General features: G+C 69.3%; 57 protein-coding genes and 2 tRNA genes. 22 read left to right on the top strand and 37 right to left on the bottom strand.

The genetic code is table 11. The features are described from left to right. Positions 1-205: 205 nt before the first annotated feature. From ASD79_RS14435 to infC, 18 genes are all read right to left on the bottom strand, one after another. A complete protein-coding gene (locus ASD79_RS14435; protein ID WP_235524452.1) occupies positions 206-1,699 on the bottom strand; it encodes a DUF4139 domain-containing protein in 1,494 nt (497 codons plus the stop codon). Positions 1,700-1,920: 221 nt separating this feature from the next. Beyond that, positions 1,921-3,303, bottom strand: a complete 1,383-nt coding sequence (locus ASD79_RS14430) for a DUF4139 domain-containing protein (RefSeq protein ID WP_056722807.1) — start codon at positions 3,301-3,303, stop codon at positions 1,921-1,923. A 62-nt stretch (positions 3,304-3,365) separates the two neighbouring features. Continuing rightward, entirely contained in the window at positions 3,366-3,770 is a 405-nt protein-coding gene (locus ASD79_RS14425) for a hypothetical protein (protein ID WP_056722804.1), read from the bottom strand. Then, positions 3,767-4,300, bottom strand: a complete 534-nt coding sequence (locus ASD79_RS14420; RefSeq protein WP_056722802.1) for a hypothetical protein — start codon at positions 4,298-4,300, stop codon at positions 3,767-3,769. Before ASD79_RS14420 ends, ASD79_RS14425 begins: the two co-directional genes overlap by 4 nt. Continuing rightward, entirely contained in the window at positions 4,297-4,803 is a 507-nt protein-coding gene (locus tag ASD79_RS14415) for a hypothetical protein (RefSeq protein WP_056722800.1), read from the bottom strand. The genes ASD79_RS14420 and ASD79_RS14415 overlap by 4 nt, the downstream gene beginning before the upstream one ends. Before the next feature lie 172 nt (positions 4,804-4,975). Continuing rightward, positions 4,976-5,563 carry a peptide-methionine (S)-S-oxide reductase MsrA gene (gene msrA / locus ASD79_RS14410; RefSeq protein WP_056723035.1) on the bottom strand — a complete coding sequence of 196 codons (588 nt, stop codon included), beginning with the start codon at positions 5,561-5,563 and terminating at the stop codon, positions 4,976-4,978. Between the two features lie 61 nt (positions 5,564-5,624). Further along, positions 5,625-5,912 (bottom strand): hypothetical protein, encoded by a 288-nt coding sequence (locus tag ASD79_RS14405; protein ID WP_056722798.1) that lies wholly within the window; start codon positions 5,910-5,912, stop codon positions 5,625-5,627. Further along, complete coding sequence (locus ASD79_RS14400; RefSeq protein WP_007672158.1) at positions 5,909-6,205, bottom strand: hypothetical protein; 297 nt, start codon at positions 6,203-6,205, stop codon at positions 5,909-5,911. Before ASD79_RS14400 ends, ASD79_RS14405 begins: the two co-directional genes overlap by 4 nt. Positions 6,206-6,318: 113 nt before the next feature. Then, positions 6,319-6,444: a hypothetical protein gene (locus tag ASD79_RS25150; protein WP_235524451.1), complete on the bottom strand. Its 126-nt coding sequence runs from the start codon at positions 6,442-6,444 to the stop codon at positions 6,319-6,321. A gap of 262 nt (positions 6,445-6,706) precedes the next feature. Then, entirely contained in the window at positions 6,707-9,181 is a 2,475-nt protein-coding gene (pheT, locus tag ASD79_RS14395; RefSeq protein ID WP_056722796.1) for a phenylalanine--tRNA ligase subunit beta, read from the bottom strand. 3 nt (positions 9,182-9,184) lie between these two features. After that, positions 9,185-9,517, bottom strand: coding sequence for a DHCW motif cupin fold protein (locus tag ASD79_RS14390; protein ID WP_056722795.1), 333 nt, complete (start codon positions 9,515-9,517; stop codon positions 9,185-9,187). Then, on the bottom strand, positions 9,517-10,590 hold the full coding sequence (gene pheS / locus ASD79_RS14385; RefSeq protein WP_056722793.1) for a phenylalanine--tRNA ligase subunit alpha: 1,074 nt from the start codon (positions 10,588-10,590) through the stop codon (positions 9,517-9,519). The genes ASD79_RS14390 and pheS overlap by 1 nt, the downstream gene beginning before the upstream one ends. A gap of 172 nt (positions 10,591-10,762) precedes the next feature. Further along, positions 10,763-11,122: a 50S ribosomal protein L20 gene (gene rplT / locus ASD79_RS14380; protein ID WP_007672150.1), complete on the bottom strand. Its 360-nt coding sequence runs from the start codon at positions 11,120-11,122 to the stop codon at positions 10,763-10,765. Between the two features lie 15 nt (positions 11,123-11,137). Next, positions 11,138-11,338: a 50S ribosomal protein L35 gene (gene rpmI / locus ASD79_RS14375; protein ID WP_056722791.1), complete on the bottom strand. Its 201-nt coding sequence runs from the start codon at positions 11,336-11,338 to the stop codon at positions 11,138-11,140. A 126-nt stretch (positions 11,339-11,464) separates the two neighbouring features. Continuing rightward, positions 11,465-12,715 carry an MFS transporter gene (locus ASD79_RS14370; protein WP_056722788.1) on the bottom strand — a complete coding sequence of 417 codons (1,251 nt, stop codon included), beginning with the start codon at positions 12,713-12,715 and terminating at the stop codon, positions 11,465-11,467. A 152-nt stretch (positions 12,716-12,867) separates the two neighbouring features. Next, positions 12,868-14,835, bottom strand: coding sequence for a S9 family peptidase (locus ASD79_RS14365; RefSeq protein ID WP_235524450.1), 1,968 nt, complete (start codon positions 14,833-14,835; stop codon positions 12,868-12,870). Between the two features lie 55 nt (positions 14,836-14,890). Next, positions 14,891-16,804, bottom strand: coding sequence for a S9 family peptidase (locus tag ASD79_RS14360; protein ID WP_056722785.1), 1,914 nt, complete (start codon positions 16,802-16,804; stop codon positions 14,891-14,893). Between the two features lie 203 nt (positions 16,805-17,007). After that, positions 17,008-17,529, bottom strand: a complete 522-nt coding sequence (gene infC / locus ASD79_RS14355) for a translation initiation factor IF-3 (protein WP_007672122.1) — start codon at positions 17,527-17,529, stop codon at positions 17,008-17,010. A 275-nt stretch (positions 17,530-17,804) separates the two neighbouring features. On the opposite strand from infC, the gene ASD79_RS14350 reads away from it, so the two are divergent. After that, complete coding sequence (locus ASD79_RS14350; RefSeq protein ID WP_056722783.1) at positions 17,805-18,416, top strand: YitT family protein; 612 nt, start codon at positions 17,805-17,807, stop codon at positions 18,414-18,416. Positions 18,417-18,558: 142 nt separating this feature from the next. On the opposite strand, the gene ASD79_RS14345 is transcribed toward ASD79_RS14350, so the two are convergent. Together ASD79_RS14345 and ASD79_RS14340 are read right to left on the bottom strand one after the other, a co-directional pair. Next, a complete protein-coding gene (locus ASD79_RS14345) occupies positions 18,559-19,530 on the bottom strand; it encodes a glycosyltransferase family 9 protein (RefSeq protein WP_056722781.1) in 972 nt (323 codons plus the stop codon). Next, complete coding sequence (locus tag ASD79_RS14340) at positions 19,527-20,693, bottom strand: glycosyltransferase family 4 protein (protein WP_056722779.1); 1,167 nt, start codon at positions 20,691-20,693, stop codon at positions 19,527-19,529. The genes ASD79_RS14345 and ASD79_RS14340 overlap by 4 nt, the downstream gene beginning before the upstream one ends. Before the next feature lie 56 nt (positions 20,694-20,749). Here ASD79_RS14340 and ASD79_RS14335 point away from each other — a divergent pair, with 56 nt between their 5' ends. Continuing rightward, complete coding sequence (locus ASD79_RS14335) at positions 20,750-21,622, top strand: carboxylesterase (protein ID WP_056722778.1); 873 nt, start codon at positions 20,750-20,752, stop codon at positions 21,620-21,622. 422 nt (positions 21,623-22,044) lie between these two features. Here the strand turns inward: ASD79_RS14335 and ASD79_RS14330 are convergent, their stop codons facing one another. Then, a complete protein-coding gene (locus ASD79_RS14330) occupies positions 22,045-22,905 on the bottom strand; it encodes an SDR family oxidoreductase (protein WP_056722776.1) in 861 nt (286 codons plus the stop codon). 282 nt (positions 22,906-23,187) lie between these two features. On the opposite strand from ASD79_RS14330, the gene ASD79_RS14325 reads away from it, so the two are divergent. From ASD79_RS14325 to ASD79_RS14290, 9 genes are all read left to right on the top strand, one after another. Further along, positions 23,188-23,262: transfer RNA gene (locus ASD79_RS14325), tRNA-Gly, on the top strand. 46 nt (positions 23,263-23,308) lie between these two features. Beyond that, positions 23,309-23,383: transfer RNA gene (locus tag ASD79_RS14320), tRNA-Gly, on the top strand. 154 nt (positions 23,384-23,537) lie between these two features. Further along, positions 23,538-24,113 (top strand): hypothetical protein, encoded by a 576-nt coding sequence (locus ASD79_RS14315; protein WP_235524449.1) that lies wholly within the window; start codon positions 23,538-23,540, stop codon positions 24,111-24,113. A gap of 142 nt (positions 24,114-24,255) precedes the next feature. Next, the gene (locus ASD79_RS23935; protein ID WP_156400508.1) at positions 24,256-24,870 is read left to right on the top strand and encodes a hypothetical protein; all 615 of its coding nucleotides are present in this window, start codon (positions 24,256-24,258) and stop codon (positions 24,868-24,870) included. Positions 24,871-25,006: 136 nt separating this feature from the next. Beyond that, positions 25,007-26,761, top strand: a complete 1,755-nt coding sequence (locus ASD79_RS14310) for a DUF885 family protein (RefSeq protein WP_056722772.1) — start codon at positions 25,007-25,009, stop codon at positions 26,759-26,761. 60 nt (positions 26,762-26,821) lie between these two features. Then, positions 26,822-27,994 carry an alginate lyase family protein gene (locus ASD79_RS14305; protein WP_056722770.1) on the top strand — a complete coding sequence of 391 codons (1,173 nt, stop codon included), beginning with the start codon at positions 26,822-26,824 and terminating at the stop codon, positions 27,992-27,994. Positions 27,995-28,046: 52 nt separating this feature from the next. After that, a complete protein-coding gene (locus ASD79_RS14300; RefSeq protein WP_056722769.1) occupies positions 28,047-28,979 on the top strand; it encodes a sugar kinase in 933 nt (310 codons plus the stop codon). Between the two features lie 138 nt (positions 28,980-29,117). After that, positions 29,118-29,504, top strand: a complete 387-nt coding sequence (locus ASD79_RS14295; RefSeq protein WP_056722767.1) for a helix-turn-helix domain-containing protein — start codon at positions 29,118-29,120, stop codon at positions 29,502-29,504. Next, positions 29,501-30,211 carry a DUF6456 domain-containing protein gene (locus tag ASD79_RS14290; protein WP_056722764.1) on the top strand — a complete coding sequence of 237 codons (711 nt, stop codon included), beginning with the start codon at positions 29,501-29,503 and terminating at the stop codon, positions 30,209-30,211. The genes ASD79_RS14295 and ASD79_RS14290 overlap by 4 nt, the downstream gene beginning before the upstream one ends. A gap of 160 nt (positions 30,212-30,371) precedes the next feature. Here the strand turns inward: ASD79_RS14290 and ASD79_RS14285 are convergent, their stop codons facing one another. The 5 genes from ASD79_RS14285 to ASD79_RS14265 form a co-directional block, all read right to left on the bottom strand. Beyond that, complete coding sequence (locus tag ASD79_RS14285; protein WP_056722762.1) at positions 30,372-30,824, bottom strand: PA2169 family four-helix-bundle protein; 453 nt, start codon at positions 30,822-30,824, stop codon at positions 30,372-30,374. Between the two features lie 63 nt (positions 30,825-30,887). Beyond that, positions 30,888-31,214, bottom strand: a complete 327-nt coding sequence (locus ASD79_RS14280; protein ID WP_056722760.1) for a hypothetical protein — start codon at positions 31,212-31,214, stop codon at positions 30,888-30,890. A gap of 114 nt (positions 31,215-31,328) precedes the next feature. Beyond that, the gene (locus ASD79_RS14275; RefSeq protein ID WP_056722758.1) at positions 31,329-32,078 is read right to left on the bottom strand and encodes a glucose 1-dehydrogenase; all 750 of its coding nucleotides are present in this window, start codon (positions 32,076-32,078) and stop codon (positions 31,329-31,331) included. Positions 32,079-32,191: 113 nt separating this feature from the next. Further along, positions 32,192-32,482 carry a helix-turn-helix transcriptional regulator gene (locus ASD79_RS14270; RefSeq protein ID WP_200952309.1) on the bottom strand — a complete coding sequence of 97 codons (291 nt, stop codon included), beginning with the start codon at positions 32,480-32,482 and terminating at the stop codon, positions 32,192-32,194. A gap of 58 nt (positions 32,483-32,540) precedes the next feature. Then, positions 32,541-33,482, bottom strand: coding sequence for a rhodanese-related sulfurtransferase (locus ASD79_RS14265; protein ID WP_056722755.1), 942 nt, complete (start codon positions 33,480-33,482; stop codon positions 32,541-32,543). 77 nt (positions 33,483-33,559) lie between these two features. On the opposite strand from ASD79_RS14265, the gene ASD79_RS24690 reads away from it, so the two are divergent. Next, positions 33,560-33,721: a hypothetical protein gene (locus ASD79_RS24690; RefSeq protein WP_007672068.1), complete on the top strand. Its 162-nt coding sequence runs from the start codon at positions 33,560-33,562 to the stop codon at positions 33,719-33,721. Positions 33,722-33,862: 141 nt separating this feature from the next. On the opposite strand, the gene ASD79_RS14260 is transcribed toward ASD79_RS24690, so the two are convergent. Together ASD79_RS14260 and ASD79_RS14255 are read right to left on the bottom strand one after the other, a co-directional pair. After that, a complete protein-coding gene (locus tag ASD79_RS14260; RefSeq protein WP_056722754.1) occupies positions 33,863-34,288 on the bottom strand; it encodes a SufE family protein in 426 nt (141 codons plus the stop codon). 67 nt (positions 34,289-34,355) lie between these two features. Beyond that, entirely contained in the window at positions 34,356-35,219 is an 864-nt protein-coding gene (locus tag ASD79_RS14255) for a sensor histidine kinase KdpD (RefSeq protein WP_156400507.1), read from the bottom strand. Positions 35,220-35,407: 188 nt separating this feature from the next. Between ASD79_RS14255 and ASD79_RS14250 the strand changes: the two genes are divergently transcribed. After that, complete coding sequence (locus tag ASD79_RS14250) at positions 35,408-37,144, top strand: sensor histidine kinase KdpD (RefSeq protein ID WP_082584943.1); 1,737 nt, start codon at positions 35,408-35,410, stop codon at positions 37,142-37,144. 135 nt (positions 37,145-37,279) lie between these two features. Here the strand turns inward: ASD79_RS14250 and ASD79_RS14245 are convergent, their stop codons facing one another. Further along, positions 37,280-38,173, bottom strand: coding sequence for a hypothetical protein (locus ASD79_RS14245; RefSeq protein ID WP_082584942.1), 894 nt, complete (start codon positions 38,171-38,173; stop codon positions 37,280-37,282). Positions 38,174-38,243: 70 nt separating this feature from the next. On the opposite strand from ASD79_RS14245, the gene ASD79_RS14240 reads away from it, so the two are divergent. Continuing rightward, complete coding sequence (locus ASD79_RS14240) at positions 38,244-38,582, top strand: DUF1491 family protein (protein ID WP_056722750.1); 339 nt, start codon at positions 38,244-38,246, stop codon at positions 38,580-38,582. A gap of 126 nt (positions 38,583-38,708) precedes the next feature. Here ASD79_RS14240 and ASD79_RS14235 read toward each other — a convergent pair whose 3' ends face one another. The 3 genes from ASD79_RS14235 to ASD79_RS14225 form a co-directional block, all read right to left on the bottom strand. After that, positions 38,709-40,676: an HWE histidine kinase domain-containing protein gene (locus ASD79_RS14235; RefSeq protein WP_056722749.1), complete on the bottom strand. Its 1,968-nt coding sequence runs from the start codon at positions 40,674-40,676 to the stop codon at positions 38,709-38,711. A gap of 93 nt (positions 40,677-40,769) precedes the next feature. Beyond that, positions 40,770-41,480, bottom strand: a complete 711-nt coding sequence (locus ASD79_RS14230; RefSeq protein ID WP_056722747.1) for a 2OG-Fe dioxygenase family protein — start codon at positions 41,478-41,480, stop codon at positions 40,770-40,772. Further along, on the bottom strand, positions 41,477-41,875 hold the full coding sequence (locus ASD79_RS14225; protein WP_056722745.1) for a group III truncated hemoglobin: 399 nt from the start codon (positions 41,873-41,875) through the stop codon (positions 41,477-41,479). Before ASD79_RS14225 ends, ASD79_RS14230 begins: the two co-directional genes overlap by 4 nt. Positions 41,876-42,117: 242 nt before the next feature. On the opposite strand from ASD79_RS14225, the gene ASD79_RS14220 reads away from it, so the two are divergent. Further along, positions 42,118-42,498, top strand: a complete 381-nt coding sequence (locus tag ASD79_RS14220; protein ID WP_056723027.1) for a hypothetical protein — start codon at positions 42,118-42,120, stop codon at positions 42,496-42,498. Between the two features lie 37 nt (positions 42,499-42,535). Here ASD79_RS14220 and ASD79_RS24685 read toward each other — a convergent pair whose 3' ends face one another. Continuing rightward, positions 42,536-42,682: a hypothetical protein gene (locus ASD79_RS24685; RefSeq protein ID WP_200952308.1), complete on the bottom strand. Its 147-nt coding sequence runs from the start codon at positions 42,680-42,682 to the stop codon at positions 42,536-42,538. 255 nt (positions 42,683-42,937) lie between these two features. Between ASD79_RS24685 and ASD79_RS14215 the strand changes: the two genes are divergently transcribed. Both ASD79_RS14215 and ASD79_RS14210 read left to right on the top strand, forming a co-directional pair. After that, positions 42,938-45,340: a TonB-dependent receptor gene (locus tag ASD79_RS14215; RefSeq protein ID WP_082584941.1), complete on the top strand. Its 2,403-nt coding sequence runs from the start codon at positions 42,938-42,940 to the stop codon at positions 45,338-45,340. A 274-nt stretch (positions 45,341-45,614) separates the two neighbouring features. Next, positions 45,615-47,216: a peptide chain release factor 3 gene (locus tag ASD79_RS14210; protein ID WP_056722741.1), complete on the top strand. Its 1,602-nt coding sequence runs from the start codon at positions 45,615-45,617 to the stop codon at positions 47,214-47,216. Between the two features lie 90 nt (positions 47,217-47,306). Here ASD79_RS14210 and ASD79_RS14205 read toward each other — a convergent pair whose 3' ends face one another. The 3 genes from ASD79_RS14205 to ASD79_RS14195 all read right to left on the bottom strand — a co-directional run bounded on the left by ASD79_RS14205 (position 47,307) and on the right by ASD79_RS14195 (position 50,607). Then, entirely contained in the window at positions 47,307-47,861 is a 555-nt protein-coding gene (locus tag ASD79_RS14205; RefSeq protein ID WP_056722739.1) for a DUF2846 domain-containing protein, read from the bottom strand. Then, positions 47,858-48,457: a hypothetical protein gene (locus ASD79_RS14200; protein WP_156400506.1), complete on the bottom strand. Its 600-nt coding sequence runs from the start codon at positions 48,455-48,457 to the stop codon at positions 47,858-47,860. Before ASD79_RS14200 ends, ASD79_RS14205 begins: the two co-directional genes overlap by 4 nt. An 890-nt stretch (positions 48,458-49,347) precedes the next feature. After that, a complete protein-coding gene (locus ASD79_RS14195; protein ID WP_056722735.1) occupies positions 49,348-50,607 on the bottom strand; it encodes a pyridoxal phosphate-dependent aminotransferase in 1,260 nt (419 codons plus the stop codon). Between the two features lie 241 nt (positions 50,608-50,848). Here ASD79_RS14195 and ASD79_RS14190 point away from each other — a divergent pair, with 241 nt between their 5' ends. After that, a complete protein-coding gene (locus ASD79_RS14190) occupies positions 50,849-51,241 on the top strand; it encodes a methylglyoxal synthase (RefSeq protein WP_056722733.1) in 393 nt (130 codons plus the stop codon). Positions 51,242-51,246: 5 nt separating this feature from the next. On the opposite strand, the gene ASD79_RS14185 is transcribed toward ASD79_RS14190, so the two are convergent. Further along, positions 51,247-51,717: a hypothetical protein gene (locus ASD79_RS14185; RefSeq protein ID WP_056722731.1), complete on the bottom strand. Its 471-nt coding sequence runs from the start codon at positions 51,715-51,717 to the stop codon at positions 51,247-51,249. A gap of 113 nt (positions 51,718-51,830) precedes the next feature. Between ASD79_RS14185 and ASD79_RS14180 the strand changes: the two genes are divergently transcribed. From ASD79_RS14180 to ASD79_RS14165, 4 genes are all read left to right on the top strand, one after another. Continuing rightward, on the top strand, positions 51,831-52,280 hold the full coding sequence (locus ASD79_RS14180) for a DUF2214 family protein (RefSeq protein ID WP_056722730.1): 450 nt from the start codon (positions 51,831-51,833) through the stop codon (positions 52,278-52,280). Between the two features lie 355 nt (positions 52,281-52,635). Beyond that, entirely contained in the window at positions 52,636-54,012 is a 1,377-nt protein-coding gene (locus tag ASD79_RS23930; RefSeq protein WP_056722728.1) for a hypothetical protein, read from the top strand. Between the two features lie 60 nt (positions 54,013-54,072). After that, positions 54,073-54,381 carry a hypothetical protein gene (locus ASD79_RS14170; protein WP_056723026.1) on the top strand — a complete coding sequence of 103 codons (309 nt, stop codon included), beginning with the start codon at positions 54,073-54,075 and terminating at the stop codon, positions 54,379-54,381. Positions 54,382-54,636: 255 nt separating this feature from the next. Next, positions 54,637-54,969: a hypothetical protein gene (locus ASD79_RS14165; protein WP_156400505.1), complete on the top strand. Its 333-nt coding sequence runs from the start codon at positions 54,637-54,639 to the stop codon at positions 54,967-54,969. The last annotated feature ends 64 nt before the right edge of the window (positions 54,970-55,033 follow it).

Below are 55,033 nucleotides of genomic sequence, written 5' to 3'. Positions count from 1 at the left end.
TCTCCACCCTGCTGTGGATGAAGTCCATCGCGGCGTTCTAGAGCGTGATTTCTCGCCTCTGAATCGCCGCCCCCTTCCTCCACTTCCCCGGCGAAGGCCGGGGCCCAGGTGAAGCCCACGAGCCGCTCCTGATGAATCTGGGTCCCGGCCTTCGCCGGGAAAACGGCGGTGGGGTTAGCGCGCTTCAACGAGAAGAAAACACATCCTAACCGCCGTATTCCACCACGTAGCGCACGGTCTTGCGGCCACCGGATGGCAGCGCGAAGCGCCAGGCCAGGGCGCCCTCTCGGACGTCGTGCCGGCCGGGTTCGGAAACCAGCTTGAAGCTGTCCAGGTCGGACGGCAGGCGCAGCTCGACGGTGATCGGCGCGGTCTTGGCGTTGGTCAGGTCGACCTCGTAGGTGCGGCGGGTCCTGCCCTTGCGGCGGTCCTGCTCGGAGACCAGGCGCGGCCGGACCTGGACGTCCATCGCCTCGCCGATCGCCAAGTCGAAGGGCTGACCGACGGCGACATCGCGCATGGCCTGCTCGCCGGCGAAGGCCGGCCGACCGCCGGCCGTCTCCATCACCGCCAGGGCGCCGGACGGCAGCGGCTTGCCCAAGCCGTCGCCGGGCTTGTTCTCCAGGCGCAACGTCACCTGGGCGGCTTCCAGGCCATCGAGGGGGCCATAGTCGGCCGAGGCGTCGAGCGTGAACACGTAGAGCCGCTGGAAGGACACGGCCTTCTGGTCGAGGAAGGCCACCTGCTTGGTCTGGCGCGCCCCCACCGTGACCGGCTCGGGCAGGGTGTAGAGCTTGTAGTCGCCCAGGTCCGACTGCTCGGCCAGCTTGGACCGGCGCTGGGCGGTAACCGAGATCTCCTCGACGAAGCCGTCGGCCATCGCGCCGGCCCTGGCCATCATGGGCGCGGGCGGCGGAGGCGGGGCTGGCGGAGGGGGCGATGACCGGCCATGGGTGGTGGTGTCCATCGGCCAGCATTGGCGCGAGATCGCCTTGGCCTCGCCGTGGTTGGCCTCGACCGCCTCGCGCGCCAGCTTGCCGGCCACGGCCTGGGTCGGGGCGTCGGCGAAGCTGGTTCCACCGCTGTTGACCAGGGTCAGCCAGCCGGTCAGGTCCAGGGTGCGGCCGTCCAGATTGATCCGCGCCACATAGTCGGCCTGCCAGTTCACGCCGATCGCCAGGTAGGACAGGGTCAGGGTGGCCTGCGTCGGCGCCGGCACGTCGATCAGGGTCGACAAGGCCGGCTTGTCGGAGAGGCCGGCCGGCACGCTATCGAAGACCAGTCGCTCGACGCCGCCCGAGCAGCCCAGGGCCTCGACGCCGGTCGCGGTCTGCAGCACCACGCCGTCCGGCCCCTGGCGAAGAACGGCCTCTTCCTGGCTCTGGCGGCCGGTCTTGCGGTTGGTGCGGACGATCCTCACCGACTGGTCCAGCGAGCGTTCCAGCAGGGTGCCGGGGCTGAGCAGGGCGTAGTCGTAATTGCGCTCGACCGCCTCGCCCGGCAGGCCTTCGACCGCCGCGCTCGCGGCGATCAGCCCGTCGGCGACCCCGTCAAAGCGCAGGGTGTGGCGGCCGGCCGGCAGGAAGACCGCCCGGGTCTCGGTGACCAGGATCAGACCCTTGGCCATCGCCTCTTCGCGCTCCCAGTCGTTCAGCGCCTGGAACGGGCCGGAGTCGCCGCGATAGAGGGTGACGGCCACCTTGTCGGGGGCCGGCGAGGCGATGGTGTCGGCAAGGACGGGAGGCGCGAGGAGCAGAGCGGCGGCGAGCGCTAGGAAGGTCCTCCCCCTTTGGGGGAGGTGTCGTCCCGGACTTGATCCGGGACGACGGAGGGGGGAGTGGGCGGGCGTCGAAAGACTCCCCCCACCGGTCGCTTCGCGACCGCCTCCCCCACAGGGGGAGGACCTCGGGTCTCGGATGATCACCACCCCGTCTCGACCGTGAAGGTCAGCGTCGTCTCGCCGTTAGCAGGCACCGGCACGCTCCAGCCCAGGGTGCGGGCGTCGATGCGGCGGCTGGCCAGGCTCTCGGCCTTGACCGCGCCGTCGCGCCACAGGCCGCCCTGGCGCAGCTCCACCGTCACCGGCTGGGGCCGGGCGTTGCGGACCAGGTACTTCATCTCGTAGCGCGAGCGGGTCTTGGAGACCTTGGTGTCGCTGACCAGGGTGGCCTGGCTGGTGACGTCGAAGGCGTCGCCGGTCCTGATCGACAGCTCCGAACCGGCCGGGGTGTGGCCCACGGCGTTCTCGCCGATGAACTTCGGGTCGCCGGCCTTGTCGCGCATGTAGACCCGCATGACGCCGGCCGGCAGCTGGTCGCCCAGACCGGCCAGCTTGGCGTTGCTGAACTGGATGGCCACGGTGGCCGCCTTCGGCTCGGCCTGGCTGGCGAACCAGCCCTCGCGGATCTCGTAGACCTTCCTGGCCGCCACGCCCTGGGCGCTGAGGAAGCCGACCTGCTTGTTCTGGTTGGCGGCGATCGTGGTGCGATGGGGCAGGGGGTAGAGGTAGTAGTCGGCGATCCGCTCGCGATCGCTGCTCTCGGTTCCGGCCTGCTGCATGGCGCGGTTGGGCTGCTGGTAGCCGCCGTTGGCCAGGGTGTTGACCCGTCCGGCCACCAGCTGGGTCTCGGCGTCGACGAAGGCCGTGCCCGACTGGTTGCCCAGGGTGATCCAGCCCTGCAGGTCCAGCGCCCCCTTGGCCTCGTCGAACATCGCCACGTAATCGGCCTTCCACGACAGGCCGGTGGTCAGGTAGCTCAGCGTCGCCGGGGCGGGGCCGGCCTTGTCGGCCTCGACGGTCACCGACAGGGTCGGGCGGGCGCGCAGGGTCTCGGGCACCTTGTCGAAGATCACCCGGGTGGGCACGCCGTCGTCGCGCAGCACCTCGATGCGGTCGCCGATCTTCAGCACCACGCCCTCGTTGGCGGCCAGGACGGTGGCGGTCTCGGTGGTTTCCTTGCCGTCGCCGGGATTGGTGCGGACGATCTTCACCTGCTGGCCGACCGCCTTCTCCATCAGCTTGTCGGGGGTCAGCAGGTCGTAGTCGAAGTTCTGCTCGACCACCGACAGGCCCGGCGCCGACAGGCTGACGGTCTCGGGGCGGATGGCGGCCGAGACATCCTTGAACTCCAGCTTCTGGCGACCGGCGGCGAGGTTGATGTCGCGCTGGTCCTGCACCAGGGCCAGGTTGTCGTTGTAGATGGTTACCGACAGCCGTGGGGCGGTCTGGGCCCAAACCTGACCTTGGGGGGCCGCGCCAGCGACGACAAGGGCGGCCGTGGCCAGCAACGCGTGACGGAACATGAAGAGCGCCTCCCGAGGTTGCGCTCAAGGTTTCATGCGTTCAGCCGGAAGTCGAGTGGGCGTCAGTAGGGTTCGTGCTGTTCGATGGAGAGGCCATTTCTCCAGCGCACCTGATAGACGCCGTTCTGGGCGGCGACGACGTGCGAATCCGGGGTCGGGACGCCTCGCCCGACGACGAAGAGGTCGGTTTCGCGGCCGCAGACAGGCGCCCGTCCACGGTTGCCGGCCGCCACCTTTACCGTGCCGCAGAGCCGGCCGTCGTCCGTCGTGGCGTGGATGACGACGCTGTTGCGGGTGCGGTTGTCCACCAGCACATAGCCGCCGTTCGTGCGCATGGCGGCGATCCGGCCGGGCGTGGCGGTGATCGTGACGACCGCCACGGCGACGACCGCCGTCCCGACCAGCACGCTCCAGATCGTGAGAGACTCCAGGTTCGGCGGCGCGGGGTTCGGGCGCTCGTCGCTCATGACGAGCAGGCGTCCAGCGCCCAGCGCGGCGGACCGTCCCAGCGGCCCAGCGCGTAGCAGTTTCTCGCCTGGAGCCATCCGGCGGCGATCGTCGGGTCGTTGTCGACGATCCTGACCCGGGCGATCTTCAGGCAAAGCGTGGTCGACACCTTGCCCCTGGCCGGAACGACCAGCGTCGCGGCGCCGCAATCCGGGCTGGCGTAGTACAGCGAAAGCGTCAGGGGCTGGTCGGTCGGATTGCGGATCTCGACCCGGCGCGCCATCGGAAGCCAGGACGGAAAGGGGGCCGGCACGATGGCCGGAGCCATGGCCTGATAGCCCCGGGGGGTGGGGAGGATCGCCTCCCGCTCGGCCTTGGGCAGTTTCCGCGCAGCCAGCATGGCGTTCTGAAGGCTCATCAACTCTTCGAACGTCTTTGGCTCCGGTTGCATCTCGACGTGTTCCGGGGTCGCGCCGGGAGAGTGGAACGGCGCGCAGCCGGCCAGGACGCCCAGGGCCAGCAGGCCGGTCGGAGCGATCCGGCGGGTCACGGCTGGGGCTCCCGCGGCTCCGGATCCCTTGGCCTGGTTTCCTTGGCCCCGGCCTTGCCGAGCAGATAGCCGATGATGGTGCCGAACAGCCCGAAGGCGGGCGCCACCTGCTGGCTGCTGTAGCCCGAGACGAGAAGGGCGACCGACGCCACCACGACCAGGGTGATGGCGCAGTTGCGGGCGATCTCGTCGGCGGTGATGTTCGGGATCCGGCGCATGGCCGCCAGTTGCAGCAGGATCACCACCAGGCCGAACGCCATGAACAGGGCGGTCAGGTAGAAGGAGTAGGTGTCGAGCGGGTTGTAGGGCGCCGGTTCGTCGGTCGGCGCGGCCTGCTCGGTCGGCGGTTGCTCGGAAGATGGCCCCTGTCCGGACGACGGGGCCGGCGACGGCGGGCGCTCCGACGACGGGCCTGGCGTCGCCGTCGGGGCCGGGACGGTCGCCGGCGGCCGCGATGGCGCGCGGTGCGTCGGGGATGGCGGCGCTCCAGCGGCGGGCGCCATCTGCGCGTGGCTCGAAACAGCGGAAAACGCCAACGCGACGCACAGCAGCGCCGGAACCAGACGTGCCCATGGACCGCCCATGCGAACCCTCCCCCCTGGAGATACGCGCTAAGGAAAAGGGGAGATTACGCCTTGCCCATAGGTTGTCCAGTCACGCGCGGCGCGTGTGGGATCAGTTTCCCCACACCTGCTTCAGCCGCAGGTCGCGGCCGCAGCCCATGCGGTAGGCGTGGTACTCGATCGAATGGTTCTTGGCGTAGTCGCGGTGATAGGCCTCGGCCGGCCAGAAGGTCTTCAGGTCCAGGATCTGGGCCCTCATCATGCCGGTTTTCAGCCGCTTGGCGGCCTCGGCGCGGGACTTCTCGGCGACCGGCCGTTGGGCGGGGGTGACGAACACGGCCGGGCGGTAGGATGGGCCGCGGTCGCAGAACTGCCCGCCGTCGTCGGTGGGGTCGACCAGCTTCCAATATTTGTAGAGCAGGAAGCCGTAGTCGAGCTTGCCAGGGTCATAGGTGACGCGCACCGCCTCGTAGTGGCCGCTGGTCTCGCTGGTGACGTCGCGATAGCTGGGGCGATCGACGTGGCCGCCGGTGTAGCCGGACTCGACCTTCAGCACGCCGGGGATGCCGCGCATGTCGTTCTCCATGCACCAGAAGCAGCCGCCGGCGAACACGGCGCTCTGGGGCGCCGGCTTGGGCGCGGCCGCGAGCGCGGCGGCGGGCAGGAACAGGACGGCGATCAGGACGAACAGGCGGCGGATCATCGGAGACTCCTAAGGGCGTACCCCTGGATACGGACGGCGTCGGCAAAAGGTTACATCCCTATCGCCAACCGAACCCCACGCTGCGCACCGACGGGGCCGCCGCCAGCCGCGCGGCCAGGAACTGGGCGCGGTCGTCGCCCTGGTCGTCGATCTCCATGCGGATGCTCAGGCCGGCCCCGTCCGGCCGGGCGGTCAGCGAGCGCAGGCGGGTCTGCTGCACGCTGGCCACGCCCAGCACCCGCATCAGGGCGTCGGGCGTGTCGTCGGCGATCACCAGGAACAGCCGCAGTTTCTCGGCCTCTTCCGGTTTGAGCGGTTCGAGGTCTTCGCTCGTGCCGGGGCTCATGGCCGCACCCACTGATGCTCGACGCTGGCCGAGGTGACGCCCGGCCAGGCGGCCAGGTCGCGAGCCAGCAGACGGGCGGCCTGGTCGCTCAGGTGGCGGACGCGCAAGGACCCCTCGACGATCTGGCCGACCGGCTTCATCGACAGGGCGCACAGTTCGGCGCCGCTGTCGGCCAGGCCCTGGCGGACGGCTTCCAGCGCGGACGGCGCGTCCCGGGCGGCCAGCAGCAGTTGGTGGACGGTGACGCCTTCATGGTCGGAATTGAAGGCGGGTGGGGAAGGCAGGTAGCTCATGGTTTCAAGGTCCTTGGATTTTTGAAGGGAGGGACCGATGACCGCACAGCAAAAACCCCGCTCCTTTCGGAAGCGGGGCTTTGCGGATCTTGCGATCTTCGGCGTTGGTGCGGCTAGTCCGCGCGCCTGTGCTGCCCCGTCCGAATACGAACGGTTTTAATCTTGGCCTGCATCATAATGGTGCGCGCGCACGCGATCGCGAGACCGGCGGTGAGGCCGGTGGCGATCAGAACGGTCATGGCCAGATGCGGAAGCATTTGGGCGGGGTGACTCCGTGTGCGGCTCTAGAGGTAGCGTGGGCGTGGGCGTTGCGCAAGGCTTTGCCGTGTGGCGCGGCGAATGGTCCGGCCTGGGCAAGGAATGTGCGGGGGCGCCGCTTCAAAGGTCCCCTCCCTGTGGGAGGGGTGTCGCCGAAGGCGACGGGGAGGGGAGCTTGCAGTCCGCAGGCTCCCCCCACCGATCGCCATGCGATCGCCTTCCCCACGGGGGGAGGACCTGTTCCTACCCCCGCAGCTTCCCGCCAACCTTCTCGACCGCCGCGACGATCTTGGCCGACAGGGCCTCGATCTCGGCTTCGGTCAGGGTCTTGTCGCGCGGCTGCACCATCACCTCCAGGGCGATCGACTTGGAGCCGTCCGGCACGCCGGGGCCCTCATAGACGTCGAACACCCGGGCGGCGGTGATCAGCGCCTTGTCGGCGCCGGCCGCGGCCTTGACCAGGTCGCCGGCGGGCTTCGCCTTGTCGGTCACGAAGGCGAAGTCGCGGGTCAGGGGCATCAGCGGCGAGGGCGTGAAGGCCGGCTTGGTCTTGACCGCCTTCTTCTTCGGCTCGGGGATCGCCTCCAGGACGATTTCGAAGCCGTAGACCGGGCCGGCCACGTCGAGGGCCTTGAGCACCATCGGATGCAGTTCGCCGAACTCGGCCAGCACCGCCTTGGGGCCCAGCTGCAGGCGCGCCGAGCGGCCCGGGTGCCACCACGACGAGGTCGAGCCCTGGGCGGTCTGCAGCGAAGCCACCGGCGCGCCCAGCTCCTCGAGCAGGGCGATCAGGTCGGCCTTCACCGAGAACAGGTCCTGGGCCGGCGCCTTGTCCCAGCCGCGCGGCGCGTGCGGGGCCAGGATGGCGGCGATGGTGGTCTTCTGGTCCTGCGGGCGATCGCCGTGGAACACCGGGCCGATCTCGAACAGGGCGACGTCCGGGAAGCCCTGGCGGGCGTTGCGGCCGGCCGCCTCGATCAGGTTGGGCAGGATCGACGGGCGCATGCAGTCCAGGTCCGAGGCGATCGGATTGGCCAGGACCAGCTCGGCCGCGCCGCCGCCGAACAGCACGGCCGTGCTGGTGCTGGTGAAGCTCCAGCTGACCACCTCGTTGTAGCCGGCCGCCGCCAGGGCGCGACGGGCGACGCGGGCCCGGGCCTGGCGCGGGGTCAGGACGCCGCCCACGGCGCGGGCGACCTCCGGCAGCGGCGTGGAGGGCAGGGCGGCGTAGCCGGCGATGCGGGCGACCTCTTCCACCAGGTCGGCCTTGCCATCGACGTCGCGGCGGAAGGTCGGCGGGGTGACGCTGACCACGCTCTCGACATGGGTGGCGAACTCGGCGGCCGCCAAGCCTTCGGGCGGCGCGATGGCGAAACCCAGGTCGGTCAGGATCTTCAGCGAGCGTTCCGGGGCGATGTCCAGGCCGGACAGCGCTTGCACATAGGCCGGGTCGAACAGGATCGGACCGGGCGCGGCCGGGGCCTCGCCGGCCACGACGACGTCCGACGGCTCGCCGCCGCACAGTTCCAGGATCAGCCTGGTCGCCAGCTCCAGGCCGGGAACCAGCGAGCCGGTGTCGACCGTGCGGGCGAAGCGGTACTGGGCGTCGCTGTTGATGCCGGTCACGCGGCCGGTCTGGGCGGTGCGGATCGGGTCGAACCAGGCGCTTTCCAGGAAGACGTCGGTGGTGGCTTCGGAGCAGCCGGTGCTTTCGCCGCCCATCACCCCGCCCAGGCCGATCGGGCGGTTGCCGCCGGCGTCGGAGATCACGCTCATCTCGGGCGTGATGTCGTAGGTCTTGCCGTCCAGGGCGATCAACTGCTCGTCGTGGTGTTCGGCGTGCGAAGGCTGATCGCCGGGCGTGACCTCGGCCTTGCCGTGTCCCAGACGGGCCTCGATCACGTCGCCGACCAGCTTGGCGGCGTCATAGACGTGCAGCGGCCGGGCCCGGTCGTAGGTGATCAGGTTGGTGATATCGACCAGGGTGTTGATCGGGCGCAGGCCGATGGCCTTCAGGCGGTCGGCCAGCCATTTCGGCGACTGGCCGTTCTTGACGCCCTTGATCAAGCGGCCGGAGAACACCGGGCAGGCGTCGCCGTCGACCTTGACGCTGATCGGGCAGGGGAACGTCCCCGGCACGGGGGCGATCGACAGGTCCTTCAGCGTCCCGACCCCGGCCGCGGCCAGGTCGCGGGCGATGCCGGCCACGCCCAGCCAGTCGGGACGGTTGGGGGTGACCTCGAAGTCGATGACGGCTTCCAGGCCCAGGGCCTGCGACGCCGGGGTCCCGACGGCCAGGTCGTCCGACAGCTCCAGGATGCCCTCGGAGCCGTCGTCGGCCTCCAGCTCGGAGCCCGAGCACAGCATGCCGTTGGAGACCACGCCGCGCACCGGCTTCTCGACCAGGGTGACGCCCAGGCCCGGTACATAGGCGCCGATCGGGGCGTAGACGGTGGTCAGGCCCGCGCGGGCGTTGGGCGCGCCGCAGACGATCTCCTTGCGGCCGTCGACGGTGTCGACCTGGCAGACCCGCAGGCGGTCGGCGTTGGGGTGCGGCTCGGCCGAGACGACCTTGGCGACCGTGAAGGCGGCAAGCTTGGTCGCCGGATCGGTGACGTGCTCGACCTCGAGGCCGGCCATGGTCATGGCGGCGACGACTTGCGTGGCGGACGCCTCGGTCTCGAGGTGGTCCTTGAGCCAGGAGAGGGTGAATTTCATGGGTCAGTCTACGATGAAAAGCTTGGCGCCGACCAAGGTCGACGAGCGGTGGGCGGGGTCGCCGAAGTCGGAGACGTGATAGCTCATGCCGGCGGTCAGGGTGGTCGTGCGACCGTCCTTCAGTTCGCTGGTCAGTTCGCCCTCGAGCACGAAGATCACGTGGCCGCGGTCGCACCAGTGGTCGGCCAGGTAGCCGGGCGAATAGTCGACCTGGCGCAGGCGCATGTCGCCGACATTCAGCGTGCGCCACACGGCCTCGCCCCGCTCGCCCGGATGGACGGTGGGCTCGACTCGCGACCAGTCGACGGCCGTGAACGGACTGGCGGGAAGCTGCATCAGCTCAAGCCGCTCGCCGCGTTCGGCGCCGCGAAGGCGCTGAACCCGTAGTGGGCCAGCCAGCGGCCGTCCGACGCGAACATGTCGCGCAGGTCGGGCATGCCGTATTTCAGCATCCCCAGCCGGTCGACGCCCATGCCGAAGGCGAAGCCCTGGTACTCGTCCGGGTCGATGCCGCAGGCCCGCAGGACGTTGGGATGCACCATGCCGCAGCCCAGGATCTCCAGCCAGCTCGTGCCCTGGCCGATCTTGATCTCGCCGCCGGAACGGTCGCACTGCACGTCCGTCTCGGCCGAGGGCTCGGTGAACGGGAAGTGGTGCGGCCGGAACTGGGTGGTCACCGTGTCGGATTCGAAGAACCGCGCCAGGAAGGTCTCCAGGGTCCATTTCAGGTGGCCCATGTGGATGCCCTTGTCGATCACCAGGCCCTCGACCTGGTGGAACATCGGCGTGTGGGTGGCGTCGCTGTCCATGCGGTAGGTGCGGCCGGGGGCGATGATGCGGATCGGCGGCTTCTGCGACAGCATGGTCCGCACCTGCACCGGGCTGGTGTGGGTGCGCAGCAGCATGCGCTCGCCGTCTTCTTTGGTGTTGAAGAAGAAGGTGTCGTGCATCTCCCGCGCCGGGTGCTTAGGCGGGAAGTTCAGGGCCGTGAAGTTGTGGAAGTCGTCCTCGATGTCAGGACCTTCGGCCACCGCGAAGCCCATCTCGGCGAAGATGGCGACCATCTCGTCCATGGTCTGCATGGTCGGGTGGACGCTGCCCTTGCGGCGGTAGGGAGCCGGCAGGGTGAGGTCCAGGGTCTCGCTGGCCAGGCGCGCGTCGAGGGCGGCGGCTTCCAGCGCGGCCTTCTTGTCGTTCAGCGCCGTCTGCGCGCGGTCGCGCAGCACGTTGATCGCCGCGCCGCGTTCCTTGCGCTCGTCGGGGCTCATGGCCCCCAGGGTCTTGAGCAGGCCCGAGATCGAGCCGGTCTTGCCCAGGGCGGCGACGCGCACGGCGTCGAGGGCGGCGAGATCGCCGGCGGCGGCGACTTGCGCCAGCACGTCGGCTTCGAGAGTGGTGAGATCGGTCATGACGGGGTTCCGTCTAGGCGGTTTCGGGGATCGTTGGAACTAGTGACCGCGGTGATTTCCCTCCCCCTGGAGGGGGGAAGGGCGTTTCGCTGAGAACCGCGCAGCAAAAAGCCCTCCGGCTCGCACCGGAGGGCTTTTCTAGATCGCAATCGGGACGGACCCGAAAAAGACCTTAGGCGGCCAGGGCGGTGCGGACCTTGTCAGCAATGGCCTTGAACGCGGCGGGGTCTTGACCCGCGATATCCGAGAGGACCTTGCGGTCGATCACGATACCCGCCACGTCCAGGCCGTGGATAAACTGCGAGTAGGTGAAGCCCTCGATGCGGGCGCCGGCGTTGATGCGTTGGATCCACAGCGAGCGGAAGGCGCGCTTGCGCACCTTGCGATCGCGGTACGCGTATTGGCCGGCCTTGTCGACGGCGGCCTTGGCGGTGCGGATGGTGTTCTTGCGGCGGCCGTAGAAGCCTTTCGCCTGCTCAAGAACCTTCTTGTGCTTGGCGTGGGCGGTAACGCCCCGTTTGACGCGAGCCATGTGTCAGCGCTCCTCTTAAAGGCCGTAGGGCATGTACGAACGAATGGTCTTGGCGTCGGATTGACTCATGACCTTCGTGCCGCGGTTTTGGCGGATGTACTTGCCGTTGTGGCCGATCAGACGGTGACGCTTGCCGGCGACGCCGGCTTTCAGCAGGCCCGTGGCCGTGATCTTGAAGCGCTTCTTGGCGCCCGACTTGGTCTTCAACTTAGGCATTTCGCGTCGGAGCGTTTAACCGCCCCGTCCTCTAGAAGCATGACGAACCGCCATGGCATGCCATTAGCCAGGCGGTTCCGGAAAGGCGGGGTTAGTACGGGAAAGACTCGCCAAACGCAAGGGCGCTTAAGCGGCCGCCTTGGCGCGGTGCTCGATCGTCAGGGCGAAGGCGATGGCCGGGATCATCAGCAGCGCGCCGAACCAGTAGGGTCCGCCGATCGCCAGGCCGAACAGCGGCCCGGCCAGCATCGGGCCGGCCATGCGGGCCAGCGAGCCGGCGGCCATGTTCAAGCCCAGCATCTCGCCCTGCTTGTCGGGCGGGGTGGCGCGCGAGATCAGGGCGGCGATGCAGGGGAAGACCAGCGACTGGCCGAACGCGGTGAAGCCCACGACCACCGGCACGAAGGCGGCGGTCGGGACGAACGGCGTCACCGCCAGGCTCAGGGCGATGATCCCCAGGCCGGCGGTCAGCACCTTGGCCTCGCCGAACCGCCGCGCCAGCCGGCCGGTGACCAGGCCCTGGCCGACCGAGGCGATGACGCCGATCACCGCGAAGCACAGCCCGACCTGGCGCGGACCCCAGTCGAACCGGGCCTGGGTCCACAGGCCGAAGACCGCCTCCATGCCGGCGAAGGCGGCGGTCGAGATCAGGGTGACCAGCAGCACGCGCGACAGCACAGGATGGGCGCGCGCGGTCCGCAGGGCCTCGCGGCGGTGCGGCCGGGGCGCGTCCTTGGCGCTGGGGGCGCGGCTCTCGACCACGAACAGGAACACCCCCAGCGCGGCGATCGCCGCCAGGACGGCGGCGGTCAGCAGCGGGATCTGGAAGGCCAGGCGGCCGCTCTCGGAATGGCCGAAAACCTTGGCCAGGCTCGGCAGCAGGCCGCCCAGGGTGGGGCCGACCACGAAACCCATGCCGAAGGCCGCGCCCAGCAGGCCCATGCGCCCGGCCCGCTTCTCCGGCGGGGTGACGTCGGCCATGTAGCCCTGGATGGTCGAGATGTTGCCGGTGGCGCAGCCGCTGACCAGGCGGATGGCGAACGCCCAGCCGATGCTGGGGGCGAAGGCCAGGGCGACGTAGCAGAGGGTGTTGGCCAGGATGGTGACGATCAGCACCGGCCGCCGGCCGATGCGGTCGGAAAGCCGTCCCCAGAACGGCTCGGCGACGAACTGGCCCAGCGAATAGGCCGAGAACAGCGCCGTCACCTGCCACGGGCTGGCGCTCAGCGACTTGGCGTAGAAGGGCAGCAGCGGGATGACCAGCCCAAAGCCCACCAGGTTGATGAACACCACCAGGAGCAGGACATAGAGCGCGCGCGGGCTGGCGTCCGGACTCTTCGAGGACGAGGGGGCGGCTGTCGTGGAAAGCGTGGTCATCAGGCCGGGCGGTTTACGCCGGATCGTGCGATCTGGCGACCCGTATCTGAAATTTCAGCGTGTGGGGCTGGGGACACACACTCGCGGCGAGGCCGTGGGTCATGAGGCGCGGGCCTGCGCGTGAGTGTGTGTCTCCAGCCGTGTCCGCCCCCTCAGTTCGGCGGGTTGTTCTTCTCCAGGAAGGTCACTGCCGAGGACAGCATCTCCAGGCGCGTCGTGGCGCTGGACAGCCAGTGGTCTTCGCCGCGCAGGGAGACGAATTCGACGGGCTTGTTCGCCGCCTTCAGCGCCTTGAGCATCTGGGTGCTCTGGCCGTAGTCCACGACGGTGTCGTCCTTGCCGTGGATCAGCAGGATCGGCGCGTCGGCCTGGGCGGCGTGCTTGGCGGGGGACAGGGTGTCGAGTTTGGGGTCGTTGTACTGATCCACGCCCATGAACCGCTTCCAGTAGCGGATCGTCACCGATTTCGTGCCGCCCCGCTCGGCGTCCCAACGCAGCATGTCGCCCGGGTCCGAGACGCCGGCCACCGACACGGCGCAGCGATAGACGCCCTTCTGCAGGGTCACGCCGGCCAGGGCCGCGTAGCCGCCATAGCTGCCGCCCATGATGCAGACCCGCTTGGGGTCGATCGTGCCCTGGGCGGCCAGATAGGTGACGCCGTCCGACAGGTCGGTCTGCATCTTGCGGCCCCATTCACCGTGGCCAGCCACGGTGAAGGCGTGGCCAAATCCAGCGGAGCCTCGGAAGTTCGGTTGCAGCACCGCGTAGCCGCGCGAGGCCAGGGATTGGGCCCACCAGTCGAAGCCGGCTACGTCGCGCTGCTGGGGGCCGCCGTGCGGCAGGACGATCAGCGGCAGGCCCTTGGCGTCGCTCTTGCCGGGCGGCAGGGTCAGGTAGCCGGTGATTTCCAGGCCATCGGCGGCGGCGTACTTGACGGCGCGCACCTCCCCGACGTCGGCGGCGGCCAGCTTGGGATAGGCGCGCCCCAGCGGATTGACCTTCTTCGCCGCGAGATCGACCAGATAGTAGGCCCCTGACTCCGAACCGGCGTCGACATAGACCACCAGCTTGCCGAAGTCGGGCGTCCAGGACGTCAGCGTCACCTGGCGGCCCTTGAAAACACCCTTCACCATCGGCCAGGCGGCTTTCAGGCGGGGTTCGACGAAATCATATTCCTTGAAGGCTTCGCGCGTGGAGTAGCCCAGCACGACGGCGTCGTCGTCGGTGACCACCCCGGTCGGCTTGGCCGAGCCAACATAGTCGCCCAGCTTGCCGGCGGCGATATCGAGATAGGTCAGCCGCCAGCTGTCCTCCTTCACGTCCCAGCTGCTGACTATCAGCTTGGTTCCGTCACGGGTGACGCCGAACAGGTCCGGCGTGTCGATGGCCGCGTCGACGCGATAGACGTCCTGCCAATTGTTCCCCTTGCGGATCGCGAGGGTCCACTGGCTGACGGTCTCGCGTTCGCGAAAGCTGAGTTTGGCCAGCGGCGTCCCATCGCTGCGGCTCAGGAAGCCGTGGGTGTCGGCGTCGCCCATCTGCTGGCGGCGGGCGATACCGCTGTCCAGGTCGATGGAATACAGATCCAGGTGGTTGCCCTTGCGCTGGTAGCTGATGCCGTCGGCCACGTAGAGGTCCGTGAGCACGACCGGCCTTCCGTCAACCACGCCGGGTTGGACGCCGCCCATCAGGACATTGACCAGCGATTCCGCCGAACGGTCGGGGAGTTGGATCATCTTGCCCGTGCGGATGTTCAGGCTGACCGCCTGAGACATCTCGCCCGCATAGAACACGCCAGGGACCACGTCCGTGGTCGAGGTGACGATCACCACGTGGTCGGCGCCCGCCCATTGGACATAGCGGACCTTGCGGAAGCCGATGCTGGCGGTCCGGGTCGGCGCGCCGCCCAGCGGCTGGACGACGATGTAGCGGTCGTCGCCGGTATCGCCCGTCAGAATGAAGGCGATGGTCGTGCCGTCCGGCGACAGCGCGACGCTCTCCATCGACGGCAGGCGGCCATAGGCTTCCAGCGGCGCGGCGGCCAGTGCGGGAGAGGCGGCCACGGCGCCCAGCATCACGGCCATGGCCGCGGTGGCCACAAGCAGGCGTTTCAAAATCACGGAAATCTCCAGGGCGCGTTCGCGCCTTACGATCGGGATAAAAAAAGGGCGCCGTTCACCGCGGCGGATTGTTCTTTTCGAGGAAGTCGACGACCGCGGTCAGCATCTGCAGCCGGGTGGCGCCGCGTGACAGCCAGTGGTCCTCGCCGTTCAGGGTGACCAGTTCGACGGGCTTGCCGGCCTTCTTCATGGCCTCGGCCATGATCGTGCTCTGGACATAGGGAACGACGGTGTCGTCCTTGCCGTGGACCAGCAGCACGGGGATCTCGACCTTGTCGGCCATCCTGGCCGGCGAGATGGCGGCCAGGTCGGGGTCCCGGACGCGATCGGCGCCCATGAACCGCAGCCAGTAGCGCAGGGTCGAGTTGTTGCCGGAGTTGAAGCGTTCGTTGCTGTCGACCAGCATGCGCTTGAGGTCGGCCGGGCCGGCCACCGAGGCGGCGCAGCGATAGACGCCGCGGTCCAGGGTCGCTCCGGCCAGGGCGGCGTAACCGCCGTAGCTGCCGCCGACGATGCAGACGCGCTTGGGATCGATCGTCCCCTGTTTGGCCAGGTAGCGCACGCCGTCCGACAGGTCGGTCTGCATGGCCTTGCCCCACTGGCCAAAGCCGGCCTGGACGAACTTCCAGCCGAAGCCCTCCGAGCCGCGGAAATTGGGCCGCAGCACCGCGTAGCCGCGCGAGGCCAGGGCCTGGCTCCACCAGTCGAAGCCCAGGGTGTCGCGGCCCTCGGGACCGCCGTGCGGCAGCACCACCAGCGGCAGGTTCTTGGGATCCTTGCCCTTGGGCAGGGTCAGGTAGCCGGTGATCTCCAGGCCGTCGGCGGCCTTGTACTTGATCGGCCGGACCTCGGAGACGCCGTCCTCGGTCAGGCCGGCGTAGACGTCCGCCAGGTAGCGGGCGTTACCGGTGTCGAGATCGACCAGGGCGTAGGCGGGGCCCTCGGTCGGGGAATCGACCCAGACCACCAGCTTGCGCTTGTCGTCCGACCAGGACTCCAGGGCGATCTGGTCGCCGGGGAAGGCCTTGGCCACGGCGTTCCAGCTGGACTGCAGCTTGGCGTCGAAGAAGGTGTAGCGGCGTTCGTCGCCCAGCAGGCTCTTGGCGCCGACCAGGCCCGAGCCGTCGGGGGCGTGGATCAGGCTGTCGAACGTCGCGCTGTCGGGGATCACGACATGGGCGCCGTCGAGGGCGTATTCGCGCAGCACCGTCTTGTCGGTGTCGTCCTCGTCGTCCATCCACACCAGCACCGAGCGGCCGTCGCGGCCCAGGCCGCCCAGGCGGCGCGAGCCCATCTTCGACTCGGTCTTCGCGGTGGTGACCCAGCCGTGCTCGGTCTTGAGCTTCAGCGACCAGGCGCCCTTCTGCTCGTCATAGAGCGATTGGGCCAGGGGCTGGCCATCGGGCGAGACCAGCCAGTCGTCGGTGTCCTGCGAACCGCCGATGTCCAGCCTGCGGGTGGCGCCGGTCTTCAGGTTGATCTTGTAGAGCGTGTCGGCGCCGTAATTGTCGACGAAATGCACGCCCTCGACGAAGGCGTAGGGCACGCCGTCGAGCATCCGCACGGTCGGCACGGCCAGGACGACGTTCATCGCCTCTTCCTGGTTCTCCATCAGCAGGTGCTGCTTCTTGGTCGTCAGGTTGATGTCGATGGTCATCCAGTATTCGCGCTTGGGACCCGACAGGCCGTAGGGCTGGGCGGTGCTCGACTTGGTGATCAGCACGTGCTCGGGCCCGGCCCATCGTACGTCGCGCAGCTTGGTGCTCTCGAGATTGACGGCGCTGAGCAGCTTGCTGCCCTCAGCCGCCTCGCGAATCGCGACCACGCGCTTTTCGCCGTCGGCGAGGGAGATGGCCAGCTTGCGGCCGTCCGGCGAGATCGCGATCTGGTCGACATCGGGCAGGCGGCCGTAGACGGCCAGCGGCGGGGCCTCCGCCGCGGCGGCCTCGGCGCCGATCGCGCCGCCCATGGCGATACCGGCCGTAACGACGGCCAAGACGGTCTTCAACACGCATAGTCCCCCAAACTCGCCTCAGCCTAGCAAAGCTTGCGAGACTGTCGAGCTTGTTCACCTCGTAGGGTTGCGTTTGGGGGGGCGATCAAGGCCTGGCCGCAAAGAAAAACGCCCCGGCGCTGGCCGGGGCGTTCTGCATGTCGGAAGCTGAACAGAACCTAGCGGGGCGCCAGGATCATGATCATCTGGCGGCCTTCCATGCGCGGCTCGTACTCGACCTTGGCGATCTCGTCGAAGTCGGCCTTGACCTTCAGCAGCAGCTTCATGCCCAGCTCGGGGTGCGCCATCTCACGGCCGCGGAAGCGCAGGGTCACCTTGACCTTGTCGCCTTCCTCGAAGAACCGCGTCATCGACTTGGCTTTCACGTCGTAATCGTGAATGTCGATGTTGGGGCGGAGCTTGATTTCCTTGAGCTCGACGATCTTCTGCCGCTTGCGGGCCTCGTTCTTCTTCTTCTGCTCCTGGAACTTGAACTTGCCGTAGTCCAGGATCTTGCAGACGGGAGGGTTCGCGTTGGGAACGATCTCGACCAGGTCCAGGCCTGCTTCCTCGGCCGCTTCGAGGGCGGCGGAAATCGGCATCTCGCCTTGCTTCTCGCCATTTTGGTCGATCAGCAGGACGCGAGGGACGCGGATGTCATCGTTGATACGCGGACCATCCTTGACGGGCGGCGTTTGCATAGGACGGCGAATAGGGCGGCTCCGGTATTGTTTAAGGGCTTTTGCTCGCCGGATCGGTCTCGATCCGGAAGCGTATCGTTGAATGAGTTCGCGCGGCGCCCAGGGGGACGCCGCGTTCGCACCTTGATATATGACGAAGGAGTCACGCGCTATCAAGGCGCATGAACACAAGACGCCCGCCTTTTACGGCAAGAGCGCGACCAAGACGTGACCAGGGGATGAGACGTTCGACGCGGGCCGGCCTCCATTCCCAGTCGTGATCCGTTCATCCGTCCATGACCACCCCTCCGCCCGCCGCCCGCCACACGCCCATCGAAGACGTTCACGCCCTGCTGATCGGGACCAGTTTCATCGCCGTGGGCCTGACCCTGCTGAAGGCCGCCGGCCTGGTGACCGGCGGCGTGGCCGGGGTGGCGCTGATCGTCTCCTACCTGACCCACTGGCCGGTCGGGGTGGTGTTCTTCCTGCTGAACATCCCGTTCTACGTCCTGGCCCAGCGCACCCTGGGCTGGGTGTTCACCGGCAAGACCCTGGCCACCAACCTGCTGCTGATGGCCCTGGCCTGGGGCATGCCGCACTGGCTGAAGGTGACGGGCGTCGACCCGGTGTTCGCCGCGGTGTTCGGCGGCACGATCATCGGCATGGGGATCCTGGCCCTGGCTCGCCACAAGTCCAGCGTCGGCGGGGTGGGGGTGCTGGCGCTGTATCTGCAGGAGCGGCGGGGGATCAGCGCCGGCAAGGTGCAGATGGCCGCCGACTGCCTGGTGGTGATCGCCGCCTTCGCGGTGATCGACTGGGACAAGCTGCTGCTGTCGATCCTGTCGGCCGTGGCGCTGAGCGTGGTGATCATCGCCAACCACAAGCCCGGGCGGTACGAGGGGTATTAGGTAAGTCCTCCCCCTTTGGGGGAGGTGTCGGCGAAGCCGACGGAGGGGGGATTGGTTGGCCGATGGCCAAATCCACGATCCACCATCCCAATACTCCCTCCACCGGTCGCTTCGCGACCACCTCCCCCACAGGGGGAGGAATTTAGCGCGGCAGCAGCGAGATCGCCGCGCTGGCCACGGTGCTGACCGGCAGGGCCTTGAGATCCGGCGAGCGGATCACCGCCACATGGCCGCGCGGCCCGCACAGCTCGGGGTCCGAGGCGTCGGAGAACAGCGCGATGGTCGGCGCGCCGGCCGCGGCCAGCAGGTGGGTCGGGCCGGTGTCGTTGCCGACCACCAGGGCCGCCTTGGCGCCCAGCACGGCCAGTTGGGCGAAGTCGGTGCGGCCGGTCAGGTCGCGGGCCTGGCCCACGGCCTTCTGGATCTGGCGGGCCATGGCGCTTTCCTGCGGGCCGCCGATCACCACGATGTCCAGCCCGCGCGCCTTCAGCAGCGCGGCGAGTTGGGCGTAGCTCTCGACCGGCCAGCGCTTTTCGGGCCGATGGGCCGAGCCGCCGGGCACCATCAGCACATAGGGCTTGCTGGCGGTCGCGCCGGCCACCGGCCGGGTTTCCTTGGTGCGGCGCAGGATCCACGACAGGTCCGGCGGCGGGGCGCTGCCGGGCTCGGTGGGGGCGTCGGGCCAGATGCCGGCCTGCTTCAGCTGATCGGCCTGGCGCTCCAGGGTGTGCATGTGCAGCCGAGCCTTGCCGCGCTGGGGCAGGGCGCAGCCGGCCGCGATGCCCGACCATTGCGGCGGGAACGGCCGCAGGGCCTGGAAGTACCAGTTGGTGCGGCTGTTGGTCTGCAGGTCGTAGATCCGGTCGTAGCGCGCCTTGCGCAGGCGGCCGAGCATGGCGGTCAGGTCGCCGAAGTCGCCCGGCCGGCCGTCGGTCTCGACGGTGTTGAAATAGGGCGACAGCTTGGCCAGGGCTTCGAAGGGCGAGGTGGTCAGCAGGGTGATCTTGGCGCGTGGATGGGCTTCGCGAATCTTCTTCATCGCGGCCAGGGCCAGAACGAAATCGCCGAGGGCGCCCAGCTTGATCACCAGGACCTTCTTGATTTCCTTGCTCAACTCTTCGTCTCCAGAACGCGTGCGTAGACCTTGAGCGTTGCTTCGACCATCGCGTCAACCGAATACAATTTGCGGGCCCGCGCCCGCGCCGCCATGCCCATGACCTGGCGCCGCGCCGCGCCCGCTTCGCAGGCGTTGGACAGCGCCTGCGCCCAGGCTTCGGGGTCGCCCGGCTTGACCAGCCAGCCGGTGTCGCCGTTGAGCACGGTCTCGCGCGCCGCGCCGTGGTCGGCGGCCAGGACGGGCTTGCCCATCACCTGCGGCTCGACCGCCGTGCGGCCGAAGGCCTCGGGCTCCAGCGAGGGGGCGATGGCGATGTCGGCGACCAGGTAGGCGGCCGGCATGTCGTCGCAATGGCCGACCAGCTTGACGCTGTCCTGCAGTCCCGCCTGGGCGATCATGTGCTCCAGCTCGGCGCGATAGGCCTTGCGGCCCTGGTCGTCGCCGACCAGCAGCAGCAGGATGCGGGCGTCGTCGACCGCCTTCATCCGGGCCATGGCCTCGATGACCATGGCCTGGCCCTTCCAGCGGGTCAGGCGCCCGGCCAGCAGCACCTTCAGGCGGCGGTCTTCGGACGACACGCCCCAGGCGTCGCGCAACGCCTTGACCCGCTCGGCCGAGACCAGGCCGGGCTCGAAGCGGGTCAGATCGACGCCGCGCGGGATGGCCACCACCTTGTCGGGCGAGATGCCATGCTCGGCGATGACGTGGGCGCGGGTGAACTCGGAATTGGCGATCACCAGGTCGCCCTTGGTCATCACCGCGTTGTACCAGCGCTTGAGGTTGGACTTGGCGTTGTAGACCCCGTGATAGGTGGCCACGAACGGCGTCTTGGTGGCGTGCGCCGCCCACAGGGCGCTGAAGGCCGGGGCGCGCGAGCGGGCGTGGACCAGGCTGACCTTCTCGCGGCGGATCAGGTCGACCAGCCGGGCGGCGTTGCCCAGCATGATCAGCGGATTCTTGCTCTGGGCCGGCATCTGGGCCAGGCGGCCGCCGTCGGCCTCCAGCCGCGCGGCCATGCGGCCGCCCTTGGTGGCGACCAGGGCCTTGCCGCCCTCGGCGATCACGCCGTGGGCCACGTCGATCGTCGTCTGCTCGGCTCCGCCCGTTTCAAGCTCGGGGGTCACCTGCAGAAGCGTGAAATCGTCGGGAAGAATGGACACGCGTTGCTCTAACCGGGTTAGGGGATCGTAGTTACCGAATAGAACAGGGCCGCGCCATGACCGATTCCCCCGAATACCTGGTTCGTAGCGACAATCCGCGGTTGGCGTTTCGCGCGGTCTCCGGAACCCAACCCACCGTTGTATGGTTGGGCGGATTCCACTCGGATATGACCGGCACGAAGGCCCAGGTCCTGGCCGATCAGGCCCAGGCGACCGGCGGCGGTTACCTGCGCTTCGACTATTTCGGCCACGGCGAGTCGGACGGCGACTTCGCCGAGGGCACGATCAGCCGCTGGCGCGAGGACGCCCTGGCGGTGATCGACCAGCTCACCGAAGGACCGCTGGTGCTGGTCGGCTCTTCGATGGGCGGCTGGCTGGCCTGCCTGGCCGCCATCGCCCGGCCCGACCGGGTCAAGGCCCTGGTGCTGATCGCGCCGGCCCCCGACTTCACCGAGAAGCTGATGGAGCCCGAGCTCTCCGACGCGGCCCGGGCGGCCATCGCCCGCGACGGGTTCTGGACCCGGCCGTCCGAATATGACGACGGCGGCTACGCGATCACCCGGGAACTTCTGGAGGACGGGGCCCGCTGGTCGATCCTGCCGGGGCCCGTGCCGATCGACGTTCCGGTGCGCATCCTGCAGGGCGGCGCCGATCCGGACGTGCCCTGGACCCACGCCCTGGAGCTGGCCAACGCCCTCACGTCCGACGACGTGGTGTTCACCCTGGTCAAGGACGGCGACCATCGCCTGTCGCGACCCCAGGACCTGGAGCGGCTGGTCGCGGCGGTGGCCGAGGCGCGGGCGTTGGTCGGGGCGGACGGCGAGGGCGACTTGGTCGCCCGCCGCCTGGCGCGGGCGGCGCGCCTCAGGGGCGCGCCGAACCTGGAGGCCCTGGCCCCGGCGCCGTGGGCGAGCGCGGAGGAGGAGTAGGGGTTACAACCGACCGTGACGCAGCGTTATCGTCACGGCCTCTCGCGGAGGACATGATGAAGCCGTCCCCATCTATCAGCGGCAGCGATTGGCAATGCCTCGCCATCGACGAAGGTCTCCGCGCAGCCGACGATGGCCAGGTCGTGGAGCATGACGATGTGGTCGCCTGGGTGGCCTCTTGGGATGGTCCCAACGAGAAACCGATGCCGAAGTGCGGCTAGAGCCTTCGCCGGTCAAGTTGGTCCGAACTTGAAATCCGCTCATCCCGGCGAATGCCGGGACCCAGATGGAATGGCTTTGAGGCTGACGCCAATGGCGCTGAGCCCTTCCAATCATCCTCATCGTTGTAGGATCTGGGTCCCGGCATTCGCCGGGATGAGCGGAAATGGGGGCAGATGAGCGGCGACGCTCCCCGTCCGCACCTAGCCCCCGCCTTCCAAAATCGCCGCCAGCCCCTCGCGGTACGTCGGATACTTCGGCCGCCAGCCCAGCTCGGCCTTGGCCAGGGCGTTGGAGACGCGCTTGTTCTCGGCGTAGAAGCGGCGGGTGGCGGGCGACAGGCCCAGTTCGTTGAACGGCAGGTCGGGCGGCACGGCCACGCCCAGCAGGCCGGCGGCGTGCTCCATGACATCCTGCGGCGGGGCGGGCTCGTCGTCGCACAGATTGTAGACGCCGCCGGCCCGGGGCTGGTCCAGCGAGGCCAGCAGGCCCGAGACGATGTCGTCCAGGTGGATGCGGCTGAACACCTGGCCCGGCTTGACGATGCGGCGGCCCTCGCCGGCCCGCAGGCGGTCCAGGGCGCTGCGGCCGGGGCCGTAGATGCCCGGCAGGCGGAAGGTGGCGACGGTCAGGCCCATGCCGCGTCCCACCTGGCGCCAGTCGCGCTCGGCCCCGACCCGGCGCGCACCCTCGACCGACTGGGCCTTGAGCGGCGAACTCTCGAACACCCAGCGGCCCTCGAAGTCGCCATAGACGCCGGTGGTCGACAGGTAGCCGATCCAGTCGGGGAAGGCCTGGGCGGCGGCCAGGGCGGGGATCACCGCCTCCAGGCCGGGACAGCCCTCGGCGGTGGGCGGGGCGGTGATCAGCACGGCGTTGACGCCGGTCAGGGCGGCGGTCATCGCCGCGCGGTCGTCGGCGTCGACCGCCTCGATCCCCTGGGCGCCCAGGGCGGCGGCACGATCGGCGTCGCGCGCCGTGGCGGCGACGGTCCAGCCCCTCTGCATCACGGCCGAGGCGAAGGCCTGGCCGACATAACCCAATCCGAACACGAACAGACGCAAAACGCTCAAGTCCCCGAAATGCCCGGAGGAATGAGCGGGCAAAACGGCGGCTTGTGCAAGAAGAAGATCCTCCCCCCGTGGGGGAGGTGTCGGCGAAGCCGACGGTGGGGGGAGTGGTGGGCCGGTTCGGCGCTATCCCCCCACCGGCCTTCGGCCGCCTCCCCCACGGGGGGAGGACTTCGCATTGTCCACAGCCCGACATCTCAGACCGCTTGCCAACCGCAAGGCGCTCTGCCATAAGCCGCCTCCTCGTCGCGGGGCGCTGTTTCAGCCCTCGCCGATGCGGGCGTAGCTCAGTGGTAGAGCACAACCTTGCCAAGGTTGGGGTCGAGAGTTCGAATCTCTTCGCCCGCTCCATTCTCCGGTTTTCCGGGGGTGGAACGAGACCTAGAATATCCCGGATGCGGGCGTAGCTCAGTGGTAGAGCACAACCTTGCCAAGGTTGGGGTCGAGAGTTCGAATCTCTTCGCCCGCTCCAATTTCTCCCCAGAATTTGAAGCGTGACGCATCCGGTGGGCTCCTGGTAGCCATGGAACCGGTTGTGCGGGTCGCCGTTCCTGATCGGCGTTCATCCGCGCGGAGCGGTTGATGGCTGGGGATGCGAAACCATGACGCGAAGTGATCTTGGACGTATGCGCGTGGGCCATATGGTGGTGGTCGCGGCGCTGCTGACCCTGGCGGGGGCGGCCCAGGCCCAGGTGAAGCCCGAATATCCGACCAGGAAGGCCGAGAAGCCGGTTACGCCCCCGGCGTCGTCCACGACGCCGGACAAGGTCGAGCCGGGCGAAAGCTGGACCACCGAGGCGCGCAAGAAGTCCGTCGAGATCGGCACCCAGCCGGCGCGCGACGTCGGCGTCATGAAGCGCGAAATCCCGCCGATCCTGGATAAGGCTCGGCAGGACCCCTACAGCCTCAAGGGCCTGAAGACCTGCAAGCAGCTCGCGGCCGAGGTCACCGACCTGAACGCCGTGCTGGGGCCGGACTACACGGTCGGCAACGAGCTCAAGGAGAACAAGGCGGGCAAGCTGGCCGAGGCCGGCGGCAAGACGGTGGTCAACGCCATCATCCCGTTCCGTGGCCTGGTGCGCGAACTGACCGGCGCGGCCCCGGCCGACCGCCGGCTCAACGCCGCGCTCGACGCGGGCTACGCCCGGCGCGGCTTCCTGCGCGGCGTGCACGCCAAGCAGAAGTGCAAGACGACGTTTTAGGGGGGCGGCGCTCAAGCCCAATGAAGACGTCGGCTTCCGGGTCGGCGGTCAATGTCGACTTCCGACCCTGAGCGGACGTTCGCCATTGACGTCAAAAGCAAAAGCTACATATGTAATATTTAACGCCCATTGATTTGGCCTGATGCCCCTTCGCCTTTGCCTGTTCCTGCTGGTTTTGCTGCTTGCCGGGTGCGACCGTCGAAGCACGTCAGTCCCGCTAGTTTCAGCCGAGGACGGCCTGCCTGTGATGACCGAGCGGCAGTACGGCAGAAGTAATCCACTGATAATCGATACTTTTCTGCCCGCGCCGTGCCGTCCAGTTCAATCGAAGAGAGTCGCGCCTTCCGATTATGAGCGAGCCGAATTCGATCGTCGCCTTCAACAAGCTAAAGAGTTGAGCCCGCACGCGGTCGGCGTAGAAAGCGCGATCGATATCGGATGCATAGTGCGTAGGTATCCATCCGCTGATCTCTCTGTTTGGGCCGCCCGAGGTGACCCCGTCGCGATGTACGGTGATCTTGCAAACAGATACCGGCGCTTGGGCGATGTCTGCCGAAACGACGCTGTCATCGCAGCCGGTCTTGAGAAGGCCTACAATACGCAATTTGTCACGGTCGATGGCGTTCGCATCTCGCGACTGCCTGAGCTTTATTATCTTGTTGGAAGTGTGAAATTAGACTGTGGTCGCAAGGGGGCGACCAAGTACCTTTCATCGACATTTGATCGTGGCTACTTCCCGCCGGAACCCATCATGTAGGTAGGAAGGCCGAACTTCCGCAAACCACCCGTTGCCGACATCGCGAATGACCGCCGACCGACAAGCGCGCGCCGCGAGTTGGGCCGCGCTGCGATTCCTGCTCTAACCCCGCCCTAGAACCTGCGGGGAGCTTCCGATGTCCAAGCACGTCCTTCTGGGCCTGGCCCTGGCGATGCTGTTAAACGGCGCGGCCGTGGCGGCGCCGAGCGCCGCCGACCGGCTGGCCCAGGCGGTCAAGGCCTATGAGGCGTCCGGGGCGGGCGAGGACGACGGCGAGGGCGGGGCCGACGAGGCCTCGCGCTTCCGCTTCCCGCCGGTGGGGCCCCAGGCCGACGCCGCGCGCAAGGTCCAGCTGACGAGCGCCCGTCAGGCGCTGGACGGCGTCGATCTGGCCGCCCTGACCGCCGACCAGCGCCTGACCCACGCCATCCTCAAATGGAGCCTGGACGAGCGGCTGGAGGGGCTGTCGTTCGACGAGGCGCGGATGCCGTTCAGCACCGACGGCGGCTTCGACGTCATCCTGCTCTACCGCGCCAACGGCATGCACCTGAAGTCCGAGGCCGAGGCCCGGCAGTGGATCGCCCTGCTAGCCCAGACGGGCGACTGGTACGCCGCCAACATCGCCGGCGCCCGTCGCGGGGTGGCCGACGGTTTCGTCCAGGCCGCGCCGACCGCCCAGGCGGTGCTCGACCGCGCCCGCCGCACGGCCGCCACGCCGGTGGCCGACGAGCCGCTGCTGGCCCCGCTGCGGGACCTGCCCACCGCCATCCCGGCCGAGCGCCGCGCGGCCCTGCTGGCCGACGGGACCAAGGTGCTGGCCGACAAGGTGGCTCCGGCCCGGGCCAGTTTCGTGACCTTCCTGGAAGCCGAATACCTGCCGCGCGCCGCCAAGAGCCTGGCCGTGTCGGACCTGCCCGACGGCCAGCGCTACTACGCCTTCCTCGTGCGCCGCCACACCACCACGACCATGACCCCGGACCAGATCCATGCCCTGGGCCTGTCGGAGGTGGCGCGCATCCGGGGACGGATGGAGGTCGTGATGAAACAGGCGGGCTTCCAGGGCGACCTGCCGGCCTTCATCGCCTTCCTGCGCAAGGATCCACGCTTCTACGCCACCAGCCGCCAGCAGCTGTTGGAAAAGGCCAGCGAGATCGCCAAGCGGGCCGACGACCAGTTGCCGGCCCATTTCGGAACCCTGCCGCGCCTGACCTACGGCGTGCGGCCGGTGCCGGCCAGCATCGAGCAGGGCTACACCACCGGCCGCTATTTCGGCGGTGACCCCAGGACCGGCCGGGCCGGCGGGCTGATGATCAACACCTCGGCGCTGGACCAGCGGCCGCTCTACGAGCTGCCGGCCCTGGTGCTGCACGAGGGCGCGCCGGGCCACCACATCCAGACCTCGCTGGCCCAGGAGCAGACCGGCGTCCCGGACTTCCGCAAGACCGTCTATTTCAACGCCTATGGCGAGGGCTGGGGGCTGTATTCGGAATGGCTGGGCGAGGAGATGGGGCTCTATCGCGACCCCTATGAACTGTTCGGACGGCTGTCCTACGAGATGTGGCGGGCCTGCCGGCTGGTGGCCGACACCGGCCTGCACGCCAAGCACTGGACGCTGGACCAGGCGCGGGCCTGCTTCACCGACAACACCGCCCTGGCGCCGACCAATATCGAGGTCGAGCTGGCGCGGTACGTGTCCTGGCCGGGCCAGGCCCTGGCCTACAAGGTGGGCGAGCTGAAGATCCTGGAGTTGCGCCACCGGGCGGAAACGGCCCTGGGCGACCGGTTCGACGAGCGCGGCTTCCACGACGCGGTGCTGCTGAACGGCTCGCTGCCGCTGGCGGTGCTGGAGGCCAAGATCGACGCCTGGATCGCGGCGCGGAAAAAAGGGTAGAGCGCCGGCCCGCTTCGGCGTCACATCCGCCTCCATCGAAACCCGCGAGGTCGATCCGACATGAACCGACGGGATTTCTGCGCGGGCGCGGCCCTGGTCGCGACGGCGACCGGTTTTTCGGCCCGGGCGGCCGCGCGGCCGGCGATCGATCTGAAGGCGATCGACCGGGCGCGGGTGCTGAGCGCCGCCGACCGTTATCTGGGCGAACCCGCCGTCACCGTCACCGCCTTCGACGCGCCGCGCGGTCCCGCCGGGCGCAACGACTACTATTCGGAAGCCGACTACTGGTGGCCCGACGCCGCCAACCCGACGGGGCCCTACATCCGGCGTGACGGCTTCTCCAACCCCGAGAAGTTCGTCGCCCATCGCGAGGCGGTGATCCGCCTGGGCGTGCAGCTGCCGGCCCTGGCCGCGGCCTGGAAGATCACGGGCCAGGCGCGCTACGCCGAACACGCCGAACGGCATTTGGCGGCCTGGTTCGTGACGCCCGCCACGCGGATGAACCCCAATCTGAACCACGCCCAGGCGATCATCGGCGTCAACACCGGGCGCGGGATCGGCGTCATCGACACCCTGCACCTGGTGGAGGTGGCCCGCGCCATTGGCGTCCTGCGGGCCGGACGGGCGGGGCAGGGGGTCTACGCCCCCGTCGCCGCGTGGTTCGCCGAATACGTCACCTGGATGACCACCTCGCCCAACGGGATCGAGGAGCGCGACCAGAAGAACAACCACGGCACGTGCTGGGCGCTGCAGGTCGGCGAGTTCGCGCGGCTGAACGACGACCGCGCGGTCATGGATCTGGCGCGCGGTCGCCTGAAGACGTTGATCCCGGGGCAGATCGCGCCCGACGGCGCCCAGCCCCTGGAGCTGGCCCGGACCAAGCCCTACGGCTACTGCCTGTTCAATCTCGACGTGCTGGCCACGTCCGCCCGCGTGCTGTCGACGCCCGGCGAGGATCTCTGGCGCTACAAGGGCGCGACGGGCGGTTCGATCGCCGACGCCCTGGCCTACATGGCCCCGTTCATCGCCGACAAGGCCTCGTGGACCCGTCCGCCGGACGTCGAAGCTTTCGCCGGCTGGCCGGTCCGCCAGCCCAGCCTGCTGTTCGGCGGCCTGGCGCTGGACCGTCCGGACTATCTGGCGATCTGGCGCAAGCTCGATCCGGACCCCACCGAGAACGAGATCATCCGCAACTACCCGATCCGCCAGCCGGTGCTGTGGTTCGACGTCTAGAAGCAGCCCCCGAAACCGCCTATCACCGCCCCCGAAACAGGGGACTCACCACATGGCGCGCATCACCGTCCTGGGCGAATGCATGGTCGAGCTGTCGCCCGAGGGCGAGGGCCTGCACCGGATGGGCTATGCCGGCGATACCTTCAACACCGCCGTCTATCTGGCGCGGCTGGGCGACGCGGTGGCCTATTGCACGGCGCTGGGCCAGGGCGACCCGTTCAGCGAAGGCGCGCTGGCCGCCATGCGCCGCGAGGGGCTGGACACCGCCCTGGTGCGCGAGGTCGAGAACCGTCTGCCGGGCCTCTACGCCATCGTGCTGGACGAGGCCGGCGAACGCCATTTCCATTACTGGCGCGAGCGGGCTCCGATCCGCGACCTGTTCTCGCAGCACACCGCCGACCAGCTGATCGCCGCCGCCAAGGCCAGCGACCTGGTCTATCTGTCGGGCGTCACCCTGGCGGTGATCGGCGACATCGGGCGGGCGCGGCTGAAGGACATCCTGGCCTACGTCCATTCCCTGGGCGTCGCCGTGGCCCTGGACTTCAACTACCGCCCGGCCCTGTGGGCCAGCCCGCAAGCCGCGCGCGAGGCGCTGGACGGGGTCGTGCCGTCGTGCCGCTACATCTCGCTGAGCAGCGAGGACAGCCGGCCGCTCTATGGCCGCGAGGCCGAGGACTTGGCCGCAGAATGGGCCGCCGCCGGGGCCGAGGTGGTGGCGCGCGACGAGAGCCACGCGGTCAATGTCCATACCGCCCCCTTTCAAGGGTTAGGCGGCCGGATCGCTACGCCCGCCCCGCAACGGGTCAAGGCGCTGGACACCACCGGCGCGGGCGACAGTTTCAACGCCGCCTACCTGGCCTCGCGGCTGGCCGGGCTGCCGGTCGAGACCGCCGTGGCGCGCGGCCACCAGCTGGCGGCGGCGGTGGTGACGTGCAAGGGCGCGATCATCCCGAAGGGCTCCATGCCCGTTTGGACGCGGGGATAGACGGGGGTCGCGCCCTGCACAATCAAAGGTTTATATTCCTACTAGACGCGCGTAATAGGAAAGTTATCCTCTACCCAGGAATATCGGCCTAGGCTGATGTCAGCGGCGTCGTTGGGACGCCGATCATTGGGGGGTGGCATGCTCGCTCAAGCTCTCGAGGATATCTGGGCGATCACGCCCGACCCGCGCCGCGACCGGTTGGCCGCGGCCTTCGTCACCCACACCGTGGCCTTGGCCACGGGCGTCTCGCCGGCCGAGATCGCCGGCCATGGCCGGTCCAGCAAGGCGGCGGCCCGGGCCCGGCAGATCGCCATCTACCTGGCCCACGTCAATTTCAACTGGCCGCTGCTGCGGGTCGCCTTCGCCTTCAACCGCGACCGCACGACCTGCGGCCACGCCTGCCACCGCATCGAGGACATGCGTGAGGACGCCGCCTTCGACGCCCGGATGAGCGTGCTGGAGGCCTGCGTGAAACAGGCGCCCGAGACCTTTCCCGGCCTGACCGACCTGGGGGCGAAACGATGAGCGGCGTCTTCGAGCGGGCGCTGGAGGCCGAGCGCCTGGCGGGCCGGGCGGCGCGGTTGCTGCAACGGCCGGGGGCGCTGATCGAGGTCAAGGGCCTGGGCTATGTGGTCCGGTTCGGGCCACGCCATCGGGCCATGCTGGCCGTGGACGAGGCGGCCTTCCGGGCGCTGGCCCGTGAGCCGGGACTGGTCCTGCGGCGCGAGGGCGGATGGCGTCTGGCGCGCGCGCCGTCCGAAGCGCCGCCGCCGGGACGGCCGGGGGTGATCGAGGGCGAACGGCTGGTGCTGGAGGACGGCGGCGCCCCCGTGAGGCTGAAGGCCAATCTGGGCGAGTCGCCCCTGGCCTGGCTGGCCCGGCGGGGCGGCCTGGCGCCGGTCGAGGCGGCGGCCGGCGAGCGGCTGCGCGAGGATTTCCAGAAGGCCGGGACGGTCGGCCGCCTGACCATGAACTGGGACGCCCAGCCGCGCTCGGGCGGCGGCGGGGAGCGTCTGGAGCCGGCGTTGCGGGCGAGAGCGGCCAAGGACCGCATCGCGGCGGCGCTGGCGGCCGTGGGGCCGGGGCTGCGGGAAATCCTCGAACGCGTCTGCCTGGCCGAAACGGCGCTGCAGGCGGCGGAACGGGAGCTGGGCCTGCCCCGGCGGGCGGGGAAGACGGTGCTGAAGCTGGCGCTTCAGCGGTTGGCGGTTCACTACCGGATGGCGGCCTGAGCGCCTCTCCCTCCCCCTTGCGGGGAGGGTGGCCCCGAAGGGGTCGGGTGGGGTTTGATGAGTCAAGGCGGCGGTGAAGCCCCACCCACCAGCTTCGCTGGTCCCCCCTCCCCACAAGGGGGAGGGACGGCGCGAAAACTGAAAAACTCCGCTCGAAAACCTAGTGCTTCAGCATGTGCTTGATGTCGCGCATCTGGTCGTGGCCGGACTTCACCGAGGTCCAGGCCTTTTCGATGGCCGCGCGGGTCTGGGTGTCGACGTCGGTGTCACCCAGCGCCTTCTCGAACCTGTGCTTGATGTGGTCCTCGCTGGCCTCGACCTCGTTGATCAAGGTTTCGTCGCCCTTGGCTAGCGCGTTCTTCAGGTTGATGAAGGCGCGGTGGGCGGCGGCCAGGACGGCGCCGTGATCCCGGGCCTCGCCGCCCAGGCGGCGAACCTCGTCCTGCAGGTCCGAGGCGATCGAGCGGCGCTCCTGGGCGCGTTGCTGGAACAGGGTCTTGTAGCGGGCGCCCTCGACGTCCTTGGCGGCTTCTTCATAGGCGTCGGCGCTGTCGATGGTGGTCTCGACCAGGTCGTTGACGAGCCTGATATGGTCTTGGTTGGTATGGGCCATGAGGGGTCTCCAGTCATCGCGAACCGACCGGACGCGGCGCGCCGGAAGGTTCGAAGCGCGGCCTCAGGGCCGCAGCCTGCTTCCGAGGAAGGTCCAGGCGGTGGTGGCCGCGGCGATCGCCGGCGCGCGGGTTCGGCGGTTGATCAGCAGGGCGGCGACCACGCCGGCTCCGGCCAGGGCCAGGGCGATGGGAACCTTGCGGCCCGCCAGGGTGATCCTGCCCTCGGCGTCGGGCGTCAGGGCGTAGTGAGTCGGCGCATAGGCGTTGGCCCCGTCGGTTTGGGACGCGGCCTTGTGGCCCAGCAGGCCCGAGACCTTGTCGGAGAGGTTGGCCAGCAGGCCCTGCCGCGCGGCGGCGGGCGTGCCGTAGGAGGCGTCGTAGGTGGCCATGGGTGAGGCTCCTTGCAAAAGGGTGCGCCTCGATAACGCGGTGCCGGGTCGGATGATCCCATCTTCCACCGTCGCCATCCCCCGCTTGAGGCGGGGAATGGCGGTTCATGGGCCCTAACGCAGGCCGCCCGAGGCGAGGATCACCTCGCCGGTCAGCCAGCTGGAATCGGCCGAGGCCAGGAACACCGCGACCGGGGCGATGTCTGTCGGCTGGCCCATGCGGCCCAGCGGGGTCTGCGAGGTCAGCTGCTTTTCGAAGTCGCTGCCGATGATGCCCATGGCGTGGACGCCCTCGGTCTCGACCGCGCCGGGGCTGATGGCGTTGACCCGGATCTTGCGCGGGCCAAGCTCCTTGGAGAGCACGCGGGTGATCGCGTCCACCGACGCCTTGGTGGCGGTGTAGGTCGAGGTCTCGGGCAGGTTCATCGAGACGGCGCCCGAGCTGATGTTGATGATGCTGCCGCCCTCGGGGTTGAAGTGGCGGGCGGCCTCCTGAGTGGCCAGCAGCAGGCCCAGGACGTTGGTGTTGAACTGGCGGTGGAACTCGTCCTCGGTCACGCCGTCCAGCGGCGCGAACTGGTAGACGCCGGCGTTGTTGACCAGCACGTCCACCGGACCGAAGGCGGCTTTGGTCTCCGCGAACAGGCGCGTGACGTCGGCGCCTTTCGACACGTCACCCTGGACGGCCAGGGCCTTGCCGCCGGCGGCGACGATATCGGCCACCACCTTGTCGGCGCCCTCGCGGCTGGAGGCGTAGTTGACCACCACGGCCGCGCCCTCGGCGGCCAGCGCCTTGGCGATCGCCGCGCCGATACCCTTGGAAGCGCCGGTGACCACGGCGGTCTTGCCTGAAAGCTTGCTCACTTGAACTCTCTCCATCGCCCCGGGCGTCATCGTCCAGTTGGCGCTGGTTTGATAGTTAGATAACCGTCGAAGTGATTCAAGGCGCGGGCCGGCGACGAGATGCGCGGTCGGCTTCAGATTTTGGCGAGTTGGGCGAGGTAGGCGCTGAGGACGTCGCGCTGCAACACCAGGAAGGCGAACTTGCCCTCGCGGACGATCTGGACCAGGCCGGCCGTTTCCAGGTCCTTCATGTGGTGCGACAGGGTGGCGGCGCTGATCGGGTGGGCCTGGGCGAGGCAGCCGCACGGCGTCGGCTCGGCGTTGGCGCCGATCTCCCGCAGGATCTGGACCCGGCGCGGCTCGGCCAGGGCCTTGGCGATCAGGGTGATCTGTCGCTCGCTGAGGGGCGGGGGGGCGGCCGGCATGTCCGACATATGACGGCGGGGTCGGGCGGGCGCAATGCCGGCGTCTTGATCCTGAGAGCTAGTCCGGAGCCTCGCGCCCCATCACCGCCCCCACATGGGCGATGCCCAGCTCCCTGGCCCGGGCCGCCTGGCGGTGGCGTTCGGCGTAGCGGGCCTTGGCCTCTTCGTCGCGTTCGTCGTGGCAGGCGGGGCAGGCGACACCCTCGACATACAGCGGCGAGGCGCGATCCTCCGGCCCGACCGGCCGGCGGCAACCCCGGCACAGGCCGTGCGTGCCCGGCGCCAGGCCATGGCCCACCGCCACCCGCTCGTCGAACACGAAGCATTCGCCGCGCCACAGGCTCTCGTCGGCCGGCGTGGTCTCCAGATAGTTGAGGATGCCGCCCTTCAGGTGGAAGACGTCCTCGACGCCTTCGCTCTTCAGGAACGCCGTCGACTTCTCGCAGCGGATGCCGCCGGTGCAGAACATCGCCACCTTGGGCGGCGGGGCGGCCGGGTCCCAGGTCTGGCGGTAGGCGCGGAACCAGGCGGGGAAGTCGGCGAAGCTGGCGGTCTTGGGGTCGATCGCGCCCTCGAACGTGCCGATCGCCGCCTCGTAGGCGTTGCGGGTGTCGATCACCACCACGTCGCCCCGGGCGATCAGGGCGTTCCAGTCGGCCGGCTCGACATAGGCGCCGGCCCGGCTGGCGGGGTCCAGTTCGCCCGCGCCCAGGGTGACGATCTCGCGCTTGACCCGCACCTTCATGCGGTGGAACGGCGGGGTGTCGGCGTCGGCGAACTTCAGTTCCAGCGTCTGGCAGCCGGGCAGGGCGCGGATGTGGGCCAGCACCGCGTCGATGGCCTCGGGCGGGCCGGCGATGGTGCCGTTGATCCCCTCGCGGGCCAGCAGCACGGTGCCCTTGACGCCCAGGCCGCAGCACAGCTTGGCCAGCGGTCCCTGGATCGCGGCGGGGTCCTCGAAGAGGGTGAAGCGGTAGAGGGCGGCGACGCGGAAGCTCATCGGCTGGCCAATAGGCGCTGGCGGGCGGGTTCTCAAGCGGGACGGGAACGAATCCCAAGCTTCGCGGTTGATTCGCCATGAGCATCCTGATCGTCGTCGTCGTCGCCCTCGTGCTGCTTGGACTGGCGCTCTATGCGGTCCAGCGCAGCCCCATTCCGTCGCCAGTCAACTGGCTGATCCAGTTGGTGCTGATCGCCATCGCCATCTGGTTCATCGGGACGCGGGCGGGGTTCTTCTGAGCCTCGCGCTCAAAACGATTGTCATCCCGGGCGGAGCGAAGCGCAGACCCGGGACCGGCGCGTGAACGCATGCGCTTCCGGCGGTCCCGGATCTTCGCGCTACGCGCTCGTCCGGGATGACAGCCTGCTTGTAGTGACAGCCTAGGAAAGCGCCCCGGCGTCCCGCTGGATCCGCGCCACCATGGCCTTCAGGCCGTTGGAGCGCTGCGACGACAGCGCCTCGGACAGGCCCAGCCGGGCCATGGCGGCGGCGGCGTCGAACGCGACGATGTCCTTGGCCGGCCGGCCCGAATACAGCCGCAGCAGGATGGCGATCAGGCCGCTGACGATGTGGGCGTCGCTGTCGCCGCGGAACACCACGGTTCCGTCGGCCTGGGGCTCGGTGACCAGCCAAACCTGGCTGGCGCAGCCGCGCACCTTGTTGCCTTCGGAATGCTCGGCTTCGGACAGCGGCGTGAGGTCCTTGCCCAGCTCGATCACGTAGCGATAGCGCTCTTCCCAGTCGCCGAGGAGTTCGAACTCTTCGGCCAGTTCGTCGAGGGCGGCGTCGATGGGACGTTGTTGCATGGCGCGGACTTAGTGCGCGGCCGTCGAAAGGGAAAGCCGGTTTGGCGATTATAGCGCGTCTCGCGCCTCAGGGCCGCCCCCGCGAGAAGGTTTGACGCGTCTGGGCTTCCGGCAGGGTGACGATGGCGGTGAAGCCATGGCCGGGCGTCGATTTCAGCCGCAGGGTCCCGCCCATGGCCCGGGTCAGCAGGTCGACGATGGGCAGGCCCAGCCCCGCGCCTTCCGTCGAGCGGGTCAAGGTGTTGCCGCCCTGCTCGAACGGCCGGATCAGGCGTCCCAGGTCGGCCGGGTCGACGCCGTCGCCATGGTCGCGCACCTCGATCTCGACCATGGCCCCGCCGATCTGGCGGGCCTCGACGACGATCAGTCCGCCCTGCGGCGAATGGGTGACGGCGTTCTGCAGCAGGTTGGTCAGGATGGTGCGCAGGCCCCGGCCGTCGGCCCGCAGGCTGGGCAGGGTCCCGACCTCGGGGGCGACAATGCTGACGCCGCGCGCGCTGGCCTCGGCGCGCAGCTGAAGCATGACGTTCTCGACCGCCTCGTCCAGGTCCTCGACGCCGAGGTCCAGGTCGGTGACGTGGCCTTCCAGCCGGGCGATCTCGACGATCTGGTTGACCAGCCGCAGCAGCTTCAGGCCGCTCTCGTGCACCAGGGCGGCGTATTCCTTGTACTGCGGCGCGCCCAGGGGACCGTACAGCTCGCAGGACAGGATCTCGGAAAAGCCGATCACCGCGTTCAGCGGCGTGCGCAGTTCGTGGCTGACCATGCGCAGGAACGAGCGTTTCTGATCGTCCAGGGCCTGCTTGCGACGCGCACGGGCGGCCGCGCGCCGGAAGGTGGCGGTCTGCGACATCGATCCCAGTTCGGCGCCGGCGCTCTCGCGAGGCGATTCGGCCTGGGCCGATACATCGGTGGTCGCCAATGGCGGCATGCGGGACTCCCGGACCTTCTGTCCGTCAACTCAATGGTCCACTTTGAACCAAGGCGCTTACGAATCCGTTTCCGTCCACAAGAAGCGCTGGCGTTAACGATCGCGCGCCGATTGTGCGGCCTTGGGCGAGGGGCCTGGTCGCGTTAAGCTTTGGCGACGAAGAGCAACGACAAGGGATTCTCGCGGCCTTGCCCAGTGACGGCGCCCAGTTCCTGTCCGGTCGGCCAACGCCTTCGACGGCGAGCCTCGGCGCGGCGCGTCTGTGGCGGCTGGGCTGGCTGGCGGCGGTGACGTTCGCGGCCGGCGCGGCGGCCTTCACGCCCGGCACGATCGGCGTCCATGTCTGGCTGGCCCTGATGGCCGGCGCGATTCCCGCACTGGCGGCCTTGGCCCTCGGCGAGCGGCAGGACGAGCGTCTGCAATCGCTGGTCCTGGTATTGTGGGCCACCTGCGGCGCGGGCGCGGCGGTGGTGACCGGCGGGGTGTCGGGGGCGATGAGCGCCTGGATCCTGGCCCCGGTCGCCGCGGCCTCGACTCTGTCCTCGCCCCGGCGCCTTGCCGAGGGCGCGACCCTGGCCCTGATCGGCGGGGCCGTGGCGGCCCTGACCCAGCTTTCCGGCCTGGCCCCGCCCGCGCCGACCGGCCCCCTGGCCTTCATCCTCGGCTTCCTGTCGGTGGCGACCGTCGGGGTCGGCCTGGCGGCCGGCCTGATCCTCACCCATCGCTGGGCCGGCGAACGCGACAGCCGCCAGATGGGCGAGCTCAACACCCTGCAGACCCTGGTGGACGGCGCGCCACAACTGCTGCTGGTGATCGCCAGCCATGGCCGGATCAAGACCGTGCGCGGCGCCGCGCCGCGCGGGGTCGAGGCCCTCAGCCTGGTCAACGAAGGCCTGGCCTCGGCCGCCGTGGCCGGCGACCGCCAGAAGGTCAGCGCCGCCCTGGGCGCGGCCCTGGACGACGGCGAGGCCAGCGTCACCTTCGCCCCGCTGCTGGACCCGACCCGCACGGTCTGCCTGGAACTGCGCCAGGTCTCGCCCGACCTGCTGGTCGGGGTGATGCGGGACGCCACCCTCGAGCGGGCCCGCGAGACCGCCCTGCAGCAGGCGCGGGCCGAGGCCGAGGGCCTGGCGGCCGGCCGCGCCCGCTTCCTGGCCAATATGAGCCACGAGCTGCGCACGCCGCTCAACGCCATCATGGGTTTCTCCGACATCATGCGCGCGCGGATGTTCGGCCCGCTGACCGACCGCTACGGCGAATATGCCGAACTGATCCATGAATCCGGCGGCCACCTGCTGGACCTGATCAACGACGTGCTCGACATGTCGAAGATCGAGGCCGAGCGCTTCGAGCTGACGCGCGGCGAATTCGACGCCCGCGAGGCGGTGACGGCGGCCATGCGACTGCTGCGCGTCCAGGCCGACGCGGCCGGGGTGCAACTTCGGGGCGTGCTGCCGCCGAACGAACTGGAGGTCGACGCCGACCGCCGGGCCCTGAAGCAGATCGTTCTGAACCTGGTGTCCAACGCCCTAAAGTTCACGCCGCGCGGTGGTCAGGTGACGGTCACCGCCGACGGCCATGACGGCGAGTTCGAACTGGTGGTGGCCGACACCGGCGTCGGCATCAGCCCGGAAGACCTGGAACGCATCGGCCGGCCCTACGAACAGGCCGGGGGTGTCGACCAGCGGGCCAAGGGCACGGGCCTGGGGCTTTCACTGGTGCGGGCCTTCGCCAGGCTGCACGGCGGTGAGATGAATATCGAGAGCCGCCTGGGCGCGGGCACCAGCGTCTCTGTGCGGATGCCGGTGCTGATCAAGGCCTTGCAGCCGCCGATGGCGCCGCCGCTGCTGGAGCCGGCCCCGGAGGTTGAACCGGAAGATCCGTTTCTAGGGCCGAACGTGATCAAGTTCGCGCCGCCGCGGTAATCCTCCCCCTGTGGGGGAGGTGTCGGCGAAGCCGACGGTGGGGGGAGCGATACGGCTTCGACCGCGCGCAGGACCGACCCCCGCAAACTCCCCCCACCGGCCTTCGGCCGCCTCCCCCAGAGGGGGAGGATTTAGTCACCGCAAGAACGCCCGTCCCGCCGCGAAGTCCCCCACCTCCACATAGGCCCGCCGGACCACGTCCACCCCGTTGCGGCTGGTGAACACGAACTCCACCGTCGCCGCCTCGCGGGGGTCGAGCCGGCTCAGCGCGTCGCCCGCCTCGCGCGGGAAGCGGAACGACAGGCCGGTCTTGGCGCCGGTCGGCAGCAGGGTGAGGGGCGCCTCGTCGCGGGTCTCGGCCCCGAACACCCGGCTGGCGTTGCGCGGCGCGGCGTTGGCGGCCAGGCCCTTGGCGTTGCGGGCGTTCAGATAGGGGCCCTGGGTGCGCAGGGTGTCGCGCAGCACCAGGCGCGCGGCGTAGGGCTGGGCGTTGTCGGCGAAGTTGGCGACGGCCAGCATGTCGTTGGCGCGTCCCGACAGGCCGAACACCAACCGGTCGCGGCCGAAGCTGGACGGCTGCGACAGCCGCCAGACCGCGATGGTGGCCGAGACTGAACGGTCGGCCTGCCAGGTCGCGCGATCGCCCGGATAGGTCATGCGCAGCATGGTGGAGTAGCCGTCGAAGGCCTTGCGCACGCGATCGGCGGCGGTGGTCAGGTCCCTGGACCCGCAGGACGCCGCGCCGGCCTTGGCGTGGGCGCGGGCTTCGAGGGACGTGACCTCGTTCTGGCTGACGCCGGAACGCAGGGTGGCGCCACGCGCCTGGGCGCGGGCGGCGTCCAGGGCTGAGCCGACCGCGGGCTTGAACAGCCGACAGCGGGCGTCGGCCGAGGTCATCAGCGTGCGTTCGTAGAGCTGGTCGGCGGCCGTGGCGGCATGGGACGGACTCGACACGCCGAGAATGGCGATCGAAGCGAAAATCCCTGGCCACCGCGCCGTCATGACCGCAAGGGTCTTTCTTGACGTCATTTTCTCGTATTCTGCGAGAGGCGGTTTCAGGGGGTATTCTACGGGCCCCAAGGTTGCGGTTCAGTTAGCGATGCTTCTTTCGACGGATATCTGGGTGGGCGCGCTGATCCGCCGCGCCGAACTGGGCGGCGCCTTCGCCATGGTCGCGCGCAAGGGCGACCCGCGGGCCGGGGCGGTGCTGGTCAAGGCCGTCGACCGCCGGGCCAACACCGCGCGGCTCTACAGCGAGGCGACGCGCGGCGACGGCGAGCGGTTCTGGATGCAGCCGGTGCGCTCGGCCTTCGAGCCGGACCTCGACGCCTATGCCGAGCGCGCCGCGCGGATCGACCCCGACATCTGGGTGATCGAGATCGAGGATCGCGAGGGGCGGCATTTCCTGACGGAGCCGGTCGAGGCGGAGCCTTCCTAGCTGTCATCCCGGACGAGCGCGCAGCGCGAAGATCCGGGACCGGCGCGTGAACGCCTGCGCTTCCGGCGGTCCCGGCTCTTCGCTTCGCTACGGCCGGGATGACAACCGTTGGGGAGGGCTTTGGGCCTAGAGCGCCGCCGCCACCTGGTTGGCCAGCGCCCCCAACAGCGTCGCCGCATTGGCCGGCTTGCGCAGCACCAGGCCGCCCTCGACGTCGGGCTCCTGGTAGCCGGTCAAATAGATGAACGGGATCGACCTGCGGCTCAGGGCGCTGGTCACGGGCGTGACCAGGCGGCCGGCCAGGTTGACGTCCAGCACGGCGCGGTCGATGCCGCCGGCCTCGACCAGGGCCAGAGCGTCCTCGACGTCGCCGACCGGCCCGATCACCTCGGCGCCGGCGGCGGCGAGGATCTGGGCCAGTTCCATGGCCACCAGCGCCTCGTCCTCGACGACCAGCACCCGCTGGCCCCGCAGCGCGCGGGCTTCGTCGCCGGTCAGGGCGTCGGCGGCCTGGGTTCGGGGCGGATTGCCGAAATAGGGGGTCGCGCCCCGGTCCAGCGCGATGCGGCAGACCAGGCCCTCGGCCAGCCAGTCGTGCTCGATCCTGGCGCCCACCTGGCGACCGGCGTTGGCGATCAGGGTGGCGCCGAACCCCTGGCGCTTGGGCGGCGCGGTCGGCGGGCCACCGGTTTCGCGCCAGGTCAGGACCAGGCGACGGTCCGGCTCCCAGCGCCAGTCGACCTCCAGCACGCCGGCCCCGGTCGACAGCGCCCCGTACTTGCTGGCGTTGGTGGCCAGTTCGTGGATCACCAGGCCCAGGGACTGGGCGGCCTCGGCCTGGATCAGCACTGGCGGTCCGCCGATCATCAACCGGCTTTCGCTCTCGGCGCCGTAGGGCTCCAGTTCCTGATGCAGCAGCACGTCGAGCCGCGCGCCGCTCCAGCGGCTGCCCGACAGCAGGCTGTGCGAGCGGGCCAGGGACCCGATCCGTCCGGAAAGCGCGGTGACGTACTGCTTCTTGTCCACGAACGGCGTCAGCTGGGCCAGGGACTGGACCACGGCCAGCACGTTCTTGGCCCGGTGGTCGATCTCGCGGATCAGCAGGCGCTCGGTCTCCTCGGCCCGCCGAAGGGCGGCGTCGGCGCGCGCCCGTTCGCTGGCGGTCCAGGTCAGGTCGGCCACCTCGCCGATGAACGCCACGTCCTCGGCCGTCCAGTCCCGCGCGGTGTTCTGCGCCACGTAGAGATAGACGGTCAGCCGGCCGGCCTTGACCAACGGGAAGGCCACGAAGGCGCGCACGTCCAGCGGGGCGTAGGCGCCGGTGGCGGCGGCCTGGGCGGTGCGGGGATCGGCGTCGACGTCGCGGATCACCATTTGCTGGCCGGCCCGCATCTGGTCGGCCATGTCCAGGCCGAAGTCGTCGAGGACATGGCGGCTGCCCATCAGCGAGGGCGCGTCGGCCAGGACCCATTCGCCGACGATCTCCACATAGGTGGCGCTGGGGTCCAGCACGCCGTAGCCCACCTGCGCGGCGCCAAGCTGCGCGCCCAGGGCCTCGCAGGCCTTGACCAGGATGATGTCGGGATCGGGTTCCTCGCGCAGGCGGCGGGCCAGGTCGAGCATCAGGGCCCGCCGGCGCTCGCGTTCCAGCAGCCGCGCCACCTCGGCCTCGGCGCGCTTGCGGTCGGAAATGTCGCTGACCAGTACGTAGTAGCCGAGGACCGCGCCTCCGGCCGCGATGTCGGGCACGTACTGGGCCTCGATGTGGCGCAGGCCGGCGCCGCGATAGGGCACCTCGCCCTCGAAGGTCAGGCGCTCGCCGCCCAGGGCGCGGGCCACGTGGTCCTTGACCCGCGCGTAGCCGGCCTCGCCCATCACCTCGGTGAGCGTGCGGCCCTCGATGTCGGCGCGGGAGACGCCGAACCAGTCCTCGTAGGCCCGATTGACGAAACGATAGCGCTCCTGGCGGTCGAGATAGCCGATCAGGATCGGCACGGCGTCCGCCATGGTCGCGGAGAATACCGTCCGGTTGGCCCCGGCCTCGGCGGGGCTCTCAACCGGTCCAGACGCGGGCGGAAGCTCTGGATTCGTCATCGGGCGGGAACTCGTGAACGCTCGGTGGCGAACCTGGCATGGGGTGGGTGGCGCAAGGGTGTGACATACGGTCGCGGCAACCCTGGCGTGAACTCATTCGCGCCGGAAAGTCGCCACCAGCACGTCGCGGCGGGCTGGAGCGCCCGGCTTCAAGGGGCGGATCGCGGTCACCCCGTGCAGCACGCGATGATCGTCGAGGAAAACCGTGTCGCGGGGTTGCTCCAGGGTAAAGGCGCCTAAGCGCGCGCCGTCGGTGGCGAAGATGTCGGTGATTCCGCTGGCCACATTATGGCGGTCGACCAGCATGACGATCACCCAGTCGACGCCGTCGCGGTGCGCGCCCTCGGGGGTGGGCAGGCCGGCCTCGCCGTCGCCGGCCTCGATGCGGAACTGGTGCAGCTCGACGTGCCAGGCCCTGGGCGGATCGACGGTCAGCGGGTGGAACAGCGCCAGCCCCTCGCGCAGCACGCCCTGCGTCAGGGGATGCTCGGCGACCGTGTCGAGGATCGGCTCGAACCAGCGCTGCACCCCACCGTTCAGGCCGTTGTAGTCGCGGCTCTGGTAGTGCGGCTGGTGCGGCTTGCGGACCACGCCGTCGGCCGAGGCGGAAAAGGCCGCGAACCGCCGGCGCCGATAGCGGCCGCCGTCGGCCATGAAGCGGTCTAGCCCCAGGTCGTTCCAGCTGGCGGCGAAGGCGTCCCAATCGGCGACGGCCTCGGGCCCCAGCAGGGCGTCGGTGTCGGCGGGGAGAGCGCGGCAGAAGCCGGTGTCGCGCAGGGCGGCGGCGATGTCGGACGGGCTCAAGCGAACTGCTCCGGCCGGAAGAACAGGCCGAGTTTCAGACTGCGGGCGATGCGCTCGGCCGCCGCGCCGGCCTGACGGGCGCGTTCGGCGTCGAACACCTCGGCGCAGGTGGCGTGGAACAGGGCCAGCCAGGTCGCGAACAGGTCCTCGGTCAGGTCCGGGACCTTGGCGTGCACGGCCATGGGCGAGCCCTTGTACTGGCCGGTGCGCCGCAGCACCGACGACCAGAAGACCTTGAGAACCGCCAGGTGCGCCGGCCAGCCGTCCGCGCCCATCGCCCGCTCGAACACCGGTCCCAGTCGCGGATCCAGGCGAACCTTCGCGTAGAAATCCTCGACCAGCCGGTCGATCTGGCTCTCGGTGAAGGGCTCGGCGGGGGAGGGCTGGTCTGTCATGGGGCGGTCTTTGATGAAAACGATCAGGTCCGCAGATGGTGCGCCGGCGGGCGTGGCCAAACCTTGATCGGGCGCAAGCCGGCCGAATGGATGTGGACAAACAGGCCGCGACGCCGGGTCGCCGCCCTTCGCCGGCCCGTTAACCCTGCTCCTAAACCGGAACGAAAGCTCGACGCGGCAGGATGTCGCGGGTCTTCCCCCCAGCCGCCCCCAGCCGCCCCAAGGCTTTGTCCAAGGTTCCGATGCTGTTCCTGCTCAACGACGTCGTCCTCAGCCTCGACGCGGCCGAACTGGCCCCGCCGATCACCCGCGACCGGTTCGCCAAGGTGTCGCTGAACTACGTCAGCAAGCTGGGGCAGGAACTGTACGCGGCCGAACCGCTGCTGCATCACAAGGACCTGGAGAAGGCCCAGCGCCTGGCCGCCCTGATCATCGCCAAGACTCCGGAGATCAACGCGGCGCTGTTCATCGCCCCGTCGCGCGGTTGCCTGGTCGATCAGGTGCAGGTGCGCTACGCCCAACTGGGCATGGAGATCATGGGCGCGCTGTTCGAACGCCAAAAGGCCGGTGGTCTCAGCAATCTGGAAGCCGACCGTCAGGTCTGGCGGCGTCTGGCGGCCTAGCCGCCGCGCCTTGCCTCCGTTCGCCCTGGGCCGGTCGCTAGAAGAACAGGCTGATCAGGCCGAAGAGCCAACTCATCACCACCGCGGCCAACACCAGGCCGGCGATCGCGACGCCAAAGCACAGGGCGTTGCCTTGGGGCGTGCAGGTTCCGCGTTGGTGGCGCGGATCGTGAACCATAGCCATTGTCGTTTCCTCATTCGCGGCCGCCCCTCTGTCGGGGGCATGTCCGCAATGGAAGCAGCATGACTCCAAAACCCTACTCTGCCTAGGGCCTTGAAACATCTGTTTCGAACTATCGGTACGGTTGTGGTCGCCCCGTCTTCGCGGACTTTCGCGGAGCGTCGGTCGACGTAGCTTCATGGAACTGACGCGTCACCGTCGTCCACTCGACATCGGTCCAGCCTAACAGCCCCGCTTGAGTAAAACGGGGATTTCCGCATGAGACTGATGACTTCCGCCGCCTGGGCGACCCTCGCCATGGCGATCAGCGTCCCGGCGCATGCCCAAGCCCAGGCCCAGGCCAATCCCGCCGCCAGCGAGGCGAGCGAGATCGAGACCCTGGTGGTCACCGGCACCCGGCGGACGGATCGCACGGCCTTCGAATCCACGGCGCCCATCGACGTCGTCACCCAGGACGCCCTGCGCGCCACCGTCTCCGACGAGATCATGGACAAGCTGGCGGCCACGACGCCGTCGTTCAACGTCCAGCGCCTGCCGGCCGCCGACGGCCAGGCCTTCGTCCGTCCCGCCACCCTGCGCGGCCTGTCACCGGACCAGACCCTGGTGCTGGTCAACGGCAAGCGCCGCCACCGCTCGGCGGTGCTGGGCGGTCGCGGCCAGCAGGGCGTCGACCTGGCCAGCCTGGGAACCAGCGGCGTCGACCGCATCGAGGTGCTGCGCGACGGCGCCTCGGCCCAGTACGGCTCCGACGCCATCGCCGGGGTGATCAACATCATCCTGTCCCAGAAGACCGGCTTCTCGGGCCACGCCCAGACCGGCCAGTACTACGAAGGCGACGGCCGCAAGACCGAGATCGGCGCCCGCTACGGCCTGGCCGTGGGCGACGGCGGCTCGATCGTCGCCAGCCTGGACTATACCGACGCCCAGGCCACCTCGCGCACCCGCCAGCGTCCGGACGCCATCGCCTTCCAGGCCGCCAACCCGACGATCGCCGTGCCCAATCCGGTGCAGCGCTGGGGCCAGCCCGACCGCACCGTCTGGCGTGGGACCCTGAACGCCGTCCTGCCGGTCACCGACACGGTCGAGGCCTACGCCTTCGCCACCTACAGCGACATGACCGGAACCACCGACTTCAACTGGCGCAACCCGGCGACCGACACCTCGTACCGGGCCAGCCCGCTGTTCCCCGGCTGGACGCTGAACACCCTGTATCCGGCCGGCTTCTCGCCGAAGTTCGGCCAGGACGAGACCAACGGCTCGTTCAACGCCGGCCTGCGCGGCGACGCCCTGGGCTTCTCGTGGGACCTGTCGGCCGGCTACGGCCGCGACGACGTCGACTACGTCCTCAACAACAGCATCAACGCCTCGTTCGGCCCGGCCTCGCCGACCGCGTTCGACGCCGGCTCGCTGATCCAGGAAGAAAAGACCCTGAACTTCGACGCCTCGCGTCCGCTGGCCTGGTCGTTCCTGGCCCAGCCGGCCAACCTGGCCGTGGGCCTGGAAGCTCGCCAGGAGACCTACAGGATCAAGGCCGGCGACCGCTATTCGTGGGATGTCGGCCCCGGCGCCGCGGCCGGCCTGCCCAGCGGCTCCAACGGCTTCCCGGGCTACGCCCCCAGCCAGGCCGGGTCGTGGGACCAGACCAGCTACGCCGGCTATGTCGACCTGGACCTGCCGATCACCGACAAGTTCGACGCCGACATCGCCATCCGCCACGAGGACTTCTCGGAGTTCGGCTCGACCACCGACGGCAAGATCGCCGTGCGCTACGAATTCACGCCCAACTTCGCCCTGCGTGGCGCGGTCTCGACCGGCTTCCGCGCCCCGACCCCGGGCCAGATCAACAACACCCGCACCTCGCAGGGTCTCAACACCACCACCCTGCTGCTGTTCACCTCGGGCCGCCTGTCGCCGGTCAATCCCATCGCCGTGGCGCTGGGCGGCAAGCCGCTGGAGCCCGAGGAGTCCAAGAACCTGTCGGTGGGCGCGGTCTTCCGCCAGGGCGGTTTCACCGGCTCGATCGACTATTACCGCATCGACGTCGACAACCGCTTCGCCGTGTCGCCGAACTTCACGGTGACCCCGGCGCTGCGTGCGCAATTGGTCGCCGCCGGCGTGCCCGGCGCCGACTCGCTGACCACGGTCTCCTACTTCACCAATTCGTTCGACACCCGCACCCAGGGCGTCGACGTGGTGGGGTCGTGGAAGGGCGACGTCTGGGGCGGCCGGGCCGGCGTCACCGCCGCCTGGAACTGGAACGACAGCAAGGTCACCCGCTCCAAGCTGACCGAGGTTTCCAAGCTGGCCCGCGTCAACATCGAGGACGGCCTGCCGGCGAACGCCGCCAACCTGACCTTCGACTACGCCAAGGACCGCTACAGCGGCATGGTCCGCGTCCGCTATTCGGGCGACTGGACCGACGCCCAGGCCAACGGCGCGGCCGACCTGATCCAGACGTTCGGCGGCAAGGCCCTGGTCGACCTGTCGCTCAGCGCCCAGCTGAACGAGACCTTCAAGCTGACGGTCGGGGCCGAGAACCTGTTCGACACCTATCCGGACGAGGCGACCTTCCAGGCCTCGCGCGGCCTGATCTACTCGCGCAACGCCCCCTACGACACCGATGGCGGCCTCTACTACGCCCGCCTGTCGGCGACGTTCTAGGGACTGCGGAGACTTGGCGGACGCAGGGCTGGCAGTCGTCCTGCGTCCTTCGAGGCCCTCCGTTGGAGGGCGCCTCAGGATGAGGACCTCAGCAATCACGCTCCTCATCCTGAGGTGCGAGCCGAAGGCGAAGCCTCGAAGGACGCACGGCGCAGCAGGCATTCCCCTTCCCGGATCGGTTCGCCGGTCCGGGGAGGGGATTTCATCGCCTTCCAGGCCCAAGTCAGGACCCGCGTCGCGTGACAAATCGGGCGTCGCGGGCTAACCCCCGCTGATGAGCACTTCTCTCGCCCTCGAGGCCGCCCGTCGGCGCACCTTCGCGATCATCAGCCACCCCGACGCTGGCAAGACCACCCTGACGGAAAACCTGCTGCTGGCCGGCGGGGCCATCCGCGCGGCCGGCGCCGTGCGGGCCCGCGGCGCGGCGCGTCGCACCCAGTCGGACTGGATGAAGATCGAGCGCGAGCGCGGCATCTCGGTGTCTGCGTCGGTGATGACGTTCGACCACGATGGCCTGATGTTCAACCTGCTCGACACCCCGGGCCACGAGGACTTCTCGGAAGACACCTACCGCACCCTGACGGCCGCCGACGCGGCGATCATGGTGCTGGACGCCGCCAAGGGCATCGAGCCCCAGACCCTGAAGCTGTTCGAGGTGTGCCGCCTGCGCGACATCCCGATCATCACCTTCATCAACAAGATGGACCGCGAGGCCCAGGATCCGTTCGAGCTGCTGGACGAGGTGTCCTCGAAGCTGGCCCTCGACCCCGCGCCGCTGTTCTGGCCGGCCGGTTCGGGCGGGCGGTTCAAGGGCATGCTGGACCTGCGGGCCCAGACCTTCATCCCCTACGCCAAGAAAAGCTCGACCGACGAGGAGGGCCACCCGCCCGCCGTGTCGCTGAAGTCCAACGCCATCGTCCAGTACCTCGACCCCGAGGAGCTGTCGGAGGTGGAGGAGGGGGCCATGCTGGTCTCCGAGGCCGCCAAGCCGTTCGACGTGAAGTCGTTCCTGGAAGGCCACATGACGCCGGTGTTCTTCGGCTCGGCCCTGCGCCATTTCGGTGTCAACGAGCTGCTGGCCGGCATCGGCGCCTACGCCCCGCCGCCGCATCCGGCCAAGGTGGCCAAGGCGGGCGTCGACACCCATGTCGCGCCGGGCGACGCCGAGGTCTCGGGCTTCGTGTTCAAGGTCCAGGCCAACATGGATCCCAACCACCGCGACCGCATCGCCTTCCTGCGCCTGACCAGCGGCCGCTTCACGCGCGGCATGAAGCTGAAGGCCCAGAACACCGGCAAGGCGATGAGCGTCAACGCGCCGATCATGTTCTTCGCCAGCGACCGCGAACTGGCCGAGGACGCCTTCGCCGGCGACGTGATCGGCATCCCCAACCACGGGGTGCTGCGGGTCGGCGACAGCCTGTCGGAGAGCGGCAGCCTGCGCTTCGCCGGCCTGCCCAACTTCGCTCCGGAAATCCTCCGCCGCGTGCGGGTCAAGGATCCGCTGAAGGCCAAGCACCTGAAGAAGGCGCTGGAGGGCTTGGCAGAAGAAGGGGTAACCCAGCTTTTCCGGCCGATGATCGGCAGCTCTGACTTCATCGTCGGGGCCGTGGGCCAACTGCAGTTCGAGGTCATGGCCGACCGCCTGGCCAACGAATACGCCCTGGACGTGATCTTCGAGAACGCCCCCTACGCCGAGGCCCGCTGGGTCAACGGCGACCGCCTCGACGTCGAGGACTTCACCAACAAGCACCGCTCGGCCATGGCCCACGACATCGACGACCAGCCGGTGTTCCTGGGCAAGTCGTCGTGGGAGATCGGCTACGTGGCCGAGCGCTTCCCGAAGGTGCGGTTTGATCGGACGAAGGAGCGGGGGTAGCAGCCCCGCGCGGCGCCTCGACTACGAACCATGAAAAAGGCTGGGACCTCGCGGTCCCAGCCTTGTCTTCGGCACGTACGCTCGAAAAGCCTAGGACTTCAGCTTGCTCTGCTTCATCTTGCCCGCGGCTTCGAACTTGTCCTTGTCGGACGGCGACAGGTTGGGGCGGCCGACCATCACGCCAATGCTCAGCGAACCCTGGACGTAGTAGACCTCGCCGGCGTCGACTTCGAGCGGCAGAATATCCTTGGCCTCGGAGTGTACGACGTACTCGTGGGCGCCGGGCTCAACGTCGATGAAGAAGAAGTTGCCGTTGCCCAGCTTGCCGAGTTCGACCTCGCCCTCACGGACCTTGAAGCCGACGGCGGCGCCGGCGAACTTGCTTTGGCGATAGAAGACGATTTGGCCCTTGCCGGCGGCGGGTTTGCCGAGCGTGGCCTCGACAACCGACGCGGTCAGGGCGGGCGTCGCGGCGGGCGCGGTGGGGACGGCTTCCGTGGCCGGGGCGCTCGGAGCCGATGAGGCGGGCTGGGCCGGGGCAGCCTGCTCGGCGGCGGGCGCGGGAACAATGGCCTCCTGGGCCAGGGCTTGGCTGGTCACCAGCGACAGGGCGACTACGGCGGCGCAGGACAGTTTCACGTTCATGGCGTCGGCTCTTTTTCGGCTACGGAGGTGGTGACGGTGGAGGCAGGCGGTGCGAGATCGACCGCGAGCTTGGCGTTGGCGACGGTGCCGGATGGGATCAGCACTTCGCCGCCATGGATGAACAGCGCGAACGGGCCGGCGACCATGGCGACGACCAACGAGGCCTCGGAATTGTTGCGGCCGCTCGCCCCGACCTTGAAGGCCTTGAGCGGCACGCGGACGCCGTCGCGATCGAGGAAGCGGGCGGCCAGCATCAGCTCGCCGCCACCGCCGCCCATCTTGCTGGGCGCGGCATGGGTGACTTCGCCCTCGCCCTCGGCGCCGGCCGCCAGGATGACGACGCCGGCGAGACGCAGGTCCTCGACCAGGCGGATACCGAAACGGTCACCGCGCTTGCTGATCTTCGACCCGACCGATTGGGTGATTTCCAGCTCGACGATCGTCCCGGCGAGCAAGACCTGCGGCGCGATGGTCGGCGCGGCGGCGACGGGCGCCGGCGGCGAGACGGGCGCGACGTCTTGCGCGCTGGCCGTGGCCGATGAGGCCAGGATCGCCGCGGCGACGAGAGCCGTGGAACCTCCCAAGACAGAACGCATGCTGAGAATCTCCCCCGTAAGCTGCATAGCTTGACCATGGGGTCTCGGCAACTGGGCGTTGAAGGCGAATTTTCCGGTGGCGGCCAGGCCTTCGGCCTCGGCCCGTCACGAAAGAGGGACACGGCCTTTCCAGCACCCATAATTTATGTTCGGAGCGCCTGCCTATAAGCGAAGGTCCTGGCGGAGGGCGGCAGGGGCTTTCGCGGAAAGGCGCTTCCTTGAACCCTCTCCGCTGGGAGAGGGTTTCGCAGCGTCGATGCTCGGCGGATAGCGACTCGAATTCAATGATTTCAACGCGCAAGAAAATCTCGATCCAGACCTATCCTCACCCCTCCAAACCCCCCGCATAATCACAGTCGCCCCACCGCTGGGGAGGCCGTCCAGCTGGCGACCTGACGGGCGGCGGGGGCGGTCGAGCGGGAAGCGTCCGTCGGCCGGTTTCGTGGGGCCCGGATGGGTCGGTTTGCGAGGCGTGGGGGTCCTGGATGGGGCTTCGGGCGCTTCGGACCGGACGGCGGGAGCACCCCTCGGGGCCGAAAGATGAAACGCACCAGGCGCGGGCTGAAATCGCCCGCGCGGTCCGGATGGGGTCGCTTCCCCTCCGCCCGCCGGAGGCCTCCATCGGAGCGGGTTAAAAATCCGCGACCCGAAGGCTTCCGTCCACCGATCGCGCGGAGCGCTCCGGCTCAGGCCGAAACGGTGTTCCTACAAACTACATTCCGGGCATGGCCCGGACGCTCCGCCGCCTCCCCAACTCCGCCGGCGTCTTCCGGCGGAAGGGCGCCCCCGTGCGTCCGTGCGTCGGTCGGGGACAGGCGCAAGCGCCTGTCCCCGATCCCGGCCCCGCGTCGTTTGGGGACACGCACAAGCGCATGTCCCCGACAGGAACCTCAGCCCTGGCGAACGTCGCCTGAAAGCGTCGCGTAATACCCCAGATCAGCCCGGTGACCGCCGTGATCATACGTCTCCATCGCCACCGCCTTGCCGTCCATCACCGCCTTGAACGCCGTCTTGAACGCCGCCATCTCCTCCGGCGTGCCGACCGAGACCCGCACCGCGTTGGGCCAGATCGGCCAGGTGCGGCCGATATAGACGTTCTGGGCTTTCATCGCCGCGATCACGGCTTTGCCGTCACGGCCGGTGTCGATCATGAAGCAGTTGGTCTGCGGATCGCCGATGACCTTGTAGTTGTTGGCCTTCAGCCAGGCCAAGGTGTCGCGCCGGGTGTCGCCGATGATCTTCTTGCGGGTGGGGACCAGGGCCGGGTCCTCCAGCGAGGCGCGGGCCGCCGCCGAGCCGGTGATCGGCATGGCGTTCTGGCCGAACGGGGTCAGCTTGGCCAGCAGGTCGGGCCGTCCCACCGCGAAGCCGCAGCGGATGCCGGCCATGCCGTAGATCTTGGAGAAGGTCCGCAAGACGATCAGGTCCTTGCCGGCGGCCACCAGGTCCAGCGCGTCCCCGGCGTCGGACAGGTGGATATAGGCCTCGTCGACCAGCAGGATCGACCCGGCGGGCTTGTTGTCCAGCGCCCAGGCGATGTCCTGCCTGGTCGTCACCGTGCCGGTCGGGTTGTTGGGGTTGCAGATATAGATGATCCCGGCCTGCGGGTCGGCGGCGACCATCGCCTTGACGTCGTGGGCGTGGTCGGCGGCGAGCGGCACCTTGACCACCTTGGCCTTGCTGGTCATCGCCGCCCGCATGCCGGCCTCGTAGGAAGGGTCGGCGGTGACGAAGCTGCGGGTCGGCGAGGTGAAGGCCAGGACGGCGTAGTGCAGCGGCTCGGACGAGCCGGCATAGACGGCGACATGGTCTTCCTTGAGCCCGTTCTGGGCCGCGAAGGTCGAGACCAGCATGGCGGTCTCGCCGTTGCGGTCGTAGCGGCCGCCCAGCGGCGCCACGCGGGCGATCGCGTCGCAGGCCGCCTTGGAGGGGCCCAGCGGGTTTTCGTTGGCGTTGATCAGCACCGCGCCGGGCGGCGGGGCGTTGGGGCTCTGGCCGTGCAGGGCCATGCCCGAGGGCGGGGTAGCGGCCGTCTGGGCCGCCTGGGCCAGGTGGGCCTCGGTCAGGATCGGGGTCGCGGCGGCCAGCGCGGCGGCCCCCAGAAACGACCGGCGCCCCAGGGTCAGCCTGTTCGACTTGTGCGTGTCCATTGTCATCCCTGTTCCGAGCCCATCCGCGCCGGCCCGTCGACAGGCCCGGCGGAGGCAAGGACAAGCCCAGCGGTTCCGGGGCGCAAGGCCTTGCGCGGTCGAAAGCGCCAACGCGCCGCCCTTGCCCACGCCGGAAGCAGGCCTGCCTCGCGATCGCCAGCGCCGATGGCGGCGCGCGCCCTTGTCATTCCGGCGCCGCCGCGAAATGAGTGTGTCCCCTCGTCGATTCCGGAGCCCGCCCATGCCCGCCGCCCCCCTCGCCATCGGGCCCCTCTCCATTGGGTTGGTCGCCCACGACGACAAGAAGGCCGCCCTGGTCGAATGGGCCGTGGCGCATCAGGGGTTCCTGGGCCGGCACCGGCTCTACGCCACCGGCACGACCGGCGGACGAATCCTCGACGCCCTGCCGGACCTGGCCCTTACCCGGCTGAAGAGCGGGCCGCTGGGCGGCGACCAGCAGCTGGGCGCGCTGCTGGCCGAGGGGTTGCTGGACATGCTGGTGTTCTTCGTCGACCCGCTGTCGCCGCAGCCGCACGACGTGGACGTCAAGGCGCTGATCCGCATGGCGACCCTGGCCGACATCCCCTTCGCCTGCAACGTGGCGACGGCGGATCTGATCGTGGCGGGGCGATAGGGTGGCTAAACTGGGAACTTCAGCAGGTTGGGCTTGGGGATCGCCGCCCTGAACGTCCCGCGCGTCTTGGCGGTGTCGAGGCCGAAATCGGCCCAGGCTTTCAGGAAGCCGGCGGCGGCGGCTGTTTCGGCCAGCGGCGCCAAGGTCAGCAGCGGTCGGGCGGCCAGCAGCTTGCGGGCGGTGGCCCAGGCCTCGGGTTCGGCCAGGGCGTAGGCGCCGTCGCTGGCCACCAGCTCGGCGGCCAAGGCCGGGTCGGTGAAGCGCAGGGTCACGGCCGTGTCGGCCGGCGGGTCGCCCAGGGCGTTCAAGGCGTCGATCAGGCCGGCCAGCGCCATGCGCGGGCGGCCGACCCGGCGCTCGCCGCCGGCCGCGCCGGCCAGGGTGCCGTCGGCGTCGCGGCGCACATGGGCCCAGCCGCCATAGCCGGGGTCGGGCTTGCAGAGGGCGGCGGTCCACAGGTCGATCTTGGCGGTCATGGTCCCTGTCTAGGACAGGGGTCCGGAGGTGGCCAGAGGGGCGCGTGACGAACGCCGTTCGGCGAGGCATCTTCCGCTCGGCGCGCGCCGCGCCCGCTGAGTCGGAGCCCGTCATGCTGGATCTCGTCCTCGCCATTCTGCACCACCTGCTGGTCTTCTCGCTGGCCGGGCTGCTGGCGGCCGAACTGGTCCTGGTTCGCCCCGGCGTGAGCGGTGCGACGCTGAAGACCCTGGGCGGGCTCGACGCCGGCTACGGGGCGACGGCGGGGCTGATCCTGGTGGTCGGGTTCTCGCGGGTGTTCCTGGGCGGCAAGGGGGCGGCCTTCTACCTGTCCAACCCGATGTTCTGGGCCAAGATCGGCGCCTTCGCGGTGGTCGGCCTGCTGTCGATCGCGCCGACGGTCCTGATCCTGCGCTGGCGCAAGCGGGCCAAGGCCGATGCGGACTTCACGCCGCCGGCCGGGGAGGTGGCGGCGGCCCGCCGGGTGCTGCTGCTGGAGGTCCTGGTCTTCGCCCTGATCCCGGTTTTCGCCGCCGCCATGGCGCGCGGCTACGGGCTCTAGACGCCGCGAAAACGGAACTCGGCGAGGGGCGGGGCGGAACGAAAAGTAAACCCGATCTTAAAAACCATGGTTAACGTCATTTTCACTTCGGTGAACAATGTTCTAATTTCGGCTCGCGCGCCGGCTTTCTCATCAAGATGCAGTAAGCAAGAAGTGTGCCATATTGGGGCGAAAACCCTGTTTTCGTGGGCATTCGGGAACGAAGTGTAAACACACACGAAATATTTATGGTTAACGCCACCTTAGGGTCCATTAACGACTTGTTAAACGTGATGGCTCCGGCTTTGCTACTCGAGCGTTGAACCCTTGCCGGACGTCCCGGCATGGGACGTTCCGTGTGCGGAGTGTGGCAGCGATGTTCGAGTTCGGTCGTGATCTGAAAAGACTCTTCGGAGTCGACGCCGGGGCTCCCGCCAGGGCCGCCGCGCACCGGGACGGGCTGACCGGCGGCGACACCTCGCTGCTGGAGCTGCTGGACCTGCGCCTGCTGGTCAATGAAGCCCGCTCGGCCGACGTCGCCGCCGGGCGCATCGGGGCCAAGGATCGCGGTCGCCGCCTGCTGGAGGCCGCTGTGGTCTGGCGCGAGCTGGCCCGCCGCTCCGGCGACGCCGCCGCCCTGCGCAAGGGCGCGGCCCAGGCCGAGGCCGCCGCCAAGATTTTCGAGACCGAACGCCGCGTCGAATGCCTGGCCGCCGCCCGCTGCGAGCAGGCGACCCTGGCGGTGCTGGGCGCCGACCTGTTCGGCGACGAGGGGCTGCACGCCGCCGCCGGCGCCACCCTGACCCTGGCCAAGACCGCGCCGGGCCAGCGTTGCGCCATGGCCGAGGCCCTGCTGGCCGGTCTGGAAGGCCGCGTCGCCCTGGGCGAGAACAATCTCGACCGCGCCCTGGCCGCCGCCCAGGCCTTTGAATCGCCCTTGCGTGGCCTGGCCGCCGCCCGTCGCGTCAAGGGCGGAGCCTCGCGCCTGCTGCTGGCCGACCAGCGCGCCGCCCGCGTCGAGTTGCTGCTGTCGTGCGCCGCCCGCCTCAAGGACCGCGCCCTGACCGAGGTCGCCCTCGAGGAGGCCAAGACGGCCGAGGCGGCGCTCGATCCCGATTTCGAACCCCTGGCCTGGTCGCGGCTGGAGTCCCTGCGCGGCGCGGCCCTGGTGCAGCTGGGCGAGCTGGATGGCGAGATCAACCATATCGCCGACGGCGTCGAGGCCCTGGCCGCGGCCCTGGAGCCGGTCACCGCCGACCACAGCCCGATGGACTGGGCCCGCGCCCAGGCCGCCCTCGGCGCCGGCCTGCAGGCCATGGGCGAGGCGACGACCTCGGAGCGCTGCTTCGAGCGGGCGGTCACCTGTTACGACCGCGCCTCGCACATCCTCAAGACCCAGCCGGCCCTGGCCCTGCGCGCCGTGGTCGCCAACAACCGCGCCCTCAGCCTGGCCCGCTGCGCCGAGCTGACCGCCGACCTGGCGGTGCTGGACGCCGCCGAGATGGCCTTCAAGGCCGAGCTGGCGGCGGCGCCCGGCGCGCGCGACCCGGCCGCCTGGGCGGTGGTGCAGATGAACCTGGCCCGCCTCTACGAGGCCCGGGTCGAGATCACCGGCCGCGACGACGGCCGTTTGGACAGGGCCGCGATGGCCCTGGCCAGCGCCTTCGACGTGTTCGCCGAACTGGGCCTGCGGTCGCTGACCGACCTGGCGGCCCAGGGGTTGCAACGCGTCAAACAGGCGCACCACGCCTGACCCAGAATGAAACTGGCCGACCCCGGAAGGGGCCAGGCCCAAGACAGTAGGGAAGATTTCGTGATCGCTTCGTTGCTTGCCGCCGCCGCCGTTTCGCTCGTTCCCGCGCCCAGCCAGCAGGCTCAGCCGGCCATGACGCAGATCAAGGACACGACGCCGCAAATCGCCGAAGCCATCCTCAGCTGCATGGTCAAGCGCGACGGCGGCCTGACCGCCTGCTCCGTCCAGAGCGAGACCCCGTCCGAACTGGGCGTCGGCCAGGCGGCCCTGTCGATGGCCTCGCAATTCCAGGTCGACCTGATGGGCCCCGACGGCAAGAGCCGCGCCGGCTCGTTCATCGACGTGCCGGTCCGCATCCGCATCCGTTGAAGCATGATGATTCACGGCATGATCGCCATTTAGGTCCGTTTCCCCGGCGAAGGCCGGGGCCCAGATCATAGGGCGGAGCGTTTCGGATCATGGCCCAATACGACGGCTGAACCTGGGCCCCGGCCTTCGCCGGGGAAACGGAATGATGTGGGCGGTTCAGTTCAAAATCATCACGCTCCAGGCACCGTCGCTCTCACTCGACCTTCGCGGCGACAAGGCCTAGCCTTGTCGCCGCGACGCGTTTTCGGGGACGGCATGGACCAGGGTTTCAGCGGCGAAGACCTCTCGCGGGTGATCTACCTGCTGCTCTATCTGCTCGTGGCCGTCATCGGTCTGCGCGGCATGTCCCGACGCGACCGCCGCGTCGGCGGCCAATCGGCGCCGGCCCGACCTGGCGTGCGGGGGTGGATGGACGCCAATCCCTGGGCGGTCGGCGGCGCGGTCTGGGCGTTCATCATCTGGGGCCTGCTGGCCGCGCGCCTGTGGTGGCTGGGCCAGCCCGGTCCGGCCTGGGTGACCTTGCCGCTGACGGTGCTGGGCGGCCTGGGCTTTGGGTGGGTCCTGTCGCGGTTCGGTCGTCCGCGCTAGCCAGAGCGGGTTTGCTGAATCGCGCTTCTCATTTCCCCGTTTCCCCGACGAAGGTCGGGGCCCA

It is taken from the genome of Caulobacter sp. Root655 (genome assembly GCF_001427665.1).
GTDB lineage: Bacteria > Pseudomonadota > Alphaproteobacteria > Caulobacterales > Caulobacteraceae > Caulobacter.
The sequence above is the reverse complement of the archived record's forward strand: the minus strand, read 5'-3'. Positions and strand labels throughout refer to the sequence as shown.

Coding starts and splice junctions, on each gene's coding strand:
- ASD79_RS14245 (WP_082584942.1), bottom strand. CDS start 38,173: ATGACGTCAAGAAAGACCCTTGCGGTCATGACGGCGCGGTGGCCAGGG.
- ASD79_RS14240 (WP_056722750.1), top strand. CDS start 38,244: ATGCTTCTTTCGACGGATATCTGGGTGGGCGCGCTGATCCGCCGCGCC.
- ASD79_RS14315 (WP_235524449.1), top strand. CDS start 23,538: ATGCGCGTGGGCCATATGGTGGTGGTCGCGGCGCTGCTGACCCTGGCG.
- ASD79_RS14285 (WP_056722762.1), bottom strand. CDS start 30,824: ATGGCCCATACCAACCAAGACCATATCAGGCTCGTCAACGACCTGGTC.
- ASD79_RS23935 (WP_156400508.1), top strand. CDS start 24,256: ATGCCCCTTCGCCTTTGCCTGTTCCTGCTGGTTTTGCTGCTTGCCGGG.
- ASD79_RS14220 (WP_056723027.1), top strand. CDS start 42,118: ATGCTGTTCCTGCTCAACGACGTCGTCCTCAGCCTCGACGCGGCCGAA.
- ASD79_RS14390 (WP_056722795.1), bottom strand. CDS start 9,517: ATGCAGCTTCCCGCCAGTCCGTTCACGGCCGTCGACTGGTCGCGAGTC.
- infC (WP_007672122.1), bottom strand. CDS start 17,529: ATGCAAACGCCGCCCGTCAAGGATGGTCCGCGTATCAACGATGACATC.
- ASD79_RS14200 (WP_156400506.1), bottom strand. CDS start 48,457: ATGCGTTCTGTCTTGGGAGGTTCCACGGCTCTCGTCGCCGCGGCGATC.
- ASD79_RS14180 (WP_056722730.1), top strand. CDS start 51,831: ATGCTGGATCTCGTCCTCGCCATTCTGCACCACCTGCTGGTCTTCTCG.
- ASD79_RS14210 (WP_056722741.1), top strand. CDS start 45,615: ATGAGCACTTCTCTCGCCCTCGAGGCCGCCCGTCGGCGCACCTTCGCG.
- ASD79_RS14350 (WP_056722783.1), top strand. CDS start 17,805: ATGACCACCCCTCCGCCCGCCGCCCGCCACACGCCCATCGAAGACGTT.
- ASD79_RS14195 (WP_056722735.1), bottom strand. CDS start 50,607: ATGGACACGCACAAGTCGAACAGGCTGACCCTGGGGCGCCGGTCGTTT.
- ASD79_RS14425 (WP_056722804.1), bottom strand. CDS start 3,770: ATGAGCGACGAGCGCCCGAACCCCGCGCCGCCGAACCTGGAGTCTCTC.
- ASD79_RS14305 (WP_056722770.1), top strand. CDS start 26,822: ATGAACCGACGGGATTTCTGCGCGGGCGCGGCCCTGGTCGCGACGGCG.
- ASD79_RS14280 (WP_056722760.1), bottom strand. CDS start 31,214: ATGGCCACCTACGACGCCTCCTACGGCACGCCCGCCGCCGCGCGGCAG.
- pheT (WP_056722796.1), bottom strand. CDS start 9,181: ATGAAATTCACCCTCTCCTGGCTCAAGGACCACCTCGAGACCGAGGCG.
- ASD79_RS14360 (WP_056722785.1), bottom strand. CDS start 16,804: ATGGGCGGCGCGATCGGCGCCGAGGCCGCCGCGGCGGAGGCCCCGCCG.
- ASD79_RS14400 (WP_007672158.1), bottom strand. CDS start 6,205: ATGAGCTACCTGCCTTCCCCACCCGCCTTCAATTCCGACCATGAAGGC.
- ASD79_RS14290 (WP_056722764.1), top strand. CDS start 29,501: ATGAGCGGCGTCTTCGAGCGGGCGCTGGAGGCCGAGCGCCTGGCGGGC.
- ASD79_RS25150 (WP_235524451.1), bottom strand. CDS start 6,444: ATGACCGTTCTGATCGCCACCGGCCTCACCGCCGGTCTCGCGATCGCG.
- ASD79_RS14225 (WP_056722745.1), bottom strand. CDS start 41,875: ATGACAGACCAGCCCTCCCCCGCCGAGCCCTTCACCGAGAGCCAGATC.
- ASD79_RS14295 (WP_056722767.1), top strand. CDS start 29,118: ATGCTCGCTCAAGCTCTCGAGGATATCTGGGCGATCACGCCCGACCCG.
- ASD79_RS24690 (WP_007672068.1), top strand. CDS start 33,560: ATGAGCATCCTGATCGTCGTCGTCGTCGCCCTCGTGCTGCTTGGACTG.
- ASD79_RS23930 (WP_056722728.1), top strand. CDS start 52,636: ATGTTCGAGTTCGGTCGTGATCTGAAAAGACTCTTCGGAGTCGACGCC.
- ASD79_RS14215 (WP_082584941.1), top strand. CDS start 42,938: ATGAGACTGATGACTTCCGCCGCCTGGGCGACCCTCGCCATGGCGATC.
- ASD79_RS24685 (WP_200952308.1), bottom strand. CDS start 42,682: ATGGCTATGGTTCACGATCCGCGCCACCAACGCGGAACCTGCACGCCC.
- ASD79_RS14370 (WP_056722788.1), bottom strand. CDS start 12,715: ATGACCACGCTTTCCACGACAGCCGCCCCCTCGTCCTCGAAGAGTCCG.
- rpmI (WP_056722791.1), bottom strand. CDS start 11,338: ATGCCTAAGTTGAAGACCAAGTCGGGCGCCAAGAAGCGCTTCAAGATC.
- ASD79_RS14265 (WP_056722755.1), bottom strand. CDS start 33,482: ATGAGCTTCCGCGTCGCCGCCCTCTACCGCTTCACCCTCTTCGAGGAC.
- ASD79_RS14260 (WP_056722754.1), bottom strand. CDS start 34,288: ATGCAACAACGTCCCATCGACGCCGCCCTCGACGAACTGGCCGAAGAG.
- ASD79_RS14235 (WP_056722749.1), bottom strand. CDS start 40,676: ATGACGAATCCAGAGCTTCCGCCCGCGTCTGGACCGGTTGAGAGCCCC.
- ASD79_RS14430 (WP_056722807.1), bottom strand. CDS start 3,303: ATGTTCCGTCACGCGTTGCTGGCCACGGCCGCCCTTGTCGTCGCTGGC.
- ASD79_RS14255 (WP_156400507.1), bottom strand. CDS start 35,219: ATGCCGCCATTGGCGACCACCGATGTATCGGCCCAGGCCGAATCGCCT.
- ASD79_RS14205 (WP_056722739.1), bottom strand. CDS start 47,861: ATGAACGTGAAACTGTCCTGCGCCGCCGTAGTCGCCCTGTCGCTGGTG.
- ASD79_RS14415 (WP_056722800.1), bottom strand. CDS start 4,803: ATGGCGCCCGCCGCTGGAGCGCCGCCATCCCCGACGCACCGCGCGCCA.
- rplT (WP_007672150.1), bottom strand. CDS start 11,122: ATGGCTCGCGTCAAACGGGGCGTTACCGCCCACGCCAAGCACAAGAAG.
- ASD79_RS14165 (WP_156400505.1), top strand. CDS start 54,637: ATGGACCAGGGTTTCAGCGGCGAAGACCTCTCGCGGGTGATCTACCTG.
- ASD79_RS14405 (WP_056722798.1), bottom strand. CDS start 5,912: ATGAGCCCCGGCACGAGCGAAGACCTCGAACCGCTCAAACCGGAAGAG.
- ASD79_RS14270 (WP_200952309.1), bottom strand. CDS start 32,482: ATGCCGGCCGCCCCCCCGCCCCTCAGCGAGCGACAGATCACCCTGATC.
- ASD79_RS14185 (WP_056722731.1), bottom strand. CDS start 51,717: ATGACCGCCAAGATCGACCTGTGGACCGCCGCCCTCTGCAAGCCCGAC.
- ASD79_RS14300 (WP_056722769.1), top strand. CDS start 28,047: ATGGCGCGCATCACCGTCCTGGGCGAATGCATGGTCGAGCTGTCGCCC.
- ASD79_RS14335 (WP_056722778.1), top strand. CDS start 20,750: ATGACCGATTCCCCCGAATACCTGGTTCGTAGCGACAATCCGCGGTTG.
- ASD79_RS14310 (WP_056722772.1), top strand. CDS start 25,007: ATGTCCAAGCACGTCCTTCTGGGCCTGGCCCTGGCGATGCTGTTAAAC.
- ASD79_RS14190 (WP_056722733.1), top strand. CDS start 50,849: ATGCCCGCCGCCCCCCTCGCCATCGGGCCCCTCTCCATTGGGTTGGTC.
- pheS (WP_056722793.1), bottom strand. CDS start 10,590: ATGACCGATCTCACCACTCTCGAAGCCGACGTGCTGGCGCAAGTCGCC.